Source organism: Mycobacterium sp. D16R24, assembly GCF_002013385.1.
Lineage (GTDB): Bacteria > Actinomycetota > Actinomycetes > Mycobacteriales > Mycobacteriaceae > Mycobacterium.
In genome coordinates this window covers 173,015-230,685 of record NZ_MAEV01000013.1, presented here as the reverse complement: position 1 = coordinate 230,685, position 57,671 = coordinate 173,015, and the positions used below count along the sequence as shown (strand labels likewise).

Below are 57,671 nucleotides of genomic sequence, written 5' to 3'. Positions count from 1 at the left end.
GGGTCTCCATCGCCTCGCCCAGGCGACGCTCCCATGGGCTCGTACCGGCATCGGCCAACCCGTGAGAGAACAGCAGCTCCAGATGTGAGTCGTCGGGACGGAACATCCTGTTGTAGAGGGTCTGCTGGTCCACCGGATGTGCACCTCGCTGCAACAGCACGGTGGCCAGTGGTTCGGCGAAGGGGTGGCGGGGCTGACGACCGGGCCCCTGCTCGCCCTCGCCGAATAAGCCCGTCAACGCGGTGAACGGGGTGGATAGTCCGCGCCACAGATATCCCGAATTCGGGTCGGCGCCGCCGTCGAGAAGAAGATGCGCGGCCGCCAGCGTCGCGTTCGCGGTGCGGCCCAGCGGTGCCCGTCCGTAGCACAGGTACATCAGCGGGGACCAGCCGTACGGACCGCCGTTCGTGGTCTCCAGTGCCGGGTGTGCCGCCAGATGACGTGCGAGCGCGACCGGATCCGCGGCGGAGGCGGCGGCCCACACGTGCCGATCCACCAGCGCGGGATCGGCGGCCACCAGATCAGCCGCTGCCTGCCAGCGCGGAGGTTCGTCGTCCTCGTCGTACCGCAACGAGGCCAGGGCGCAGAACCGGTCGGCCGCGCCGAGGTCCGGTTCATCGACCGCGCTCGGATCGGTGCTGAGCCCGGCGGCAAGCTCCACATAGTGCACGAGAGCGGGCCAGCCGGTGAAACCGTAGCGGCGGGCCACCGTCAGCTGGGCATCGTGCAGCGCGAATAGCTCACGCGCGAAAGCGATATCCGGCCGCGGGTGGTGCTGACGCACCGTGCCGATCGCCGCGGGATCCTTGGCGCGTACCGCGCGCTGAAGTTCACGCGCATCGCCGCGGACGCGGTCGAGTGACGGATTGGTGGGAAGGGTGCTGGCCATGACGGCCTCCTCTCGTGAACCCGATGTCCGCGAGACCAGGTGTGAGAAGAGGTCGGGTAAACCACGTCAAGGATGGCAGGGAGGCTGAGCCTCTTCGGGCGGACACCGGGCGCTCCTGCACGCCCGGCACCCACATTACCGCGCTAGAGCGTGGGGCGACGGTGTGCCCACGGCTCGGTCGCTTCGAGCTGAGCGGCTAGCCGGATGAGCAGAGATTCACCGCCCAATGGCGCGACGAACTGCACGCCGAGCGGCAGGCCCTTCGGGGTCTCATACAACGGCAAGGAAATCGCCGGGCGCCCAGTGAGATTCGCCAATTGGGTGTATGGGACCCAGCCGAGGTTGTCGTTGATCATGCTGTCGACGATGTTCGCGTACTTGAGCACGCGGGCAGTCTTGGTGCGCAGCAGTAGATCGGATACCGCCGCCAGCGGCGCCGGGAGATTGAACTCGCCGATCCGCGGCGGAGTCTTGGCGAGTGTGGGTGTGAGCAGCAGGTCGTAGTCGCCGAAGAAGGTCGCCAGTTCCCGCACGTAGTTGTGTCGGCGTTCCACGGCCGCAACGTAATCGGGGCCGCTGGTGGCGCGGCCCAGAGCGGCGATGAGGAGGGTGTCGCGCTCGAACCCCTCGTCGCCCGCTCCGGTCAGCTTCTTGGTGTCGTCCACTTCGTAGGCGGCGTGCACAAACCAGGTCAGCAGGAAATCACGGGCGAGCTGCCCGTCGTCGTAGGGGGCGCTCACCTCTTCCACCTCATGGCCCAGGTGAGTCAGGAGGCGCACCGCGGCCTCGACGGCGGCCACCGCGGCGGGATCGGGATTCGGGGTGATGACGGTGGGGATGCGCACCCCGATCCGCAGCTTGCCGGGGTCCCGGCCCACCTGCAAGGCATACGAATCCTCGGGCATCGCCGGGAGATACGGCGATGTGGGCTCGGGGCCGGCGATGACATCCAGCATGGCGGCGGTGTCGCGGACGGTGCGAGACACCGTGCCGCTGACCGCCGCGCCGTGCATGGGCTCACCGGCCCCCGGACCCATCGGAGTGATACCGCGACCGGGCTTGAGACCCACCAGACCACAGCATCCCGCGGGGATGCGGATCGACCCGCCCCCATCACTGGCACCGGCCACCGGCACGATTCCCGCGGCCACGGCAGCGGCAGAACCACCCGAGGACCCGCCCGGGGTGCGGCTCAGATCCCACGGGTTACGGCTTGGCCCAAAGAGTTCCGGCTCGGTGATGCCCTTCGACCCGAACTCGGGGGTGTTGGTCTTGCCGAAGATGACGAGACCGGCATCGAGCCAGCGCTGCACGATGGTGGAGTGTTCCGGTGCGGGGCGGGCGGACAACGCCCGGCACCCTCCCGATGTCGGGTGGCCCTTGTAGTCCTGGCCGAGGTCCTTGATAAGAAAGGGCACTCCGGCGAACGGTCCGGTCAGCTCACCGGCGACCTGCTGATCGGCCTCGGGGATGGTCCGAACGATGGCACCGATGTCATGGTTGACCGCTACCGCCCGGGCGCGGGCGGCGGCGAGCAGCTCGGCAGGACTGACCTGCTTGGTGGCGACCAGTTCGGCCAGGCCGGTGGCGTCGTGTTGGGAGTATTCGGAGAAATCCACCCGGCCAGCCTATGCGGCCTCAGGGGATCAGGCGTTGGCCTTCTTCAGCACATCGTTGTAGATGGCGACGATCTTCTCGGTCTGCAGCGACTGACGTGGCTCGTCCTGGTGCGCGGCGACAACTTCCGTCATCTGTCGTAGCTTGCCGCGGTCATCGGCCAGCGAGCGGATGGCCGCAGCGATCGCCTCCACGGACTCGTTCTCCGTCACCAGACCACCGCCGTCGGGCACCGACTCGCCGAGGATCTCGTCGCAGAAAATGACGGGCGTCGACATCGAAATAGCTTCCAGTAGAACCAGTCCCTGAGTGTCGAAACCGTAGGACGTAAACAACAGCGCGCTGCTGGCTCCCATCGCCGCCAGGCAGCTGTCCTGGCTGACCCGGCCGCGCAAACGGATCCGGTTGGAGGCTCCGTGCGAATCGACGTACTTCTTAATGGCGTGCTCGAGGTGACCGTCGCCGTAGATGTCCATGACACAGTTCTTGACCTGGGTGGCGGCCTTCACGGCCTCCAGCACCCGCTTCTCCGGGGAGAGGCGTCCGCACCAGATCAGCCGCAGCGGCTCATCGTCGGTCGGCTTGTCGTCCGCCGCTTCACGGGCGATGTCCACCAGCTCGTCGTCGACACCGTTCGAGACCACCGAGATGGGCCGACGTAGGCCGCGGTCCGTGAGGGCCTGGGCGAAGTGCGTCGTCGGGGTGATCTCGTGGTCCACGGCCTGTGCCTGAGCCATCATCAGCTGCCATGCCCGCCGCGATGCCGCGGACTCCTGCACCGTCGTCAGGTGAAAGTCCCTGGGCAGGTGGCGCTCCTGCATCTGGCTGAAGATCCACGCCAGCAGCAGCGGGTTGGGGCTGGCCTTCTCGAAGTAGACGTCGTATCGGGTGTGCTTGGTCTGCACCACCGGGATGCCATTGCGGCGGGCGGCTTCCACACCGGCGATGCAGACGCCCAGGTCGCCCTGACTGTGGATGATGTCGATGGGTCCGCGGGCGCGCAGCTCCCGGTCGATCAGCTCCCTGTTCGCAGTTCCCGGCCATACGAAGGTGAAGTCATCGTGCTTGCCGAGCTTGCGCATCGCCTCCGCCACGAACGGCACGGGCTTGACCTCGACGACGTTCGGGTCGGGGTCGACGGTGTGGGCCAGGGGTGCGGTGAACACCGTCACCTTGTGCCCCAGCCGCTCCAGGCCGTGCCGCTGCCGGGCCACCGAGATCTGCGCCCCGCCCAGGCTCTCGGGATGAAGATCGGTGAACAGCGCAATATGCATCGTCGAAACCTTGTCGTTGTGTGCCAGTACGGCGTGCGGAAACCGGGCTCAACCCGAACCGAACCGTATCGGATCACCGGTCGTGCTGCTGAGATACCCAGACAGAAGGCTCAGAGAAAGGCCAGCCTCCCCGCCGCCGATGGCCTCACCCAGTAGTCTCGATGCTGTGCAGCGTCGAATTATGGGGATCGAGACCGAGTTCGGCGTGACGTGCACATTTCACGGCCACCGGCGACTGAGCCCGGACGAGGTTGCTCGCTATCTGTTCCGTCGCGTGGTGTCCTGGGGGCGCAGTTCCAACGTCTTCCTGCGCAATGGCGCACGGCTCTACCTCGATGTGGGCAGCCACCCCGAGTACGCCACCGCCGAATGCGACAGCCTGGTGCAGCTGGTCACCCACGACCGTGCCGGGGAACGTGTCCTGGAGGACCTGCTCATCGACGCCGAGCAGCGCCTGTCCGACGAGGGCATCGGCGGCGACATCTACCTGTTCAAGAACAACACCGATTCGGCCGGCAACTCGTACGGCTGCCACGAGAACTACCTCATCGTGCGGGCGGGGGAGTTCTCCCGGATTTCCGATGTGCTGCTGCCCTTCCTGGTGACCCGCCAGCTGATCTGTGGCGCGGGCAAGATACTGCAAACCCCCAAGGCGGCGACCTTCTGCTTGTCGCAACGCGCCGAACACATCTGGGAGGGCGTGTCCTCGGCGACCACCCGTAGCCGTCCTATCATCAATACCCGCGATGAGCCGCACGCGGACGCCGAGAAGTACCGGCGGCTGCACGTCATCGTCGGCGACTCCAACATGTCTGAGTCGACCACCATGCTCAAGGTGGGCACGGCGGCGCTGGTGCTGGAGATGATCGAAAGTGGCGTCGCCTTCCGGGACTTTTCGCTGGATAACCCGATCCGCGCCATTCGTGAGGTCAGCCATGACCTCACCGGACGCCGCCCCGTCCGGCTCGCCGGCGGACGTCAGGCCAGTGCCCTGGACATCCAGCGTGAGTACTACGCCCGCGCCGTCGAGCATCTGAATACCCGCGAGCCGAACGCGCAGGTAGAGCAGGTCGTGGAGCTCTGGGGTCGCACGCTGGATGCCGTTGAGGCCCAAGACTTCTCGAAGGTCGACACCGAGATCGACTGGGTGATCAAGCGCAAACTGTTCCAGCGCTATCAGGACCGCTACAACATGGAGCTGTCCGACCCGAAGATTGCCCAGCTGGACCTGGCCTATCACGACATCAAGCGCGGCCGGGGTGTGTTCGACCTGTTGCAGCGCAAGGGGTTGGCCGCCCGGGTCACCACCGACGAGGAGATCAAGGCAGCCGTCGATCAGCCGCCGCAGACCACCCGGGCCAAGCTGCGCGGCGATTTCATCACCGCCGCTCAGGAGGCCGGCCGCGATTTCACCGTCGACTGGGTACACCTCAAGCTCAACGACCAGGCACAGCGCACGGTGTTGTGCAAGGACCCGTTCCGGTCCGTCGACGAGCGGGTGGAACGGCTCATCGCCAGCATGTAGCGCGGTTCTCCGCCGAGTGCGAGGCTCACGCGGAAATCTGCCCAGAAATCCGCGCCAGGCTCGCACTCGGCGTTTGGGAGTGTCCGAACAAACATTCGGACACTCCCGCATGCGCTCCGGGCTGACGTGCCGGTTTCCTCTAAGCTTTCCGCCGTGGCGATCTCCAAAGTCGAGCGGTTGATGAACCTGGTGATCTGCCTGCTGTCCACCCGCACCTATGTCACCGCCGAACGCATCCGTACGTCGGTGGCGGGTTACTCGGATTCGCCGAGCGACGAGGCCTTCAGCCGCATGTTCGAGCGCGATAAGAATGAGCTCCGCGATCTGGGCATCCCGCTGGAGACGGGGAAGGTGTCGTCCTTCGACGCCACCGAGGGGTATCGCATCCGCCGCGACGCCTACGAGCTGCCCGATATCACCCTCACCGCCGACGAGTCCGCGGCTGTCGCGGTCGCCACCCAGCTGTGGCAGTCGCCCGAGTTGGTCACCGCCGCGCAGGGCGCGTTGATGAAGCTGCGCGCGGCGGGGGTGGACGTCGACCCGGCTGCCGAGAACGTCTCGGTGGCGGCACCTGCCGCCATGCCCGGCGGCCGTGGATCGGAATCGGTGCTGCGAATCCTGCTGTCCGCCATCGACTCCGGTCAGGCTGTGCAATTCGGTCACCGGCCGTCTCGCACCGAGCCATACGTCACACGCACCGTCGAGCCGTGGGGCGTGATCACCGATCGCGGGCGCTGGTACCTCGTCGGACATGACCGGGACCGGAACGCCACCCGCACTTTCCGGCTCTCCCGCATCGGGGAGGACGTCACGATGCTCGACAAACCGGGAACGGTACGGCGCCCCGAAGGGGTGGACCTGCGCGCCATCGTGGCCAGGGCTGTCGGCGACGGCCCGGTGCGGATCACCGCGCGAGTGTGGATCGCCGAAGGACGCGCCCAGGAGCTGCGCCGAATGGGTGCCGTCGTCGAACCACAGCGGCGCGGAGAGCGCGACGGGGATGTGGTCGAGATCGAGGTGGCCTCACCCGACCGACTGGTTCGCTCGATCGCGTCGCACGGCGCGGATGCGGTGGCGTTGGAGCCGGCACAGGTGCGCGATGAGGTCATCACTCGTCTTCAGGAGCACGCAGGAGTCACGGCATGACCGAGCTGTCGAATCGCCTGGCCCGGCTTCTGAACATGGTTCCGTATTTCCAGGCCAATCCGGGCATCAGCGCCGCCGATGCCGCCGCGGACCTGGGCGTCACGACCAAACAGCTGATGGCCGATCTGAACCAGCTGTGGATGTGTGGCCTGCCCGGTTACGGTCCCGGCGATCTGATCGATCTTTCCTTCTCCGAGGAGAGCATCGAGGTCACATTCTCGGCCGGTATCGACCGTCCGCTGCGCCTCACCTCGCCGGAGGCCACGGCACTGCTGGTCGCCCTGCGCGCCCTGCTGGACATGCCTGGCACCGTCGACCCGGAGGCCGCGCGCAGCGCTATCGCCAAGATCGAGGATGCGGCGGGCGCCGGCGATGAGTCGCTCGGGCGAAGAGAATCAAACACCGAATCGGATGGTTCACCGGCGACTCCGGTGGAGTCCGAGGCGGTCTCCGCGGTGCGTTCAGCCGTGCGTCACCGCAGGGCGCTGCGCATCGAGTACTACTCGGCATCGCGAGACGCGTTGTCGGAGCGGATAGTTGATCCCATTCGGATCGCAGTGGTGGGGGACCACAGCTACCTGGAGGCGTGGTGTCGCGCATCGGAGGGTGTGCGGTTGTTCCGGTTCGACAGGATCGAACAGGCCGAGGTCCTCGACCAGCGCGCGGCGCCCCCCGCTCCCGCGGTCCAGACAGCTACCGACACTGGTCTGTTCGAGGCGGATCCCTCGCTTCCCGCGGCCACGGTGCTGGTCGGCCCGAGTGCGTCCTGGGTCTTCGATTACTTCCCGATGCGGCCCACCGGTGTTCAGCATGCCGATGGATCGGTGGAGGCCGCCATGACCTACGCCTCCGAGGACTGGATGGCGCGGCTGGTCCTCGGGTTTGGATCGGCGATCCGGGTGCTGGCACCGGAGTCGTTGGCGCTGCGGGTACGCGCCGATGCGGCGGTGGCGCTGGCGGCGTATCAGGCCAGCTGACCGAGATCGGCCCTGGGGTAGCATTCAGGGCAGACACGACGCCAGAGGAGGTGACCACATTGGGCGGCCTGCAACCCATGCACTGGGTGATCGTAATTGTGGTGTTCGCGCTGCTCTTCGGAGCCAAGAAGCTGCCGGATCTCGCGCGTTCGCTGGGTAAGTCGCTGCGGATCTTCAAGTCGGAAGTCAAAGAACTGCAAAACGAGGGAAATGCTGCGAAGGTGTCCGACACCCCACAGGCCGTGGAGCAGCAGCAAGTGCCTCCCACTGCCGCGGTGGAAGCGCCCCCGATCGAATCGACTCCCGGTCACAAGCCCACTGCCTAGCCGCGTTCCGCCGCGATAGGCCGGCCGGATAGGTCATGCGTTCATGAATAAGGTCCTGGGGGCTCTTGGGCTGCGGCGAAAATTCAGGCAACCCAAAAATGCCGATGGCACCATGTCGCTCATCGAGCATCTGCAGGAGCTGCGCACCCGCCTCCTGATCTCGGTGGCGGCGGTCCTGCTCACCACCATCATCGGTTTCATCTGGTACGAGCACACGATGTTCGGCCTCGAGAGCCTCGGTGAATGGTTGCGTGAGCCGTACTGCTCGTTGCCGGCGAGCGCCCGCGCCAATCTCAGCGCGGACGGTGCCTGCCGACTGTTGGCCACCGCGCCCTTTGAGCAGTTCATGCTGCGCCTCAAGGTGGGCCTGACGGCCGGCGTGGTGCTGGCCTGCCCGGTGTGGCTGTACCAGATCTGGCGGTTTATCACTCCTGGCCTGTACCGCAACGAACGCAAGTTCGGCATCATCTTCGTGACCGCGGCCGCCGTGCTGTTCGTCACCGGCGCGTTCCTGGCCTACCTGGTGCTGGCCAAGGCCCTGCACTTCCTCTTGACGGTGGGCAGCGACGTTCAGGTCACCGGGCTCAAGGGTGACGAGTACTTCAGCTTCCTGATCAACCTGCTGCTGGTGTTCGGCGTCAGCTTCGAATTCCCGCTACTGCTCATCATGCTGAATTTCGTCGGGATGCTGCCCTACGCCAAGCTCAAGAATTGGCGCCGAGGCATCATCTTCGGCCTGTTCGTCTTCGCGGCCTTCGCGACGCCGGGAGCCGATCCGTTCTCGATGACGGCGCTGGGGCTTGCCCTGACACTGCTGCTGGAGTTCTCCATCCAGGTCGCCCGCATGCACGACAAACGCAAGGCCAGGCGGGAGGCCGCGCAGGAGCTCAGTGATGACGAGGCCTCCGCATTGGACGCGCCCGAGGCCATTGCCGCGCCCGAACCGATCGGTCCCCCCGATCGGTTTGACAACATGGGCAAGTGACCAGCATCGGAACCGAACTGAGTGCGTTCTCCCAAGGGCTGAGTTTCGCTCTCGATCCGTTCCAAGTGCGCGCGTGTACCGCGCTGGAGAACGGCCACGGCGTGCTGGTCTGCGCGCCCACCGGCGCGGGCAAGACCATCGTCGGAGAGTTCGCGGTACACCTGGCCCTGGCCGCCGGCCGCAAATGCTTCTACACCACCCCGATCAAGGCGCTGAGTAACCAGAAGTACAACGACCTGGTCTCGGTGCACGGGACGGAGAAGGTCGGCCTGCTCACCGGAGACTCGTCGATCAACTCCGATGCCCCGGTGGTGGTGATGACCACCGAGGTACTGCGAAACATGCTATACGCGGATTCGCCAGCGCTGCATGCTCTTTCGTATGTCGTGATGGATGAGGTGCACTTCCTGGCTGACCGATTCCGCGGTGCGGTCTGGGAAGAGGTAATCCTGCATCTGCCCGAGGATGTCGCCTTGGCCAGTCTGTCGGCCACGGTGAGCAACGCCGAGGAATTCGGCGGCTGGATCAAGACGGTCCGCGGAGATACCACCGTGGTGGTCGACGAGACCCGGCCGGTTCCCCTGTGGCAGCACGTCATAGTCGGGCGGCGGCTGTTCGACCTGTTCGATGGCGATGAGCCTGTTGGGCGAAGAGCATCAGGCGGGGCGGGACATCCTTCTCAAGTCGATCCGGAGCTCACGCGCTACATAGCCCAACGGCGCCAGGCGGATCGCTTCGCCGATTTCGACCGCCCACACCGGCGGCCGCATCAGGGAGCGCCGAACCAGCGTTCGGGGAGGCCGCCCACCCTCTATCGTCCGCCGTCGCGACCCGAAGTCATCACCCGGCTCGATGAGGATGGGCTGCTTCCCGCGATTACCTTCATCTTCTCGCGCGCCGGATGCGATGGCGCTGTGGCGCAATGCCTTCGGTCCCGGTTGCGCCTGACCACCGAGGAGGAACGGCGGCAGATCGTCGCCGTCATCGATCGCCGCACCGAAGGGCTGCCCGAGGGCGACCTGGAGGTGCTCGGGTACTGGCAGTGGCGGGAGGGGCTGCTGCGCGGTATCGCCGCTCACCATGCGGGCATGCTGCCGGTGTTCCGGCACACCGTCGAGGAGCTGTTCACCAAGGGGCTGGTGAAGGCGGTGTTCGCCACCGAGACACTGGCATTGGGCATCAACATGCCCGCACGCACGGTGGTGCTGGAGCGGTTGGTCAAGTTCAACGGGGAGCAGCACGCGGCGTTGACTCCCGGCGAGTACACCCAGCTGACCGGGCGTGCGGGCCGGCGCGGCATCGACGTCGAGGGACACGCCGTCGTGTTGTGGACACCCGAGGTGGAGCCCAGCGAGATCGCGGGATTGGCGTCCACCCGTACCTTCCCGCTGCGCAGCTCCTTTGCGCCGTCGTACAACATGACGATCAATCTGGTGCACCGCATGGGCCCGGGGCCGGCACGCGAACTGCTGGAGCGATCCTTTGCGCAGTTCCAGGCGGACCGCTCGGTGGTGGGATTGGTGCGTGGCATCGAACGTGGTCAGAAAATGCTTGACGAGATCGCCAACGAGCTTGACGGACACGACGGTTCGGTTCTGGAGTACGTCCGATTGCGCGGCAACCTCGCCGAGCGCGAGCGCGCCGCCGCACGCGCGTCACGGCTCGAACGTCGCGGTGCGGCCAACGACGCTCTGGCCGCGCTCAAGCGGGGTGATGTCATCGCGATCCCCCATGGCCGTCGCAACGGTGTGGCCGTGGTGCTGGAGCCGGCTAACGACAATGACGATCCGCGTCCTTTGGTGTTGACCGAACACCGTTGGGCCGGACGGATTTCGTCGGCGGATTACACGGCGGGCGCCGAACCGCTCGGATCCATCGCACTGCCCAAGCGGGTCGAGCATCGTCAGCCCAAGGTGCGACGTGATGTGGCATCGGCGCTGCGGTCAGCGCTTGACGAGGGCCGGGTACACAGGCCACAACCCGTGAAGAGCCGCAAGAACGGTGCGGGCGCCGACGGCCCGGATCTCGGAGTCGAGGTCGAACGGTTACGCCATGAAATCCGGCAGCATCCGGTGCATCGCGTCCCCAACCGCGAGGAGCTGGCACGGACAGCAGAGCGCTATCTGCGCATCGAACGCGACAACGCGCAACTGCAGAAGAAGGTGTCGGCCGCGACCAATTCACTCGCGCGCACTTTTGACCGGATCCTCGCGCTGCTCACCGAACGTGGATATGTCGAGGACAGCGCCGAGCTAGGTGTGAAGGTCACCGACGACGGCATGCTGCTGGCACGCATCTACAGCGAAAGTGACCTGCTGGTGGCCGAGTGTCTGCGGCGCGGGCTGTGGGCGGGCCTGAAACCCGCGGAGCTGGCGGCCGTGGCATCGGCCGTGCTGTACGAGTCGCGGGGTGACGCGGTGTCGGAGACGGGTGAGGCGCCGACGGCCGCGCTGCGGGCGGCACTCGCCGAGACCCACCGGGCCCTGGCCGGGTTGCGCCGCGACGAACAGCAGCACCAGCTCTCGCCCACTCGCGAGGTCGATGAGGGCTTCGTCGCGGCGGTGTACCGATGGGCGACTACCGGCGATCTGGCGGCGTCGCTGGAGGCGGCCGGCAATACAGGCACCGCGTTGCCGGCGGGTGATTTCGTGCGGTGGTGCCGGCAAGTGGTTGATCTGCTCGACCAAATCAACAAGGCCGCGCCGGACGCCGCGGTGCGCTCGGTGGCACGGGCCGCGGTCGCCGACGTGCGGCGTGGCGTCGTCGCCGTTGATGGCACATAAGGTCGAGCAAACGCTAAGGTGGAGCGTCAGCACGCTCTTACACACCGGTAAGTAACAATGTCGCGACACGGGAGGAACGATGAGCGGTCCACAGGGAACCGAACCTGGCGGACAGTGGGCGCCGCAACCTGGGCAAGGCCAAGAGCCGTGGCAGACACCGCAATCCTCAGATCCGGCAGGGCAGGGCGAGCAGGGTTGGCAGCAGCCGGCCTACGGTCAGGGACAGCAGTATCCGCAGTACCAGCAGCCGGGTTTCCCGGGTGGTGGATTTGGGGATCCGAGCCAGTTCGGCCAGCAGCCCGGTCAGCAGGGATTCGGCGAGCCGAGTCAGTTCGGCCAGCCCGGCGCCTACGGCCAGCCGGGACAGTACGGGCAGCAGGGTGGATACCCGGGCCAGTACGGGCAGCAGCAGGGACAACCGTTTCCGCAGTTCGGTGCCGGTAAGCCGCAGCGTTCCACCAAGACCATCGCCATCATCGGCGGCATTGTCGCGGCCGCGGTGGTCCTGATCGTGGTGCTGGTTACCGCCTTCCTGGCTCCCGGCTGGGCCATGACCACGACCCTGGACGTCAGCAAGGCGCAAGAGGGCGTGACCAAGGTTCTTACCGACGAGACCAACGGATACGGCGCCAAGAACGTCAAGGACGTCAAGTGCAATGACGGCAAGAACCCCGAGGTGAAGAAGGGCGCCACCTTCAACTGCGATGTCAGCATCGACGGCACCAAGCGGCAGGTCACTGTCACGTTCCAGAACGACAAGGGCACCTACGAGGTAGGCCGCCCCAAGTAGATCGATTCTCGAGAAACGCCGAGTGCGCAGATCCGCGCACTCGGCGTTTTTGTGTTCAGGGGAGTCCGTCGAGCGCCTTCTGCAGGCGTGTGATCGCCGACCCGATCCCCAATGCGGCACCCAGTTCGGCGACTCGCTGAGGATCTCGCGCTGTCAGCGGTAGCGCATCGCTGCCACGATCGATCGTGACCGGCGCATCCACGGCCACCCGCACCACCGGTTCGGCAGCCGCGATGTAGTCGGTGGCGGCCAGCAGCTTGGTGCGAACCGCCTTGGCCAGCCCGGATTTTGGATCGTCGGCGGCGGCAAGAATGCCGGTCAGCGACCCGTACTCGGCGAGCAGCTTGGCTGCCGTTTTCTCGCCTACGCCGGCGACACCGGGCAGCCCGTCGGACGGGTCGCCGCGCAGCAGAGCCAGCTCCGCGTACGCCGCGCCGGCACGCTCCGCGGGCACTCCGTACTGTTCGGAAACCTCTGCCGGTCCGAACAATGTGGCCTTGGCGAACCCGCGTCCCATGTAGAAGACGCGAACCGGGACCGGGGCATCGGTGACCACCTGCAGTAGATCTCGATCTCCGCTGACCACGACGACCGGGTCGCGGCGTTCGGTCGCCGCCAGGGTGCCCAGCACGTCATCGGCCTCGAAGCCGGGTGCCCCCGCCGACGCGATGCCGAATGCGTCCAGCATGGCGGCGATCATGTCGACCTGGGGTGTCAGCTCGTCGGGCACCTCTTCGACGTCGACGTCTGTCGCGATCTCCTCCACGACGCGGTGCGCCTTGTAGGACGGAATCGCTGCCACCCGCCAGGCCGGACGCCAATCCAGATCCAGGCACACCACCAGCCGATGGGGCCGGTGCAGGGTGACGAGCTGCGACACCGTGTCCAGGAACCCGCGGACGGCGTTGACGGGTCTGCCGTCGGGGGACGTGATGGAATCGGGAACTCCGAAGTACGAACGGAACCACAGGCTGGCGCCATCGAGCAGCAGGACGGGTCGCGCGAGATCATCTGACACGGCACTCAACCTATGCCAGATACCCTGGACCGTATGGCAGCCCAGCGTTTCGAATCGGATGTGTACGCCAACCGCCTGCGACGCGCCGCCCAGGAGACCGCGGCGGCCGGGGTGGCGGGACTGGTGATCACACCCGGATATGACTTGAGGTATCTGACGGGGTCGCGCGCGCAGACCTTTGAGCGGCTCACCGCACTGGTGGTGCCGGCCTCGGGAACGCCCTCCGTGATCGCGCCACGGATGGAGCTTGCGGCGCTGCAGGATTCGGCGATCGGGGACCTCAACATCCCGATCAGCGATTGGGTCGACGGTGAAAATCCCTACGAGCTGGTGCGTGCGGCACTGGGTGGTGCGGGCGGTGCTGTGTCAGGCACCGTGGCCGTCACCGAATCGATGCCCGCAATGCATCTGCTCCCGCTGACCGAATTGATCGGGACGGTGCCGGTACTGGCCACCGGAGTGCTGCGCCGACTGCGCATGGTCAAGGACGCCTCCGAGATCGATGCGCTGCGCAAGGCGGGCAGCGCGATCGACCGGGTGCATGCCCTGGTGCCCGAGCTGCTGGTGCCGGGGCGCACGGAGGCGCAGGTGGCCGCCGATATCGCTGAAGCGATTGTGGCCGAAGGTCATTCGGAGGTCGCCTTCATCATCGTGGGTTCGGGCCCGCACGGGGCCGACCCGCACCACGAGTGCTCCGAGCGCGAGCTGCGGGCCGGGGACATCGTGGTGGTGGATATCGGCGGCAGCTACGAGCCGGGTTACAACTCCGACTGCACGCGTACCTACAGCATTGGTGATCCTGACCCCGATGTGGCTCAACGGATTTCGATTCTTGAGCAGGCGCAGCAGGCCGCGGTTCGGGCGGCTCGCCCCGGTGTGAGCGCCCAGTCCGTGGATGCCGCCGCGCGCCGTGTTCTCGACGAAGCGGGGATGGGCGAGGCGTTCGTGCATCGCACCGGACACGGCATCGGGCTATCGGTCCACGAGGAGCCGTACATCGTGGAGGGCAACGACCTGATCCTGGAGCCGGGAATGGCCTTCAGCATCGAGCCGGGTGTGTACTTTCCGGGACAGTGGGGCGCACGGATCGAGGACATTGTCATCGTCACCGAAAACGGTTGTGAGTCGGTGAATTCACAGCCACATGGCCTGACGGTGGTGCCGTCCGGCCGCTAATCAGCCGGGATGTCGCCGCGGTTCAGCAGATCCGAGGAGCCCAGCACCCGCTCGATCTTGACCTCGATGACCACCCGCTGCGGGTTGACGCGGGGAGTGCGGTAACGCTGTGCGTAACGCAGTTCGGCGTCGCGCACGGCTTCCTTGTCGGTGACGACGGTGGCCGTGCCCTCCAGGGACAGCCAGCGGGCTCCGTCGACCTGACTCAGCACCGCGAGGCCGCCGCGCTCGGCGTTGACGGCCTTCTGCGACCCGCCGGTGGTGATGACCCGCGCGATGTGAGTCGCGGGGTCGAAGGTGAAGCCGACGGCCACCACATGCGGGCTGTTGTCCTGCCGCAACGTGGTCAGCATCGCGAGATGGCGCTCGGAGAGGAACGCCAGCGCATCATCGGTAAGTCGGGTCGTAGGGGTGTTCGCCATCAACTCTCACGCTAGCGCAGGACATAATCGCTGACGTGACCGACACGGTGCGACACTCCGGCCAGCTTGGGGATGAACCGCGTCCGGGAAGACCGTCGACGGTGGTGATTTTCGGTGGCCGTAGCGAAATCGGGCTCGAGGTGGCTACGCGCCTCGCGCCCGGAAACACCGTGGTTCTGGCCGCGCGCCGGGCCGAGGACCTGCGCGAGGAGGAACGACGCGTCCGTGACGCCGGTGCTGCGGCCGTCGACTGCGTCGAGTTCGACGCAGACCGGCTCGACACCCACGAATCCGTGTTGGCCGCGATCATCGAGCGACGGGGAGCCATCGATGTGGCGGTGCTCGCGTTCGGGCTGCTCGGCGACCAGACACGGGCGGAAACAGATCCCATTCATGCGGCAGCCATCGTGCACATCGATTACGTGGCACAGGTGGCCCTGTTGACTCAGCTGGCGGTTCGCATGCGCGGCGCCGGCCGCGGCGCGCTGGTGGTGTTCTCGTCGATCGCCGGATGGCGGGTACGGCGCGCCAATTACGTGTACGGATCCGCCAAGGCGGGACTGGACGGTTTCGCGAGCGGGCTGGCCGATGCCCTGCACGGTTCCGGCGTACATCTGTTGATCGCACGCCCGGGCTTCGTGATCGGCCGGATGGCGGCGGGCATGTCCCCGGCGCCATTGGCGAGCACACCGCCCCAGGTGGCAGAGGCGACCGTGCGGGCTCTGCGGCGCGGGAAGCGCACCGTGTGGATCCCGCGAGCACTGGGAACGTTGGCATTCGTCATGCGGTGGGTACCGTCGTCGGTATGGCGCAGAATGCCGCGATGAGTCCCTCGGGCGAAGAGTATCGAGCACAGATGATTACCGTGGTCGGGATAGGTGCGGACGGGGTCGACGGCCTATCGATGCGTTCTCGCCATGAATTGCAGCGTGCATCAGTCATTTTCGGCTCATTGCGCCAGTTGGAACTGCTGGCCGCGGAATCCCTGGCCGCGGAATGCCGAGTATGGCCCTCCCCGCTGTTGCCCGCGTTGCCCACCATGTTCGACGGTCTCGGTGATGTCCACGTCCTTGCCAGCGGTGACCCGATGTTGCACGGCGTCGGCACCACACTGACCCGGCTGTTTGGCGGCGAGCGGGTGCGGGTGTTCCCGCATGTATCCAGTGTGTCGTTGGCCTGTGCCCGAATGGGTTGGGCGGTGAACGATGTCGAGGTCATCAGCCTGGTGAACGCACCGGTCGACTCGGCCCGCAGGTTCGGCGGACGGGCCGTGGTGCTGAGCCGCAATGCCAACACTCCGGGAGACTTGGCGCGAGCCTTGACCGGAGCCGAGCTGGGCGCCTCGCAATTGACGGTTTGGGAACAACTGGGCGGCGCGGCCGAGCGTTCGTTCGCCGGTGCCGCCCGCGGTTGGAGTCATTCGCCCGGCGACGCATTGAATGTCATTGCCGTCGAATATGTTCCGGCAGTAGAGGGCGCCGTCCTGCCGCTGGTCGCGGGGCTGCCCGAGAACGTGTTCGAACACGATGGGCAGATCACCAAGCGTGAGATCCGGGCGGTCACTGTGGCGTCGCTGGCGCCGCGGCCGGGCCAGCGGTTATGGGACGTGGGTGCGGCCTCGGGCAGCATCGCGATCGAGTGGTCACGCAGTGGTACCGGCTGTAACGCCTCGGCCTTCGAGATCGAGCCGTCGCGACGGGCCGCCATCATGGCCAACGCGGCGAAGTTTGGCGTCGATATCGAGGTTTTCGGCTCGGCTCCAGAGGATTTCGAGCAGGCCATGGCCCCGGATGCGATTTTCGTCGGTGGCGGCGTTACCGGCCCCGGATTGCTTGAACACTGCTGGGAGCGGTTGCCGAGCGGCGGCCGCATTGTCGTCAATGCGGTGACCGCTGAATCCGAAGCGCTTTTGTTGCAATGGTATTCCGGCCACGGCGGAGAGCTGCGCAGGTACCGCATCGAGGATGCCGCCCCCCTCGGGGGTTTTACCAGCTGGAGATCCCGGCTGCCTGTCACCCAATGGAGCGCGCAAAAGCCATGACGGTTTACTTCATCGGTGCCGGACCGGGCGCCGCCGACCTCATCACGGTGCGCGGGCAGCGGATCCTGCAACGGTGCCCGGTCTGCCTGTACGCGGGATCGATCATGCCGCGTGACCTTTTGGACGTGTGCCCGCCGGACGCCCGGATCATCGACACCGGGCCACTGACCCTGGATGCGATCATCGAAGAGATATCCGACGCCGACGCACAGGGACTCGATGTCGCTCGGCTGCACTCGGGTGACCCATCGCTGTACAGCGCCGTCGCTGAGCAGTGCCGCCGGCTGGATACCCTCGGCATCGGTCATGAGATCGTGCCGGGTGTTCCGGCCTTCGCCGCCGCCGCGGCGGCGTTGGGTACCGAGCTCACCGTTCCCGGCGTCGCGCAGACCGTGACGATCACCCGGGTTTCGACGTTGTCCACCGCGATGCCCGCCGGCGAAGATCTGCGCACCCTGGCCGCGCCGGGGGCTACCCTGGCGCTGCATTTGGCGGCGGCTCAAATCGATACGGTGGTCGCCGATCTCGTCGCTGGGGGCTACCCGCCGCAGACGCCGGTTGCTGTGGTGGCGTACGCCAGCTGGCCATCAGAGGTCATCCTTCGCGGCACCCTTGCGGATATCGCCGGGCAGATGACGGAAGCGGGTGTCACCAAGACGGCGATCATCTTCGTCGGGAAGGTGCTTGCGGCAGAGGGTTTTACCGACAGTTATCTGTACTCGGCGGGACGTCGTAGAGGGGCTTCGCACTAGATGAAGATCTTGATCCTCGGAGGTTCGGCGGAGGCGCGCCAGCTGGCCGAGCGGCTGGTACCCCGATTCGACGTCACCACCTCGCTCGCGGGTCGGGTGCGCAACCCGGCGGTACCGGCGGGCGCGCTGCGCATCGGAGGATTCGGTGGCGAGGTAGGTCTGCGGACATGGTTGTCGGATAACAACATTGAAGCGGTTGTCGATGCCACCCATCCGTTCGCCGCGACGATCACCGAGAACGCCGTGGCGGCCTGCGGACGGCTGGGCATCCCCCACCTCATCCTGCGCCGCCCACCCTGGCCGCCAGGCGATGCGACGGTGGTGTCTTCGGCGGCTGAGGCCAAGGATGCTGTGGTGGCGCAGGGTTTTTCGCGGGTGTTCCTGACCTCGGGACGCTCGAGCATCGGGGCGTTCCTGTTCTCGGACGCTTGGTTCCTGATCCGTGTGGTGGAGCCAGTGCCCGCAGACGAGCTACCCGAGCGGCATCATGTGTTGTTGTCGCGCGGGCCATACTCGCTCGACGAGGAAACCGAGCTGATGCGCCAGCATGAGATCGACGTTCTGGTCACCAAGAACAGCGGGGGGACAATGACCTCCGCCAAATTGGAGGCCGCTGCGGCGCTGGGCATTCCCGTCGTGATGATCGACAGGCCGGCATTACCGGAGAACGTGACCACCGTGACCACCGTGGACGCGGCGCAGCAGTGGGTTACGGAGCGGGATAACGCCGAGGCGTGAACACCTGAGGCCCGGAATCGGTGTCCTGCCACTGAGTCTGCGAGGAACCGATGATCAGCAGGGTGCGCATGTCCACCGCTGACGGGTCGAGCTCACCCAGCGTCGTCACCCGCACGGATTCTCCCGCGCCGCCGACATCGCGTCCCAACACGACCGGCGTCGCCGGGTCGCGGTGTTCCAACAGCACATCACGCATGGATGCCACCTGCCACGTCCGCGACTTCGAGGCCGGGTTGTACACGGCGAGCACGAGATCTGCGGCCGCCGCGGCGCGTAGACGGGACTCGATGATCTCCCATGGTTTGAGACGATCGGACAGTGAGATCACCGCGTAGTCATGGCCCAGGGGTGCCCCCACTCGGCTGGCCACGGCCTGCGCCGCCGTCATCGCCGGGAGCACCCGCACCGTGACATCGGGCCACGCACGGGCCTCTTCCATCACCGCGGCGGCCATCGCGAACACACCAGGGTCGCCAGAGGACACGACGGCGACCCGGCGGCCGCCCGCCGCGAGCTTGAAGGCCAGTTCGGCGCGCGCGGGTTCGTCGCGGTTATCGCTGGCGTGACGAACCTGGCCGTCTCGGGCGGGAATGCGATCCAGGTAGGGGCCGTAGCCGATGAGGTCGGTGGCGCGCGCGAGTTCCTGACGGACTTCGGCGGTGGTCCAATCGTGGCGGCCCGGGCCCAATCCGACCACCGTCACCATCTCGTCGAGCCGAGTGTCGGCGATGGGTTGCGCCCCGGGAACCAGGACCAGTGAGAAGTACGGCACCGAGGACGGGTCGACATCGGCGGCGGGAAGCACCCGCTGCTCGGTGGTGCTGGCCCGTTCCACGTAGTACGCACGGTCCAACATCCCGGAGGTGTCCAAAGCCTGCCGGACGGCGCCGTATGAGCGGCCCAGTTTCATGATGATCGCGGCGCCTCGATATTTGAGATCGGCGAGCCTGCTAGCGATCTCGTCGGCAGGCAAGGTGCCGGGAATGACGGTGAGAATCTCGTCGCCCTCGACCAAGGGCGTCCCCGTCGCCGCGGAGGCGGCACTGACCGACGTCACGCCGGGGATGATGACCGCATCGAACCTGTCGGTCAGACGGCGGTGCATGTGCATGTACGAGCTGTAGAACAGCGGATCGCCTTCGGCGAGCAAGGCCACGTTGCGGCCCGAATCCAAGTGGGCGGCAATCCGATTTGCGGACTCTTCGTAGAAATCATTGATGGCGCCGCGGTATCCGCCCGGATGCTCTGTCGTTTCGGTGGTCACCGGGTAGACGAGATGCTCCTCGATCTGGCCCGGCCGCAGATACGGCTGCGCGATCGAGCGGGCGATGCTGCGGCCATGCCGGGCGCTGTGGAACGCCACCACATCGGCCTCACCGATCAGTCGGGCCGCCTTGACGGTCACTAGCTCGGGATCGCCGGGTCCCAGCCCGACTCCCCACAGGGTTCCTCTACTCATTCCTTATCGCTCGCAATCGCGTTCACCGCGGCGGCGGCCATCGCGCTGCCGCCCCGTCGACCCCGCACCAGGAGGTAGTCCATGCCGCGCGGGCGGTCGATCAGCTCTTGTTTGGACTGTGCCGAGCCGACGAAACCGACCGGGCCGCCGAGGACGGCCACTGGGGGAGTAACCCCTTCGTCGATGAGTTCGAGGATGCGGAACAGCGCGGTGGGGGCATTTCCGATCGCGGCGACCGATCCGGGCAGCCGATCGGCCCAGAGGTCCACGGCGGCAGCCGATCTTGTGGTTCCGGTGCGCTGGGCCAGATCCGCGGCGCGCGGATCGGCCACCAGGGACACCACCTCGTTGTCGGCGGGGAGGCGCAGGCGGGTGATCCCGGCCGCGACCATCGACGAATCACACAGGATCGGGGCACCGGCGTCCAGGGCCGCCTGGGTGCGTGTCACCACGTCGGGGGAGAAGGCGATCTCGCCGGGCAGATCTACCTGCCCGCAGGTGTGAATGAGCCGGACCACCACGCGCGCGACATCGTCGGGGAATGCCGACAGATCGGCCTCGGCCCTGATGGTCGCGAACGATTGCCGATAGATCTCGGCTCCGTCTCGCACGTAGTCCAGCACGCGCTCACCCTACGGGTGCCGCTCCAGCGGCCGATAACCCAGCTCCGTCGCCACCAGCACCTGGCCTGTGGCGGGGGAGCCGCAGGCCCGGGGACAGCCAACCCAGTGCCGATGCACCGGGGAATGGATCCCGCTGGCGATCTCTTCGACCACTTCGAGCCGCACATCGGCATGCACGTCGGCCCGCGAGCGCCCACATCCGGGTAGTCCGGTGCATGAACTGGCATTGAGCCACGGGGAGCGTTCGTCGAACACCAGGCCCAAGGGCGCCAGCACCCGCAGTACCACGTCGGCGTCTTCGTGGGGCAGATCGCACAACAGCACAGATCGCCACGGGGTGATGACGACGGGTTTTTCGGCGGCCGCCAACAGCGCGGCCACTCTCGCCGGCAACTGACCCAACGGAACCGCGGCGCCCAATGTCACCATGTCGTGGCAAGAGTCACCCGCGGAAGGCTGCTCGATCCATCCCACGGGTGCACGTACCGTGGCCATGGGATGAGGTGCGCCTTCGATCAGCGTCGCGCCGATCGCCTGGGCAAGGGTCTCCGCCGCGTCCGGCAGCTCGGCCACGCGCCACGCGTTCCCCCGGATGTGCACGAAGGTCTGCGCGATCGCGAGCACGCGTTCCACGGCGGCATCCCGGTCGTTGATGCACACCGACGTGGCGCGGCCGTCGAGAATCAGTCGCCATCCGCCTGGGTGGTGCCGCAGTCCGATATCGGCCCCCATGGCCGTCATATCGCCGCGCCCGTCGTCGAGGCTGAACAAAAAACGACCCGGCAGGTCGGCGAGAACGGGAGCAGAGATCAGCCCGCGGTCCAGCGCGACGACCAGCGGACGCACATCGGGAAAGTAGCCGGACCGACCCGACAGCGGCGAGGCCACGATGTTGCGTACCCGTTCATGGCTCGGCGACGGCAGCAGCCCGGCCTCCGATAAGAGGGTGCCCACCGCATCTGCATCACGGATCGATCGCAGCTGAACATTGCCGCGGGAGGTCAGCTCCAATACCGGCGCGCCATAGTCGCCGGCCGCCTCGGCCAACGCGGCCAACTGCGCTGACGTGACCATTCCGCCGGGCAGCCGGATGCGTGCCAGCGCTCCATCGGCGGCCTCGTGTAGACGCAGCGCGCCGGGGCACGCGTCGTCTGCGGTGCCTCGTGGTCTTCGCGCAAGCGGCTCATCACCAGAGCGGGTCACCTACTCACCGTAGGACTACGGTACGAATGTCCTGTGAGCAATGCCCCGATCCTGATCCTGTCGACATCCGACACCGACCTGCTGAGTGCGCGTGCCAGTGGTGCGAACTATCGATGGGCCAACCCTTCTCGTATCCACGTAGACGACCTGCCGGCCCTGCTGGACGGGATGGGGACGGTGGTTGTTCGGCTTCTTGGTGGCCGTCGCGGTTGGGAGGAGGGCATCGATGCCGTCATCGCCTCCGGTGTGCCGGCCGTCGTGGTCTCCGGTGAGCAGGCTCCCGATGCCGAGCTCATGGAATGTTCGACCGTCCCGGGCGGCGTAGCCCTACAGGTCCACCGGTACCTGGCTGAAGGTGGGACGGCGAATCTGCAGCAGCTGCACGCCTTCTTGTCGGACACCGTGCTGATGACGGGAATCGGCTTCGAACCGCCGGCGACAAACCCGGCCTGGGGGGTGCTACAGCGGGCCGCCCAGAATGCCGACGGTCCCACCATCGCGGTGCTGTACTACCGCGCCCAGCAGCTGGCCGGAAACACCGCGTACATCGAGGCTCTCTGCACTGCCATTGAAAACCTTGGAGGACGGGCACTTCCGGTGTACTGCGCCTCGCTGCGGACCGCGCCGGCGGAGCTTCTGGAGAAGCTGGCGGCCGCCGACGCCATGGTGGTCACCGTTCTGGCCGCCGGTGGTGCGACTCCGGCGGCAGTGGGAGCCGGCGGAGCCGACGACGAGTGGAATGTCGGCCACCTTGCGGCCTTGGATATCCCAATCCTGCAGGGGTTGTGCCTGACCAGCCCCCGCGATGATTGGGACGCCAACGACGACGGTATGAGCCCGTTGGACGTCGCCACCCAGGTCGCGGTTCCCGAATTCGACGGGCGCATCATCACCGTGCCCTTCTCGTTCAAGGAGATCGACAGCGACGGCCTTATCACCTACGTTCCGGACGCGGAGCGCTGCGCACGGGTAGCCGGTATCGCGTTGCGGCACGCAAAACTTCGATCCATCCCCGCCGGGGAGCGTCGGATAGCGGTGGTGTTCTCCGCGTATCCCACCAAGCACGCCAGGATCGGCAACGCGGTGGGGTTGGACACCCCGGCGAGTGCGGTGGCGTTGCTGACAGCCATGCGTGCGGCGGGCTATGACGTGGGCGCCGACGGTGACATCCCCGGACTGCCCGCCACCGGCCGGCCCGCGACGGATGGCGACGGCGACACGCTGATTCACGCGCTTATCGAACGGGGCGGCCAAGATCCGGACTGGTTGACCGCGGAACAGCTGGCGGGCAACCCAATTCGTGTGCCCGCGCGACAGTACCGGGAGTGGTTCACGCGACTGGCGCCCGGGCTCGCCGAGCAGGTGGTCCAACACTGGGGCCCGCCACCGGGAGAACTGTTCGTCGACACAAGCGTCAACCCCGACGGCGACATTGTGATTGCTGCGCTACAAGCGGGCAATGTGCTGCTACTCGTACAGCCGCCGCGTGGATTCGGGGAGAATCCGGTAGCCATCTATCACGACCCCGACCTGCCACCCAGTCACCATTACCTCGCCGCATACCGCTGGCTGTCGGCCGCGCGAGAGGAGGGCGGGTTCGGTGCCGATGCTCTGGTACACCTGGGCAAGCATGGCAATCTGGAGTGGTTACCCGGGAAAACCGTTGGCCTGTCGGCAGATTGCGCCACTGATGCCGCGATCGGTGATCTGCCGCTCATTTACCCGTTCCTGGTAAACGATCCGGGCGAGGGCACTCAGGCCAAACGGCGCGCGCACGCGACCCTGGTCGACCACCTCATCCCGCCCATGGCCCGGGCCGAAACCTATGGGGATATAGCGCGTTTGGAGCAATTGCTCGATGAGCACGCGAATATCTCGGCGCTGGACCCGGCGAAACTACCGGCAATCCGTCAGCAGATCTGGACGCTGATGCGTGCGGCGAAGATGGACCACGACCTGGGGCTTCAAGAGCGCCCCGACGAGGACGTCTTCGACGACATGTTGCTGCATGTCGACGGATGGCTCTGTGAGATCAAAGATGTGCAAATCCGCGACGGCCTGCACATTCTGGGCAGCGCTCCCATCGGGGGAGCTCAGGTTGATCTGGTGCTGTCGATCCTGCGTGCCCGACAGATGTGGGCCGGTGAACAATCGGTACCCGGATTGCGTCAGGCACTCGGGCTGGCCGAGGACGGCACCGATGACCGGGTGCGCGTGGATGAGATTGACCAGCAGGCACATTCGCTGCTGACGGCGCTACAGGGCTCGGGCTGGAATCCCGACGCGGTGGACGATCTCACCGATGACCCTCAGGTCGCGCAGATCCTGCAGTTCGCGGCGACCGAGGTAGTGCCCAGGCTGGACGGCACCAACGGCGAGATTGACGCGATTCTGCGCGCCCTGGATGGCCGGTTCATCGAGGCCGGGCCGTCCGGCTCACCGCTGCGGGGGCTCGTCAACGTGCTGCCTACCGGGCGCAATTTCTACTCGGTGGACCCCAAGGCGGTTCCGTCGAAGCTGGCCTGGGAGACCGGGCAGGCCATGGCGGACTCGCTGCTGGAGCGATACCGCACCGACTATGGAGATTGGCCGCGGTCTGTTGGCCTTTCGATATGGGGTACCTCGGCGATGCGGACCTCCGGTGACGATATCGCCGAAGTTCTTGCACTCCTCGGTGTTCGGCCAGTGTGGGATGAGGCTTCCCGGCGCGTGGTGAGCCTGGAGGCGATGTCCCTGGCAGAACTCCGGCGCCCACGGATCGATGTGACGGTGCGCATCTCCGGATTCTTCCGCGACGCCTTCCCGCATGTGGTGACCATGCTCGATGACGCGGTCGCGCTGGTGGCGGGCCTCGATGAATCCGCGGAGCAGAACTATCTGCGGGCGCACGCCGAAGCGGATCGCGCCGAGCACGGTGATTGGCGACGCGCCACCATGCGCATCTTCGGTTCCAAGCCCGGCACGTATGGCGCAGGACTACTTCAGCTGATCGATAGCCAAAACTGGCGCAACGACTCGGATTTGGAGCAGGTCTACACCGCGTGGGGCGGATTCGCTTATGGCCGTGGATTGGATGGCGCCGCCGCGAGTGAGGACATGCGGCACCAGTATCGCCGGATCGCGGTCGCGGCGAAGAACACCGACACCCGCGAACACGATATTGCCGATTCGGACGACTACTTCCAATACCACGGCGGCATGGTCGCCGCGGTGCGCGCACTCACCGGTAAGGCTCCGGCGGCGTATATCGGTGATAACACCCGACCTGACGCTGTGCGTACCCGCACGTTATCTGAAGAAACCACAAGGGTTTTCCGCGCACGGGTGGTCAATCCGCGGTGGCTGGAGGCGATGCGCCGGCACGGATACAAGGGTGCGTTCGAAATGGCTGCCACCGTCGACTACCTGTTCGGATACGACGCCACCGCGAACGTGATGGCCGACTGGATGTACGAGCAGCTCACCAACAGCTATGTGCTCGATGAGCAGAACCGCAAGTTCATGCAGCAGTCCAACCCGTGGGCACTTCATGGTATTGCCGAGAGGTTGCTGGAAGCGGCCAGTCGGGGTCTGTGGGAGAACCCGGATCAGCAAGTTCTGAGTGATTTGCGATCAGTGTTCTTGGAGACCGAGGGCGAGCTGGAGTCGTAGCATCGGAGCATGGCCCGGAATATCGGCTTGGACATCGGCACCGTAGCGGCCGGCCGCTACATTCTGTTGACCACATTCACCAAAGACGGTGTGCCCAAGCCAACTCCGATGGGCTTCGTCGCCGAGGGCGATGAGCTCTTGCTGACCACGAGTGCGAACACCTGGAAGGTCCGAAGGATCCGGCGAGACCGGAAGGTGAGAGTGGCCGTCTGCACGCAGCGCGGCCGGGTGATCAGTCCGGTAGCCGATGCCACCGCGGTGATCGTCGAGGATCCGGCCTCGGTGGCGCGTATCCGGGAGGCGGTGGTCACACGGTACGGACTACCCAGCCGGATCGTGACAGCGTGGTTGGACCGGCGCAACGGCGCCAGAGTCGGTATTTCGGTGACGCTCGGCGCGCCGGAAACGCTCTGAGGTTCCTAGACTGATCGGCATGGGTGCGAACCTCCCGGTGCCGACATTCGACGACGTCTGTGCCGCCAAATATGTCCTGTTGACCACCTACACCAAGGACGGTCGCGCGAAACCGGCCGCGGTGTGGGCGGCACCCGAGGACGGCAAGCTTCTCGTGTGGACCGAAGCCACCTCCTGGAAGGTGCGCCGGATCCGCAACACCCCGCGCGTGACGCTGGCCGTCTGCGATGTGCGTGGCAAGGTTCGCAGCGGCGAGATCGAGGGCACCGCACGAGTCCTGGACCCCGAGGGGACCGAGCGGGCGCGGTCGGCCATCACCCGTAAGTACGGCCTGCTGGGGTGGGTGCTGGTCAAGGCCAGCGTGCTGCGTCGCGGCACCAGCGGCACCATCGGGCTAGCCGTCACCGCCTGACCCGGAACGCCGAACCGGGAACCCGGCAACGGGCCGGTGCGTTGTCCGGATATGTGGCCAGGCCTGTTTCTGCTGTATGTGATCGTCGAGGTGTCCGCCCTGGTGGCGTTGACCTCCGCGGTGGGCATCGGCTGGACCATCATCGCCGTCGCCGCGGCCTTTGTCGTCGGTTTGATACTTGCGGGCTCGCAGGCCCGGCGCGCCCTTGATCAGCTGCGGCGGGGAGTGCGATCCCCCGGAGGAGCCGTCGCGGACGGTGCGCTCATCGCACTCGGAACCGTCGCAGTGGTGATCCCGGGGCTGGTGTCCTCGGCCATCGGGCTGCTCATGCTGTTGCCGCCGACCCGCGCCGTCCTGCGGCCGGTGCTGACCCTTGTCGCGGCACGGCAGCTGAGCCGGCGCGCACCTCTCTTCACCGTCATCCCCGCCGGATACGGCGCCTTTCAGGCCAGCCGAACGCGTGCGAGCACCGCCGACTACATCGACGGTGAGGTTATCGACGTGAGCGATGAGCAGCCCGGACCGTCTTCGCGTTACCGCCCCGGCCACGACCTGCCTGCGTAGACGTCGTCCGAACCCGGCAGAATTACCGAGTGCAGACTCAACTGCTCGTCAACGCGCGCGTGCATAGCCCGTCGCATCCGGCGGCGACCGCCATGGCCGTGACCGGCGATGTCATCAGCTGGATCGGCGAGGACGACCTTGGTCGCGCAGAGTTCCCCGGCGCCGACATCGTCGACCTGGAGGGTGCCTTCGTCGCGCCCGCGTTCGTCGACGCCCATGTTCACCTCACCGCGCTCGGGCTGTCCATCATCGGGCTCGACCTGTCCGACATGACCTCGCGCGAGCATTGCCTGGCGCGACTAGCCGCGTACGCCGGTGAGCACGCCGATGAGGTGATCTGGGGACACGGCTGGGACGAATCGCGATGGCCAGATCGGGAACCGCTGAGCACCGCCGAACTGGACGCGACAGCACCCGGCCGGGCCGTCTACCTCACCCGTATCGATGTGCACTCGGCCGCGGCGTCGACGGCGCTGCGGCGGCAGGTACCGGGACTAGCCGATGCCACTGGATTTCACCCCGAGCGTCCGCTGGCCGGGGCGGCTCACCACCTATTGCGGGCACATGCACGCGGTGCGCTCTCCGTCAACGGGCGGGCGAGGGCACGGCGCGCGGCCCTCGACAACGCGGCATCGCTCGGGCTGGTGTCGGTGCACGAATGTGGCGGCCCCGAGATCGGTGGGCTGGATGATTTCCGGGAGCTGTTGGCCACCGAGCATGGCGTGCAGGTCACCGGATACTGGGGTGAGCCGGCCCGCGACCCCGATCATGCGCGCGAGCTCATCGCCTCAACGGGGGCTGCCGGTCTGGCCGGTGACCTCTTCGTCGACGGCGCGCTGGGGTCGCACACCGCATGGCTGCAGGAGCCGTATCACGATGCGCCGCACACCTGCGGCACGATGCATCTGGACGCTGAAACGGTTGAGACGCATCTGGACTCGTGCACACAGGCCGGTATCGCCGCGGGATTCCACGTGATCGGCGACGCTGCGGTCACTCAGGTGATCGACGCGCTGGGCCGTGTCGGCGACCGCTATGGCGTGCCGGCGGTGGCTCGGTGTGGACATCGTCTTGAGCACCTCGAAATGGTCTCGGCGGCACAGGCCGAGCAACTCGGTCGCCTCGGGGTGATTGCCAGCGTGCAACCGGCCTTTGATGCCCTCTGGGGTGGCCCAGACGGCATGTATGCAGAACGACTCGGCCCACGCCGAGGTACTCAGCTAAACCCGCTGGCGCTGTTAGCATCCCAAGGCGTGCCTCTCGCGTTCGGTTCTGATGCCCCTGTCGCGCCGATGGATCCGTGGGTGACGGTGCGGGCAGCGGCCCATCACCGCACCGCAAGCAGTTCCGTTTCGGTCCGCGCGGCATTCAGTGCCGCGACCCGGGGCGGCTGGCGTGCGCAGGGCGTTCATGACGGCGCGACCGGCACGTTGACGCCGGGAGCGCTTGCCAGCTATGCGGTTTGGGAGACAGGGGACTTGACCATCAACACCAGCCAACCGGGAGTGCAGCGGTGGTCCACGGACCCGCGCTCGCGGGTCCCGGCCCTGCCGGACTTATCGGACGCCGCTGCTGTGCTCCCCACATGTCTCCGGACCGTTCACCGCGGCACGGTGATCCATGGCTGAAGAAACTGTCGACGAATCCGTTGACGAGATTGTTGGCGAGGACATCGCGGATCGCGATGTGGAGGCCAACGTTCCGGTAGGCGAGCCGATAGATAGGGAGCCACAGGCTCCGGGCAAGACCGGCCCCTCACGCGGTGCGGCCTTCGCCGGTGCGGTGCGCGCCCGCGCTGTCGCGTTCGGCCAGGCCTGGCTGCGTGCGGCGACCCGCCAGGGCGCGGCGTTGATCGGAGGCCTCGCGTTGTGTGCGAGCTTTCCGCCGTGGGGTTACTGGTGGGCCGCGTTCCCGGCGCTGTCGATCCTGGGATGGGTGTTCTGGTCGCCGAAGACCAGGCTGCGCGGTGGGCTCGGCTATGGACTGCTGTTCGGTCTCGCGTTCTTCGTCCCGCTGCTGCCCTGGACGGGTCAGCTGGTGGGCGTCGTCCCGTGGTTGGCGCTGTCCCTGTTAAGCGCCACTTGGGTGGCTCTGTTTGGTGTGTTGGCGGTCGCGGTGCGGAACCTGCCCGGGTGGCCGCTGTGGTTCGCCGCGGCATGGACGGCCACGGAATGGGGCAAGGCAAGCGTTCCGTTTGGCGGGTTCCCGTGGGGCCGTCTTGCTTTCGGGCAGGGCGATAGTCCGATGCTGAGCCTCGCCCGGTACGGGGGAGCGCCTCTGGTCTCCTTTGCGGTGGCCCTGGGTGCCTTCGCGGTGACGGCGCTGGGCATCGAGATGTATCGCTGGTGGCGCAGCCCGTCGGTGGGCCCGGATGGTGCCCGCCCGATTCCCTCGGTGCTGCTGCCCGGAACGTGCGTATGCCTTGTCCTATTCGCGATAGCGGTCAGCTGGCAGCAGGTTCGGCACGCGAGCCACGGCGCCACGGATGGGCGAACCGTCACAGTCGCCGCGGTGCAGGGGAACGTTCCGCGTTTGGGGCTCGATTTCAACGCGCAGCGGCGTGCTGTCCTGGACTACCACGTGAAGGAAACCCTCCTGTTGGCTCAGGACGTCAAGGCTGGGAAGGCTCCGGCGCCGCAGTTTGTGGTGTGGCCCGAGAACTCCTCGGATATCGATCCGATCCGCAACGCCGACGCGGCCGAGGCCATCACCGAGGCAGCGCAGGCCATCGGGGCGCCCATCCTTGTCGGCGGAGTGTTGCGGCACCCGGATTCCACTCCCGAACAGCCCAAGTCGATCAATTCCATCATCGTGTGGGATCCGAACACCGGCCCGGGGGAACGTCATGACAAGCAGATCGTGCAACCGTTCGGCGAGTATCTGCCATGGCGGAGCTTCTTCGCGCACTTCTCGGAGTACGCCGACCGCGCCGGATATTTCGTACCGGGAGATGGCAACGGTGTGGTCACCGCCGCTGGGGTGAAGATCGGTGTGACGACGTGCTGGGAGGTCCTGTTCGACAGGGCAGCGCGGCTGTCCACTCTCAACGGCGCCGAAATTCTCGCGGTGCCGAGCAACAACGCCCTGTTCGGTACTGCGATGAGTGAACAGCAGCTGGCCATCTCCAAGGTTCGGGCCGTCGAGCATGACCGGGAGGTCATCGTCGTCGGCACCACCGGGATCAGCGCATTTATCTCTCCCGACGGCGTCGACGCGGGCCGCACCAAGTTTTTTGAACCGGCATACATCGACATGCAGGTGCGACTGCACGACGACCTGACACCCGCCACTCAATGGGGTCCCTGGATCGAATGGGCTCTTGCTGTGATCGCAGGACTTGCCGTCCTGGCCTCGGCTGGCCTGGCGATACTGCACAATAGAGGGCTGAAGAGGCCGCAACGTGAGGTAGAGCCGGCCTCACCGATTAAGGAGACCTGACCGGAGTGGATCCCGTGACCGAACGTCCGAGCGCCCGGACCCTGGTGATCATTCCGACGTACAACGAGCGGGAGAATCTCCCGCTGATCCTTGGTCGGCTGCACAAGGCGCAACCCGATGTCCATGTGCTGATCGTCGATGACGGCAGCCCAGACGGCACCGGTGAACTTGCTGACGAGGCCGCGCTTGCCGACCCGGATCGTGTGCACGTCATGCACCGCGAGGAAAAGGGTGGCCTGGGAGCCGCCTACATCGCCGGCTTCGGTTGGGGTCTGGCACGTCAGTACTCGGTGCTGGTGGAGATGGACGCCGACGGCAGTCACGCTCCCGAACAGCTATCGCGGCTGCTCGATGCCGTGGACGCCGGAGCCGATCTGGCGATTGGTTCTCGCTACGTCCCCGGGGGTACCGTCGTCAACTGGCCGTGGCGGCGGTTGGTGCTGTCCCGCAGCGCGAACGTCTATGCCCGGCTGGTGCTGGGCGTCAAGCCCCACGACATCACCGCGGGATACCGCGCGTACCGGCGTGAGGTCCTCGAAAAGCTGGATCTGGCGGCCGTCGAATCACACGGCTACTGCTTCCAGATCGACCTCACCCTGCGCACCATCGCGCACGGTTTCGAGGTTGCCGAGGTGCCGATCACCTTCACCGAACGCGCGATCGGTGAATCCAAGATGAGCGGGTCGATCATCAACGAGGCCCTGGTCAAGGTGACCAAATGGGGTATCAGCAGTCGCCTCGATCGGGCGCGCGGCATCCCGCGGTGAAGTACTCAAGCCTTCACGCGTTGCGGGCCATCAGGCCGCCGTCGACGGGAATGACCGTGCCGGTGAGATAAGACGCGGCCGGCAGGCACACGCTCAAGGTCATGTGTGCCACTTCCTCGGCGCGACCGTAGCGCCGTAGCGCGGTGCGCCGGCGGGCATAGGTGTCTTTGTCCTCGGCAGAGATCGCCGCCGTCATCGCGGTATCGATGGGCCCCGGGCAGATGCAGTTCACCGTGATTCCGTCGCGCCCAAGGTCGACGGCCAAACTCCTAGTCAGACCGGCCAGGCCGGACTTGGCCGCGACATATGGGCTGTCATACGGGGTGGCACCGAGAGCCTCGGTGGAGGCGATATTCACCACGCGCGGGGCGGGGGAGTTGCGCAGGAACGGAAGCGCTGCACGGACAATCCGTTGGGGTGCGGTCAGATGGACGGCCAGTGAGCGAGCCCAGGTCTCACCATAATCGGGGTCATCGAGGGACCTGAATGCCGCGAAACCGGCGTTGTTCACCACAATGTCCAGCCGGCCGAATCGCTCGGCGACGGCCGCGACCACCTCGGTGATCTGCGCATCATCGGTGACGTCCAGCGCCCAGGGCGCCGCGGAATCGCCGATCTCAGCGGCGACCGCCTGTGCGTCCTCCAACCGGAGATCGGTGACCGCGACAAACGCGCCATCCTGGGCGAAAACTCGCGCAGTTGCCTTCCCCATGCCGCTGGCGGCACCGGTGATCAGAACGGCCGAACCCGCGACGGACCTGCCGGAGGCACTCATCAGGGCGAGTTACGCTGCCGCGCCCTAGCCCCTGCGACGGCCCTTGATCAGTTCCAGACGTTCCTTGAGCAGCTCGTCGAGCTCCTCAACGCTGCGGCGCTCCAGCAGCATGTCCCAGTGCGTGCGGGGGGGCTTGACCTTCTTGGGCTCGGGCACATCGCCGTCGAGGAGGGTGCCTTCCAGGCCATTGCGGCATGCCCAGTTGGCCGGGATCTCGGCATCGTGGGCGAAGGGAACGTCGAACTCCTCACCGTTCTCGGTGCGGTAGCGAGCCATGCGGCGGGGCGCCAGGTCGTGGTCACGATCGGTTTCGTAGCTGACGGCGCCGAGTCGGCTGCCCCGTAGAACACGATCTGCCATGTGTACTTCTCCTCTTCACTGCGGGTCTCTGCGGATCGGATCCCGCGCTCGAATTGCTGGTGGCTGTCTATCTCAACGCCGTGCCCGCGCCGTTAGTTCCCTGTTCGCGCAGGTTGTGGCCCTCATTATAGCTGGTGAACGCCATTGTGGCGGTCACCGCTTTGCGTCGGTGAACGCATGGCGGATATCACGATTGCCCGAGTCATGCGCGCTGTGCCGTGGTGATAGCTGCCCGGCCGTCGGCGGGCGATCGGCTGGCATATGTCGGTGCGTACCGCTGCAGCAGTTCGCGTGTGGTTAGGTGCTTGTGGCACTGGAACCCGTGCGAGGCCAGCAGTGCGTCGGCGTCACCCGCGGTGAGGCCCGTCAGGTATGGCTCGCCAAAACGTGCGGCCGCCTCGGTCCATAGTCGGGCGCGTACAGACTTGCTGTCTCCACCGGTGACAACACTGGTGTCGAGGTAGTCGAACACCAGCAGGCTCCCGGGTGCGCAGACCGTCGCGAGGTCGGCAAGTGTCGCGTCGAGTGCGTCCTGGGTGAGGTAGGCGGTCACACCGAGCCAGATGAACAGACTTGGCCGGGAGGGATCGAAGCCGCTGGCGAGGAGTCTTTCGCGTAATACGTCGTGTTCGAAATCGCAGGGCACCCAAACGATCTGATCGTTGTCATCGGGTGAGCGGAGCTGCTCCATGACGGCGCGTTTGTCGGCTTGGGTGGTAGGCGCGTCGACTTCGAAGATCCTGACCGAACCGTGTGCCGCCCGCCGCAACGTGGTGGTGTCGAATCCGGCACCCAGCAGCACAACTTGGTCGACACCGTCGTTGATGGCGGCATCGAGGACATCATCGGTGTAGCGCACCCGTAAGACCAGGAAGAAGTGACCCGCGGCGCCGAACACGGATTTCAGCACTCCGATAAAGCCGCGCGCCACCAACGGATGGATCAAACAGGCCCGCAGCAGCGGACTGCGGATGAAGTGCCGCGAGTAAGGATCGTCGAGCAGGCGCCGCCGCGGCGGCTGCAAGGTTTCCGCGGCCCGTTGGGCCGCGCAGGATTGCGCCGTAAAACTCGCCCGACGATCAAGACGACGACTACTCACACCGGTCTCCGCATCTGGTGGCCAACACATTCCCCGCATCCACGTCTAGGCCCGGTGTCCGCCGGACGTTGCGCCGACCAATGCCGGATCCGATTCCCGCAGCGCGCGGCACGGTACGCGCATCGGCCACCAGAACCACCGGCCCAGGAGGGTCGCGATGGAGGGGATGACGAGCGAGCGGACGATGAGCGTGTCGAGCAAGAGTCCGACGCCGACGGTCGTTCCGATCTGCGCGAGCGTGCTCGAGTAGCCCGCGATCAACGCGAACATCGTGAAGCCGAAGATCAGGCCCGCGGTGGTGACCACGCTGCCCGTCCCTACCATGGCGCGGATGATCCCGGTTTTTATCCCGGCGCGGAGCTCTTCCTTGAACCGGGCGACGAGCAGCAAGTTGTAATCGGCGCCGACCGCGACAAGGAAGATGAAGGAACACGGTGCGACGGCCCAGTGCAAGGGCAGACCGATGCCGTACTGCCAGATGGCCACGCTGAGCCCCCACGCGGAAAGAAAGGACAGTCCCACGGTGCCGACGACGGCGACCGCGGCGACGAAGCTGCGCAACAACAGCAGCACGACGCAGAACACGAATGCGAACGCCGCGACCGCACTGGTGAGGAAATCCTCCTTGGCGAAGGCGGCGATGTTGAGCAGCGTGCCGCCGGCGCCGCCGATGCTCACCGTGCTCCCGCCGAGTGACGTGCCCTTGAGCGCCGCCTTCGCCGCGGGGACGATCTTTGCGCTGTAGTCCATGCTTTCTCGGCTGAACGAATTCACATCGCCCATAACGAGCATCCGGGTGATCTTGCCGTCGGGAGAGAAGAAGACGGAGAGCGCGGATTGGAACAACGGGGATTCGAAGGCCTGGCTCGGAAGGAAGAAGTACCCGCTCGGGTCTCCCTTCATATAGGTGTCTGCGATCTCTCTCAGGAACTGGGTGACCTCGTTCATCTGCACCAGCAGCGAGTCCGCCATACCGCGGATCGGCGTCAGCGTGCGTTGCGAGTCGGCGAGAAAACGGTCCAGCATCCGGACCTGGGCCACCAAGTTGGGCAACGATTCCGAGGCGACGCGGGAGGCGTCCACGATGTCCTCGAACTTGCGTCCCCCCGTCTGATTGAGTCCGTCGAGAACTGCCAGACCGGTGAGCGCGGTGTTGCAGGGGAGGAGCTGCTTGCAGTCGGGAACCATGTCGACGAGCTGGCCCGCCGCGTCGATGCCATCTGCGACGAGCGGCTGCATTTCGTTGTGGATGCCCTTCGCCATCTTCAATAGCTCAATGAGACGTTGCCGGGTGGCCGCGCCGGTGCCGCCGGGCAGCTCGACCGCGCGCTGGGTTACCTCAAGGTCTTTGAGGACGACCTTGACCCCTACGGACAGCTGATCGATCTGACCGGTGATTCTGGCGATGCCGTTGAGCTGCGTGCTCACCATCTCGGCTATCTGGGACATCCGTTCGCCGATGTATCCGCCCTGATAGGTCAGGGTGCCTTGGGGAAGCGGCGTGATGAGTGGGCGGGTGATGCCTTGCACCGCCTGGACACCATCCACGGAGTAGACGGCGTTCGTCAGCTTCGCGAGTGCGATCAGGTCGGCGGAGTTGCGCATGTCGTGATCGGACTCGACGAAGAGCAGATTCGGGTTCAGCAGATTGGGCGGCAAGTGCCGATCCGCGGCATCGAGACCCAGGTTCGCCTCGGTGTTGGCCGGTTGGGCGGCACGCTCGTTGTAGCTGATGACATAGGTCGGCAGCACAAGAATCGCGAGTGCCAGCACCGCGAGGCTGCCGGCGAGCACCGGGCCCGGCCAACGGACTACGTGGGTGGCGATGCGCCGCCAGCGGCGGACGGCGCGCTCTCCGCGCGGTTCGTACAGTCCGAGCCTGCATCCGATCGCCAGCAGTGCGGGGCCAAGGGTCAACGCCGCGGCAAGTGCGGTGAGGATGCCGATGGTGCACGGCAGACCGGAGGTGGAAAAAGCGGCGAGTCTGGTGAGGGTCATGCATGCGGTCGCGCCCGCCACGGTCAGCCCCGAGGCGAAAATGATGCGCTGCACGCTTTTCAGTGCGGTGTAGTACGCCGTGGTCGGGTCCTGGCCGGCTCGTCGTGCCTCCTGATATCTGCCGAGCAGGAAGATGCCGTAGTCGGTCCCCGCGCCAAGGACGATTCCGGCCAGCAGGCTTGACGCGAATATGGAAATGCCGATGATCTCGTGCTGGCCGAGAAGAGCGACGATTGGCCGGGCCGTGACCAAAGCGACGGCCACCACGAGCAGTGGCATCGCGGCCGTGAATAGCGAGCGGTAGGTCAACGACATGATGATGGTGATGCAGAGGGCGCACGCGAAGATGATCGGCAGGATCGATCGGTTGATGGCGAGTAGCTCGTCGTTCACGACCGCGGATGGACCGGTCACGTAGATCTTGACGCCGTCCGGCGGCGGATACGCCTTCACGATGTCGCGCACCGCCTGAGTGGACTCCATGGCCAGCGCGGTGCCCATGTTGCCACCCAGGTTCAGGTAGCTGAAGGAGGCCTTCCGATCCTGACTTTCGAACGCTGGGGCAAACGATGGGTCGGACCAGAGGTCGATCGTCGTGATGACGTGTTTCTTGTCCGCCTTGAACTTCTCCATCAGGTTCGCGTAGTAGCGGTGCATTTCCGCGCCGAAGGGCTGGTCGCCCTCGGCGAGCACCGCGACGAAGTTGTTCGTACCGCCGTTGCCAAAATACTTGCCCATGTTGGACAGTGCCTGCACCGACGAGGCCTCGTCGGGCAAGAAGGACAGGGCGTGTCCCTCAATTACCTTCTCCAACTGGGGGCCTGCGGCATTGAGCCCACACGCGAGCAGTACCCACAAGACAACGATGGGTATGGAGAGCCCATACAGCAGTCGGGCGTACAGGGGCCGGTGCTGCTCGGTGCCCGCGTAGGTCTCACGACGGAACGGCACAGAGAACTCCCCGCGCACTCGGCGTCCGAATGCGCGCGATCGGGCGGCGAACCCGTCAGGTGCGGCAGGCGCCTCAGGTGTGCCGGGAGCGGGTATCGGGCCGGTATCCGCCTCGGCCTCGTCTCCGGTCATGCGACTTGCACCTTGCAGCTGGCGATGCCACCGGTGGCGGTCGCGACTTGTTCGTCGCGGACCTGTCCGTTGACGGTGATCCTGCATCCGACCCCAGTGGCGTTGGATTGCACCACCATGCTGGTCACCAGGGAGGGTTCCACGGTCCTCAGCGCCTCCTGCCATGGCAGGACCGTGCTGACGTTCTGGTTGTGACCGTTGTCGTCAAGATAGGACACCGTCGCCGGTGTTCCGGCGGGCCCGACAGCCTCGTACTGGATGGTCCGTTCGGAAAGGCTGCCGAGTACGGGGAGGCGGCTCACGGTTCCCACCGCCTCGTCCGGGATCTCGCTCGACCGCAACTTGAGAATGAACACGGCGGCGACCGTAAGGACCGCCAGCACAACAAGATACACCCAGGCGCTTCTCATCAAGCGACCTTTGGAGGAAGCGGCAAATCCATTGTGAAAACACCCTTCCTCTTGCCGATCAGGCGCGTACAGTGCGAATTCCACAGGATGACACGGCAGGCAAATCTTCTTCGATGGTGACGATGATTGCAGATGAGTTAAGAACGTCCCGCTGTTTCGGCAAAAGTTCCAGAGTTTCCGGACGGTCCAATAACTAGGAGAGGGCAGCACATTGGTCGCGGTGGCCATTATTGGCATTGGATGCAGGTTCCCTGGGGGTATTGAAGACGCAGAATCCTTCTGGGAGTTCGTGTTGCGCAGAGGCGACGCCGTGGCCGATATCCCGAAGGATCGGTGGGACGCGGACAAGTACTACGACCCCGATCCCGACACTCCGGGACGGATGTACACCCGGAGAGGAAGCTTCCTCACTCAAGGATTCCGCCGCTTCGATGCGGACTTCTTCGGGATCTCGCACCGCGAGGCCGCCGTTCTGGACCCACAGCAGAGGCTCCTTCTCGAAACCTCCTGGGAGGCACTCGACGACGCGGGCATCGCCGGAAAAGCCTTGGGCGGCAAAGTGGGAACGTTCATTGGCGGCTTTATGAACGACAACATGGTCAGCCGGGCACTTGCCCGCAACCTTGAGAAGATCAACAACTTCGCCGCTTTCAGCGCGTCTCAGACTTTGCTGTCCAACCGCATCGCGCATGCGCTGGATCTGTGGGGGCCGAGCATGACCGTAGACACGGCGTGCTCTTCCTCCCTCGTGACAACGCACCTCGCGGTTCGGGCGGTCGCCAGCGGTGAGTGCGATGTGGCGCTCGCGGGTGGCGTGAATGCCATGTTCCAGCCGGAAACCTTCATCACGATGTGTAAGGGCAGGTTTCTTGCCGCGGACGGCCGTTGCAAGTCATTCGATGCGGCCGCCGATGGCTACGGTCGTGGCGAGGGCGTCGGAGTCGTCGTGCTCAAAAACCTCGAACAGGCACAGCGCGACGGCGACCGTATCTATGCGGTGATCCGGGGCAGCGGGGTCAATCAGGACGGCAGAACGATAGCGCTCCCGGTGCCGAATCCGGTGTCGCAGCAGCGGCTTGCGGAGCAGGTGCTCGAGGAGGCGGGTGTCGACCCCGCCCTCGTCGGGTACATCGAGGCGCATGGCACGGGGACGAGCGTCGGCGACCCGCTGGAGGCGGAGGCGTTGGGCCTTTCGTACGGCCAGGCAGCCGGCCGCACGCAGCCTCTGCTGATTGGATCGGTGAAGAACAACTTCGGGCACACCGAGGCCGCCGCGGGCGTCGCGGGTCTGATCAAGGCCGCGCTTACCGTGCAGCGCAGGACCGTTCTGCCGCAGGTCGTCCTCGACAAGCTCAACCCCGCAATCCCGTTCGACGAGCTCGGGATTCGGATTCCGACCGAGGTTCAGGCCTACCCCGATCTGGGTGCCCCGGCGTACGCCGCGGTGAACAGCTTTGGCTATGGCGGGACCAACGCACACGTCCTTGTAGAGGAACCGCCGACGCCCGTGGCCGCGGAGCCTGCTGTGCCCGTCAGGGACAGCATCCGGATCTTCCCGGTCTCTGCCCGCAGTGGTCCCGCGCTCCACGAGGTCGCGCGGCGGTACGCCGCGCTCCTGGAGCCCGAAGAGGGCGCAGCGGGCACAGTCTCCGATGAGGCCGCGCAACGCCTGAAGACCGCGGTCACCGGTCGCAGGGCACACCATTACCTCCGTAAGGGCTTCATCTACCGCGGCGCGGATGACCTTCTCGCGCAGCTGAATTCCTATGCCGAGAGTGACGAATCGGCACCCGCGCGTGCCCTGGTCGAAGGGATCTCCGATCCCGTGCTCGTCTTCAGTGGCATGGGTCCGCAGTGGTGGGGGATGGCGCGCGGTTTGTTGGAGCGCCCTGGAGCGTTCCGCGATGCCGCCGCCGAGATCGACGCGGTATTCCAGGAGGTGTCGGGGTGGTCGGTGATCGCCGAGTTGCTGCGCGCTGAGGGTGACTCCCGTGTCAGCCGCACGGAGGTCGCTCAGCCGGCGAACTTCCTTGTCCAGGCGGCACTTGCGAAGCACCTCGAACAGTTCGGAATCCGTCCCACGGCGGTGGTGGGACACAGTGTCGGGGAGGTGGCCGCGGCGTATGTGAGCGGTGCATTGTCCCTGCGGGACGCCGCCACGGTCTCCTTTCACCGCTCCCGTCTACAGGCAAAGACGGCGGGCTCCGGCGGCATGCTCGCCGTTGGTCTCGACGCCGAGGAAGCGCAGCGCCGGGCCGCGCGCTTCGGCTCGGCGGTGTGTGTCGCGGCGGTCAACAGCGCCGCGGCGACCACGCTGTCCGGCGACTCGAAAGCCCTGCGGGCACTGCACGATGAGCTCGCCGACGATGGCGTCTTCGCCCGGATGCTGCATGTGGAGGTCCCGTATCACAGCCAGCTCATGGACCCCATCCTTGGTGAGCTCGCCGCATCGCTGGCCGGACTTGCCCCACGTCGGGCGGACGTGCCGCTGTATTCGACGGTCACCGGCGAGAAGACCGATGGTGAGGTATTCGCCGACCCGGACTATTGGTGCAAGAACGTGCGCGAAAGCGTGTTGTTCGCGAAGGCGATCGACACGCTCATCGATGACCGGTATCGAGTGTTTCTGGAGCTTGGACCACACCCGGTGCTCCTCGGGAACATTCGTGAAAGCTTTGTACGCCATAGTGTCTCGGGCGCCGCGGTCCCGACGCTGAACCGTGAGCAGGATGACGAGCAGTCGGTGCTACAAGCCGTCACCGACTTGTACGCGGTGGGCGCGATCGATGCCCCCGGCGAGGCCGATCTCTACACGAACGGCTCGGTCCCGCACATGGATCTGCCGAAGTACCCGTGGTCGCAAGAGGAACTGTGGGAAGAAGATCCCCTCACGCTGCGCGCGCGTTACGGGGACGCCGATCGCTTCGCCCTTCTCGGCGACAGGGCGGAGGCGCTGACGCCGCAATGGGAAGTGACCCTGGCTCCGGCGAACCTGCCCTGGCTGCCGGACCACACGGTCCTCGGTTCGGTCGTGCTGCCCGGAACCGCGTATCTCGATGCCGCGCTGTCCGCCGTGCGTCAACGCTCTGGCCGTGCCCAGGCCGGACTGGATTCGGTGGTCTTCGCCGTGCCGCTGGTGGTTGCCGAACACGATGCGCCGATTACCCGCCTCACCGTGGACGAGCCCACCAAGCGGTTTACCGTCAACGGCCGTTCCGCGCACACCCAGCTGTGGACGGCACACGCCAACGGCAGACTGGTCGAGGCGAATCTGGGGACGTTGCGGATCGACGTTCCGCAGTCCGAGCACGACACGATCTTCGACGGTGGAGACGTCTATAAGGGGTTGGCTGCGGTCGGACTGTCCTACGGTCCGGCCTTTCAGCGGATCCAGAGTGCGCGCATCGGTTCGGCGGGCTGCGTCGCGCAGCTGGCCAGCTCCGAAGCGGTACCCGAGCCGGGGGTTGCCCCCAAGCACGCTGTCCACCCCGCACTCGCCGACGCGGCCTTGCAGTGCATCGCGGTCCTCTTGGCCGCACGTCCGGACCTGGACATACCTCCAACGGCGCATGTTCCGGCCTCGGTGGACCGGGTGCGGCTGTACCACGAGGTGCCCGAGGACCCCATCGCGGTCGTCGAGATCACGAGCACGCAGCCGCTGCGCGCGAATGCCTATCTCGCTTCGCCCGACGGTGACGTGGCCCTGGCTATGACCGGAGTGACACTGCGACCCGTGGGAGCGGCGTCGGACCCGCTGTCCGAGCTTGAGCAGTACTTCTATGAGCCTCGGTGGGAGCGGTTCGACGAGGAGTCGGAAGGGCAAGAGGGACAACGTGTCCCGGCGCCTGTTACCGCTGCTCGCGCGGCGAACGCGATCGTTGAGATCGGGGACGTCAGCGCAACTGTCGCCGAAGGCGTCCGCCGCGCGGCCGGAGCCGGTGTGGCGATCCAGCGCGCCGACGCGCAGCAGGGGGCAGATCTCGCCGAGGCGTTCGGGGAAGCGTTGCGCGCAGACACGTTCTTGCGCGTGCTGGTGGCTGTCGGCTCCGGGAAGTCCTCGGTAGAGAACCTTCATCAACTCGTCGTGGTCGCGCAGGCGTTGCGGACGGTCATGGAGGCCGAGACCGAGCGCGGTGTGGTGAATCCGGACGTGCAGGTCGTCGTCGTGAGTACGCATGCCTTCCTGGCGCCGGGCGATCGAGGCCTCGTCCTGGACCAGGCCACGCTCGTGGGGGCGCGCCGGGTGTTGGCGAACGAGCAACATCCCGCCAAGTGGTCTCTGGTGGACCTGTCTGATTCGGTCACCGCAGACCAAGTGGCCGCAGAGATCAGCGCGATGAATCGAGCGGAAGAAGTCGCGGTACGCGCGGGTGTGCGGTGGACCCAGCGGATGCGTCGGTCGCTGTCCGAACTCGTCGCGCCGTGGGAAGAGGCATTCGAGCCCACAGACCCGGACGTGGCCTATGAGGTGCAGATCCCGGATACGCGGACGCTCAAGGACATCGCGCTCCGTGCATGCGATCGCGTCGAGCCGGGACCCCGGCAAGTGGAGGTCCGAGTCGAGACTCTCGGACTCAACTACAAGGACCCGCTGAAGGTCCTCGGGATCCTGACTGAGCGTGAACTCGGCGAGACGTATTTCAAGCTGGATCCCGGCATGGAGGGTTTCGGTGTTGTCACGCGCGTCGGCTCCGCGGTCAGCGAACTTCGGGTCGGCGAGAGCATCGCGGTCGCGGAGCGGGGTCTGCTGCGCCGCTACTTGACCTTCGACCTCGATGGTGGCGCGGCGTGGGAGCGGATAGGCGAAGAGCACCTCCAGCGTGAGGATTTCGATCCGCTGGCGGTGGGTTCCGGTGTTCCGTTCTTCACGGCGGGCTACGCCTTCTACAAGCTCGCCGATCTGCAGCCCGGCGAGACGGTCCTCATCCACGGTGCGGCGGGCGGCATGGGTATGGGCGCCGTGCAGATCGCGGTCAACATGGGTGCGGTCGTGTACGCGACCGCTGGCAGCGAGGAGCGTCGGCATGCGGCGCTGGAGCTCGGCGCCACCGCGGCCTTCGACTCGCGGTCGGTCGGGTTTGTCGACGACATACTGCGGATCACCGAAGGGCGCGGGGTAGACGTCATCTACAACTCGTTGCCCGGGGAGATGATCGCCCAGAATTTCGCGGTCGCCGGGGAGTTCTGCCGGATCATCGAAATCGGGAAGGCGGACATCTACTTCGGTGGAGCGATGGATCTCAAGCCGTTCAGCGGCAACCTGTCGTTCCACGCGATCGACATGGACCGCATGCTGCGGCTGCGTCCGGAGACGTTCCGCGAGCTCAGGCGCGAGTGCACCGAGATGCTCACCTCGGGCAAGCTCACCCCGCTCCCGTTCACGCGGTTCCCGATCGACGAGGTCGTAGGGGCGTTCGAGGCGGTGTTCCGGGCAGCGCACATGGGCCGGATCGTGCTGGATCTGCGCGATCAGACGCCCAAGCTGCTGCCGCGCAAGCCAGATCCGGCGCCGGTGCGTCCCGGCCACTCCTACCTCATCAGCGGTGGATTCGGCGGCTTCGGGTTGGCCACCGCACGCTCGTTGGCCAGGTCCGGGGCGACCCATCTGATCCTCGCGGGGCGCAGCGGCGCCACGACGGACGTTGCGCGAGCGCAGATCGAGGCGCTCAGGGCCGCCGACGTCGACGTGTGGGAAGAGCGGATCGACATCAGTGACTACGACCAGGTCGCGGATCTGATCGCGAAGGTGGAGGCCTCGGGCCATCCGCTGCGCGGCGTCTTCCATGCCGCCGCGGTGGCTCATGACGAGGTGCTCGCGGATATCAGCGCGGCGTCCTTGTACAAGGTGTTCGGGCCCAAGGTCGAGGGTGCGCTCAACCTCGACAGGGCCACGCGCGAGCACGATGTACTACTCGACCACTTCGTGCTGTACTCCTCGATCAGTGGCCTCATCGGCATCGTTCCGCAGCTGACCTACGCGGCGGCGAACAGTACGTTGGACGGCCTCGCTCAGGCGCGGCACGCGGCCGGACTACCTGCGCTTTCGGTGAGCTGGGGTGCGATGAGCGGCGGTGGCATGGCCGAGGTTGAGGCCATTGTGAAGTTTCTCGATTCGGTCGGGCTGCGCCGCCTCAACATGGACCTCGGGGCGACGCTCATGCACGAGTGCTCCCGTTTCCAGCTTCCGCACGTCGCCATCGCGGGTGTCGATTGGGGGGTCTTGCGCACGCCGCTGCCCTCGACGGCCAAGAGCACGCGCTTCGCGCATCTGTCCGCTGAGGCTGCCGCCGTGTCGAACGAACAGGCCGCCTTCCGCGCGGCGGTGTTGGCACTGCCGGAGGAAGAACGCGGCCCGATGGTCACCAAGGAACTGGCCAAGGAACTCGCCAACGTGCTCAAGGTTGACGTGGACAGTATCGACCCCACCGGGCCGATCGCCGACCTGGGGATCGACTCCCTCATGGCGGTGGAGTTCGCCGCCCGTGCCGGCAAGCAGTTGAACATCCAGATCAGTGCGTTCCAGTTCACCCCCGACCTCACCCTCGAGGCTGTCGGTGCCCGCGTCGCACTACTCATTGCGCAAGGGGTCGGCGATCCCGAGCACGACGCGATATAGGAGATCCGCGTGACTGTTGCGACTCCGCGTGAATGTTGGTGGTGGCCCAGGGCTTATCAACCGTCCCTGCCCACCGTGTTGTTCTTTCCGGGCGCCGGGGCCAATCACGCCGGTGAGCAGCACCTGGTTCCGCATCTGGCGGGGGTGAATTTCGGGGTGTGGCGGATGCCGGGGCGCAGTACCCGGTCGACCGAGCCATCGCCGGAGAGTCTGCGCGCGCTGTCGGAGGACTGCGCGTCGGCGATCATCGGGCTCGGCTGCCGTCGACCGGTCCTCGCGGGAAAGAGTTTCGGCGGGCTGTTCGGCTACACGGTGTGTCAGGCATTGGAGTCACGGGACTTCGCGGTGGGCCGGTTCGTCCCGGTGGTGAGCGGGCATCCGTCTTTGTGGCGAATGGATGCTCTCTACGCCAAGACCCGGGGCCATAACCCGAAACAACACGCGCTCTGGAGGCTCACCAACGACGAGCAGCGCGGGGCGTGGCCGCCGAAGAAGATAGCGGATGAGTCGCTGCTGGAGCAGGCTCGGCTGCATGCGGTGATCGATTTCAGTCTTGGCCTGCAATCGATTTCGCGCCGCCGGATCCAAACACCGATCACCGAGGTGAGCGCAAAGGACGATGAGGTGATCCCGAAGTTTGCACCGCCGCGCCGATGGGCTCCGTACACGAAGGGGGAGTTCACGAGCATCCTCGTGAGAGGCGGGCACTACTTCTACTGGTCGAACCCGCAGGCCTTGGCGAGCATCTTGACGCACGAGGCAGACCTCGCCCTCGGCGGCTCGTACTCCTACTAGGCGCCGAGGCAAGCGTCGTATTAGGGGGTTTCGCGCTGGCAGTCCGGGCCGGTGTACTGCCAGTTCGGGTTGCTTGAGTATTCGCAGCCCGGGCCCACGTACTTCCAGTTCGGGGCTGGGGCAGGCAGTCGCCCGCCTTCGCCCTGCCAGTTGCGGCCGGAGTATCGCCAGCCCCACGCGTCGAACCAGCTGTCGGGGTTGACGCACCCTTCGACGTTCCCGGGTCCCCACGGGGGTGGGGGTGAGGGATACGGTCCGTTAAAGCACACATCCGTGGGGGCGGGGGTCGGCTGCGCCGACGCCGGGCCCGCGCTCAACAGAGCGATCGGGGCGGCGATGACGCCTGCTGCTAACACGGCCTGCCCGACCATGATGATCTTGTTCATCGCACAACCTCCGACGTTGGATGCCGCTGTGATTCCTAAGATTAGCGCACTATCGCGCGTTTTCTTGGTAATTGTGGCAATTGCGCTCGTTGGCATATCACCACGCCAACCGCCGTACGTCGCACCTGGGCTACCAGCCGTGTTGTCGATCAGAAGGGTGCCGACATCCCGCTCGCGGCGGAGGCCGATCGGTTCGCTGACCCCGACGTCATGAACCCTGTGAAAGCTTGCCGCGCCGAGGGGCTGCCGAGTCACCGCTACGCTCCTGAGACGTGGCACGTCGCAAACACGCTCAGCCCTGCAAGTGGTGCGGGCGCGAAGTCGATGACGCAGAGCTGGGTCGGCGGCGGCAGTATTGCCGCCAGTCCTGCCGTCAGCGCGCGTACGAACAGCGCGCGGCAGTCAAGGGCACCTCGGTGCCTGCGGATGCTGTGGTGCTGACCGCCGACGAAGCGACCGATCTGGCCGATCGGGTGTATCAGGCGAGGTGTGCGGCCGAGGACGTCGCGACGGCCGTCGAAGAGGGCGCGACCCAGGACCAGCTGCGCCAGTTGTGCGAAGAATTGCTGCGCGCCACCAAGGCTGCCGACGGCTGGCGCTAGTTCCGTCGTTCACCTCGGGTGCGGGATACCCGTCGAATCAGCGCGATATTAAGTCTTCACGGAATCCAAACGCGCCCATAGTTTGTCAACACCTGTCGATACCTTGTCGATGCTAGGCGCCGACCCGTGAGGATTCCCGAGCTTTTCATGACCACCCGTAATACGTCGGTGGTCGCCGCGGCGACTGACACCGACGCCCCGATATCCACCCCGTCCCGGCGAGAGTGGATCCTCAATCGGCGCTGGGAGATCATTCGATTTCTTTCGCCGTTCGTGGTGCTGCTTGTTTGGCAAGCGGGGAGTGGCTGGGGTCTGATCGATCCGGACATCCTGCCGGCGCCGTCGACGATCGCGCACGCCGGAATCGAGTTGGTCGGCAACGGTCAGCTCGCCGAGGCGCTGCGGGTCTCCGGAATCCGTGCCGCCGAAGGACTGTTGCTGGGTGGCTTGGTAGGCGTGGTGCTGGGGGCGGCGGTAGGTTTGTCGCGGCTCGTCGATGCCGTGGTGGACCCGACCATGCAGATGGTTCGGGCGCTGCCACACCTCGGGCTCATCCCGCTGTTCATCCTGTGGTTCGGAATCGGTGAGCTTCCCAAGGTGCTGATGGTGGCCCTCGGGGCCGCCTTCCCTCTGTACCTCAACACCACCTCCGCGATCCGGCAGGTTGACCCCAAACTTTTCGAAACCGCACAGGTACTTGGGTTTTCGTTCTGGCAGCGGTTGCGCGTCATCATCATCCCCGGTGCTACTCCGCAGGTGCTCGTCGGGCTGCGTCAATCCCTGGCGTTGTCCTGGCTGACGCTCATCGTCGCCGAGCAGATCAACGCCGACGCCGGGGTGGGCTTCCTTATCAATAATGCGCGCGATTTCCTGCGTATCGACGTCATCATCTTCGGGCTCGTGGTCTACGCACTGTTGGGCATTGTCACGGACGCCATTGTGCGCGTGCTGGAACGGCGTGCGCTGCGGTACCGATCATGAAAGGTACATCATGACAGCGATTTTCGAGATTACTGAACTGTCACGGCAATCTGCTGTACCGGCGGCCGAGCTGACATCGGTCACCAAATGGTACGGACGCAATCGCGTTCTCGATGACGTCTCACTGCGGGTGGGCCGTGGCGAGATCGTCGCATTGGTGGGCCGCAGTGGTTCGGGCAAGTCGACGGTACTGCGGGTGCTGTCCGGGTTGGCCGGCGACTACGAGGGCGAACGCCAGGTGCTGGGCGCTCCCGCGGTGGCATTCCAGGAGCCACGACTGTTCCCGTGGCGTTCGGTGCGCGACAACGTGCTGTACGGGCTCGCCCGCACCAAGTCGTCCAAGGCGGAAGCGCTTTCCCGCATCGATCGGGCCCTTGATGAGGTGGGGCTTGCAGACAAGGCACAAGCCTGGCCGCTGACACTCTCGGGCGGGCAGGCGCAACGCGTGTCCCTGGCGCGTGCACTAGTCGCGGAGCCGCAGCTGCTGCTGCTCGACGAGCCCTTCGGCGCACTCGACGCGCTCACGCGACTATCCATGCACCGACTGCTTTTGAACCTGTGGCGAGAGCATGAGTTCGGCGTGCTGCTGGTCACTCACGATGTGGACGAGGCGATATCGCTGGCCGACACCATTCTGGTGCTGGATGAGGGCCGACTGGTGCACATATTGCGCATCGGCAATCCCCGTAAACCGCATGGCAAGCACGACGCCGAAACCGAGAAATACCGAGGAGGGCTCCTTGCGCAGCTTGGTGTTTAAGTCAATCGTCAGCGCGGCCGCCTTCCTGCTATCCCTGACGGCCTGCGCCTCCGGCCGCGACGCCAAGAGTGATTCCGCTGTGCCGCCGCTTGTCCCGCTCTCGGAACTGGCGAGCCTCAGCCTGCGGGTGGGCGATCAGAAGGGTGGCACCGAGTCGCTGCTGCGGGCGGCGGGTGAACTGGACAACGCACCGTACAAGGTCGAATTCTCCACCTTCACCTTTGGCCCCCCGCAGATTGAGGCGCTGACCGCGGGCAAGATCGACTTCGCCGTCACCGGCAACACACCGCCGATCTTCGGCGCCGCGTCCAAGGCGAGAATCAAAGTGGTGTCCGGGTATACGAATGACGCCCGCGGTGACCAGATCCTGGTTGCCGACACCTCACCGATCCATTCCGTGGCGGATCTGCGGGGTAAGAAGGTGGCTGTCGGGAAGGGGAGTTCGGCGAACGGTCACCTGCTGCTTCAGCTGCAGAAGGCCGGTCTCACCATCAAGGACATCCGGCCGGTGTTTCTGCAGCCGGCCGATGCGTTCACCGCACTGAGTCAGGGACAGGCCGACGCGTGGGCGATCTGGGACCCCTACACGGCGTTGGCCGACAAACAGCTGAAGGTTCGCACCTTGGTGACCGCGACCGGCGTCGCGAACGGGTACGGATTCGGTGTCGCATCGGAGGTGGCGCTGCGTGACGCTCAACGCAATACCGCACTGTCTGACCTGGTGCAGCGCATCGCGCGTGCCAGCGCATGGGCCCAGGCCCATCCACAGGAGTGGTACGGAAAGTATGCCGCCGCAATCGGAATCGACCCTGCGGCAGCAGAGCTGGCGCAGTCGCGCAGCCTGCGGCAACCGATACCGCTCGACGGCGAGGTGACGGGCTCGGAGCAGAAGCTGGCTGACCTGTTCGCGCAGTCGGGCCAGATTCAGGGCAAGCCCACGTTCTCCGATTTCGTCGACAACCGCTTCAACGACGTCCTCACGCAGTACTTCGCCAAGTCTGAATAGACCGCACATCGCATCCCACGCAAGGAGAGCAATTCCCGTGGCCGCCAAGTTCTTCTGGTTCCTGCCCACCAATGGTGACAGCCGTTCCATCGTGGGCGCCTCGCATGCGTCATCGCATCACACCATCCCGGTGGGGTACCGCGAGCCGAGCCTGCGTTATCTCGGCGAGATTGCCCGCGCCGCGGACCGATTGGGCTTCGAGGGTGTGCTGACTCCCACCGGCACGTGGTGTGAGGACGCATGGCTCACGGCTTCGGCGCTGCTGGAGCAGACCGAACGCCTGAAGTTCCTCGTGGCCTTTCGGCCGGGATTGGTGCCACCGACACTGGCCGCGCAGCAGGCGGCCACATTTCAGCGGTTCTCGGACGGGCGGCTGCTGCTGAACGTCGTCAGCGGCGGTGACGATACCGAGCAGCGCCGTTTCGGTGATTGGCTTACCCACGACGAGCGCTACGAGCGCACCGGGGAGTTCCTGCAGATCGTCCGGGATATCTGGAAGGGCGAACCCGTCGACTATTCGGGAAAGCACTACACGGTGACCGATGCGCGCGTATCGGAGCCGCCAACACCGTTGCCGCAGTTGTATTTCGGTGGATCGTCTCCGGCGGCACTGCCCATCGCCGCGGAGCATGTCGACGTGTACCTTACCTGGGGTGAGCCGCCCGCGGCCGCGGCCGCGAAGATCGAGACGGTGCGCGCGTTGGCCAAGGAGCGTGGGCGCAACCTGCGATTCGGCATCCGCCTGCACACGATCAGCCGCGACACCTCCGAGGCGGCCTGGGCCGTCGCGAACTCTTTGGTGGGGGAGCTGACCCCTGATCAGGTCGCCGCGGCGACGGCGCTGCATTCCACATCCGAATCCGAAGGGCAGCGGCGCATGACGGCGCTGCACGGCGGCCGCCTGGACAAACTGGAGATTTATCCGAACCTGTGGGCGGGCGTCGGGCTGGTGCGTGGCGGTGCGGGCACGGCGTTGGTGGGCAGCCACGAAGAGGTCGCCAACCTGATTTCCGAGTACCACGCGCTCGGGTTCGACGAGTTCATCCTGTCGGGATACCCACACCTGGAAGAGGCGTACTGGTTTGCCGAGGGTGTGCTTCCGCTGCTCAAAAAGCGGGGAGCGCTGGCCGTCTAGCCCAGGCCCGCGCTGTCGTCGTCGAGGTCGTTGCGCTGCAACCCCATTGGTGTCGATGCCGGCAGATCACCACCCGCGATGACCTGCCGTGTGATCGGCGTGAGCGCCTGAAAGAGCCTCTCCACCTCGGCGTCGGTCAGGGCGTCGAGCACCGGCAGTGACACCCGGTCGGTTCGGCTCTCGATATCGGTCTTCAGTGCCCGGCCCTCTGGCGTCAGCTCACCGCCGTCGTCGAGCAGGCCGCGCCGAGTCAGGTTCTGTTCGATGGTCGCCCACTCGCTGTCGTCATAGTCGCGGCTGCGCATGATGCCGTCCTTGGTAGCCCGTCCCGCCGCAACCTGAAACACGTTCGATTCACGGCCGTCGATGCCCGCGGCGACCAACGCGGCAACATGGGCGTCGCCACGCTGCTCGCGGAGCAGAGTCGCGGCATGCCACAGCGCCGCGACGGGTTCATCGGGCCACGGAACGGCGGTGAGCGCCGCGTATAAGGGGCGCCCAGCGGGCGAGGCTGTGCGGGCCGCCTTGCCGAGTAATTTGGCTGCGGTGCGCAGATTGTCGTCATCGGTGAGGCCGTAGCGCCGCAACGCCGCGACGGAGCCGGTCTGACGCGCGGCCAGTGCCTGCTCGGGGCTGATGGTTTCCCAGGCGCCGTCGAGTGATTTTGCGACTCGGAATGAGGCGAAGTTGTAGAAGACGGCCTCGACGACTCTGGGGGTCACCCTGCCCAGGGGCGCCGATCGGGTAGCGAAGTATCCGCGCCAGAATCCCCGGTAGCCGAGCTCGTCGGCGGCGGCACGTGCTTCGGGGGCGAAGTACGTGATGCCGTGTACCGGCTCGAAACGTTCGTAGAGACGCCGGGCGAGGGCGTGTGGACGTGCCATCGATCCAGTGAACCACGGGGCGCCCGCGCGGATTGTCGAGTCCGGTGCGGTTGTCGGTGCGGGCTCGTAGGGTGGTCTCATGGGATTGAGTGTGGAAGAACGACAGGCATTTCTGGCCGAGCCCCACGTGGCGGCAATCTCGGTGAGTGCTGGGGCGGACCGCGCTCCGCTGACCGTGCCGATCTGGTACTTCTACACCCCGGGTGGCGATCTCTGGATTCCGACGGGCAAGGGATCGCGCAAGCATCAGCTGATCGAGGCCGCGGGTCGGCTGACGCTCATGGTCGACCGTGAGCAGCCGACGGTGCGGTACGTGAGCGTCGAGGGACCGGTGACCAAGGTCGTAACGCTCGAGCCCGACCAGCATCGGCAGGTGGCCGCCCGGTACATCCCGGAGGAGCTGCTTGACGGGTATCTCAAATACTCGGAGGGGTACGGCGAGCAGATCGCGGTTTATGTCTCCCCGGAGCACTGGCTCTCGGCGGACCTCGGCGGCCCGGAGAACTGGGGTTAGTGTTCCCGGTCAGTCACCGGGGCATCGGGAACTGTTCGGTTCCTGGATCCCCCGCAGGTATGACGGGCAGTGTGAGTGTGGACGGGTGCTCCGCATCATGCAGGATTGTCTGTGTGGCGGTGCGCAGCTCGGAGTTCTGCCCGAATGGTGCGCCCGTGTTCGGGTTGGGCGCGTACTGCGGGAAGTCGCTGCTGGAAATCTCCAGTCGGATGCGCTCACCGACACGGAACTGGTAGCTCACCGGCCATACGTCGATGCGGTACCTGTGCGGCCGGCCCACCGCAATGGGGCGTAGCTCGGATAGTGATTGTGCCAGCGAGGTGCGGACAACTCCGTTGTTGAGATTGACGGCGGCACCATCGGATTGCACGACAACCAGTTTCGCGGTGAAGTCGGTGTCGGGGGCCGAGGATGCGGCCCATAGGTCGACGCTGATCGGTCCGGTGACCTCGGTGTCGGTGGTGAGCGGCTCGCTGGTGTAGGTCAGTACATCGGGGCGCTGTTCCACGGTGGTCTGGTCGTAGCGACCTTCCGGAGCCGAATCCGCGGCGCAACAGGAGTGTCCGCCCGCACTTGGTACCGGATTGGCCGGGTCGTAGCGGTAGGTGTCGGGCGGATCATGGGGTGAGGCCGAATTGCTGAGCCTTCCCTCGTGCTTCGCGCCGGGACCGCCGAGGTGATACACGGTCCAATTCGTCTGCGGCAGCGGCCAGGCGGGGGCGTTCTTCCACCGGTCGGCGCCCATCAGGTAGTAGTCGACGCGGGGTGACCCGGAGGCGACACCATTGTCCGTGCCCTTGAGGAAGTGGTCGAACCATGCCAGTTGCAGCTCGTTCACTGGGCTGCTTGCGCCGGTTCCCGGGCTCTTCAATAGTGTTGAAGGACTGGATGTTTCACGGCCCCAGGCCAGATGATCCCAGGGGCCGATGACAATGCGCTGATGTCGGCGCGCCTCCGGCGACCCGCCACGTGCGGACATGCCGGCGAAGTTCTCCAGGCCGCCGCGCAGGAAGGCGTCGTACCAGCCCTCGAAGTGCAGCACCGGCACCTTCACGTTCTCGTACCGATCCCGGATGCTCCACCGCTTCCAATACTCGTCGCGGGTTGAATGCCGGATCCACTCGAAATACCACGGCGCGACGTGGGGATTGCCTGGCTGCATCGGTGGAAGATCCTGGTATGGAAGGAAATTGAGCCAGCGATCACGTTCTTTGTCAGCGGCCTCCAGTTGTTCGACGGCCGCCTCATCGCCCCGGTTCTTCGCTGCGGTGGTGGCGATCGTCTCGATCGCCCACGGGAGCACGAAGCCGAGCCGGAACGCGCCGCCCTCGTATGTCCATCCGTCGTAGTAGTCGGAGGCCGTGTTGGACGGAACGATGGTGGTCAGGTGTGGGGGAGTTGTGGTGGCGGCGAGCCATTGTGTGGCACCGACATACGAGGACCCGTACATTCCGACCTTGCCGGTGGAACCGGGTATTCCGGCGGCCCACTCAACGGTGTCGTAACCGTCGTTGCCGTCATTGCCGAATTCGGTGAATATCCCGTCCGAAGCGCCTTGACCCCGAACATCCTGCACCACAACGAGATAGCAATGCGAGGCGAACCAGCCGGGAGTCTGGAACCGCGAGGGCTTGACCTGCGCGCTGCTCTTGCCGTACTGGGTGCGCATCAGGATGACCGGCACTGGGTCCTTGAGCTTGGGACGGTAGATATCCGCGCGCAGGATCGTGCCGTCGCGCATGGTCGCCGGTACGTCGGTCTGCTTGGCGACCGCACAGGGCCCGCCGCCGTCCGCCGGTGGCCAGGAGGTGCGACCGGGACCCTCGTGGCCGCACGCCGTGAGAATGAGGCCCAGAATGGCGGCGAAAATTGCCAGACGTCTGGCCGAACCTGCGATCACCCCGAAAGGGTACCGAGGACGGGTCAAACCCCGATTCCGGAAATGGGGGATCGAGTGTCGCGACAGCTCGCCGATGACATCACAGGGCTAGCGCACCCAGGTGCGCTAGCCCTCGTGCTCAGACCAGCGCCGGTGCCTCGTCCTGCTGCGTGAGGTTGTCCAGGAACTCCTCGGTGACTGCGGTGCCGACTCCGCCGAAGGTGTCGGACGACAGCGGGTTCATCGCCTCCAGGACGGGCAGGTGCTCGCCCCAGCACGGTGTCAGCCCGGCCCACGGTGCGCGGGACTCAGGCTTCTCCTGTGTACGCAGTGCGCACACCACGGTCAGCCGCGGAGCCTCGGTGGTGCCGGTGAGCTCAAGAGTGGTCCAGCGCTCCGGCAGCGACGCGTTCCAGATGTTCCCGAGGGTGTCCGGCAGATTCCCGTTCACCGTGGCGCGGTAGGCGGCCAGGTAACCGCGATCGTCGGCGACCGCTCGCGATCCCTCCTTGACCTCCGCGGGCAGCGGCGCATCCGGGGTGTCGACCGCATTGACCTGCCAGCCCAGCTCGCGCAGGTGATCGGAGAGTCGGCGCCCCACGATATCGGCGCTCTCGCGCAGCGGGATTCGCGGAGACCGTGCCTGCAGTGCGGCGAGATTGCCCGCGGCACTCAGGGTCAGGCTCACCCAGGTCTTGCCCTTTGCGCCGACGACATCGGCGGTGGTGACACGGATCGATGAGCAGCGCATGCCGTAGCGGTCCAGGTATCCGGCGAGAAGCCCGACCGGGATCTCCTCACCGGATACGGGTGCCTTGACCTCGAGTGCCACGGTGGTGCGCGCGTCGACTCCCGCCGCGACGACCTGTGCGGTGCTCGACGGGGAACGACGAGAGAACCTACGGGTCAGCATCTTCGTGAACCGTCCGAGAATGTCGGTAAGGAAGGTGCCACGCCACCACACCAGCAGAACCAGCACCAGCACCGCAGCGGTGATCGCGATCCAGCGGTCGGCCGGGTCTCGACGGTAGAGCGCGAACGCGCCCGCGGCGACCAGCGTTGCCACCAGGGTCAGCCGCAGTGTGCACGGCACCGGGGGTCGATACAGCTTCACGTTCTTACTCACTCGTGCTCTCCTGTCTGCGACGTGCACTGAGCCCGGCGACGACGATCACCGCGATCAGACATACACCGGCGCCAAGGAAGGCGAGTCGCCGGGGAAGGGGGTTTTCGAGGGTGGGCGGGGGCGGCGGAACGACGGCGCGGGCGCTGGGGCCGGCCGGTGCGCTTCCGTCCGCGGGGACCTCCCAGGTGAGTGCGGCTACTGGGTCGACGGTTCCGGTTCCCACAAGATTTGACGGAGACCGGCCCGCGTCACGAGCGGTTCTTTGCAGCCGCGAGACAACCTGCTCTGCGGTCAGATCGGGGAATCGGCTGCGCACCAGCGCAGCGACGCCCGACACGTAGGCGGTCGCATAACTGGTTCCGAACAGGGGGTGCGGCTTGCCGTCCTGGCCGACCATTCCGTTGGCTAGCCCGCCCGCTTCGTCGTTGGACAGCGATGTCACATTCTCGCCATTCGCCGCGATGCCCACCCACGGGCCGGACATCGTGAACTTCGAGGGGCTGCCGTCGGCGGACACCGATCCCACGGACAGCACGTACGGCTGCCACCATGAGGGAACCGAAACAGATTCCACCCCAGTCCAGTTCCTCGGGTCGGCACCGGAACCGCTGAGCGGATTCGGTTGGCAGTTGGCGCCACCGCCGCTGCTGTTACCGGCTGCCGCGATGACGACAGCGTCCTTTTCTTCGACGGCGTACCGCAGGGCCGCACCGAGCGCGGCCTGGTCGATGGGCTTTGCCGCCGGTACGCAGACAACCGACGAAATGTTGATCACGCGCGCCCCGAGGTTCGCGGCGTGCACGATGGACCGGGCCAGTGTGTTGACAAAGTGGGTGGCGCCGTTGGTGGTGGGATCACCACCGGTGATTCGCGGGGAGAACTTCGAGGACTCCTGGCGAATCGAGATCAGCTTGGATGCGGGTGCGATGCCGGAGAATCCGTCAGGGCCGGGCTGGCCACCGATGATCCCCGCGACCATGGTCCCGTGCCCGTCGCAGTCGGTGAGTCCGCTGGTGGACTGTACGTAGTCGCCCCCGCCTTCGACATGCAGCCGTGAACTCGGCTGCACGCCGGTATCGATGATGGCGACGCTTTGACCCTCGCCGCGAGAGAAGCGCCATGCCTCCTCGAGTTCCTGGGACGGCTTTCCGCTTGTGCCCGTAGCGGGCATCAACACAGTGGTGCTGCACGCCGCGGACTGCATGCCGGCGGTAGCGCTGGGGGCCGAATCTCGTGGCAGCGCAGCGGGATCAGCCTCTGGGCGGGTCACCGCGTACGCGGCCGGAGCTGTCATAGGAGACAGCGCCAGCAGCATCGCGGCGACGGCGCCCACGGACACGAATCGGATCATCGGTTGAGGATCCAGGTGAACAGCCCGGTGAGGTATGCGATGACCGGCAACAGCGAGGCGTCGATGCCCGAGGCGAGGAATCCCAGGAGGCGCCGGCTGGGCAGCGAGTAGCTTTCTGCCTCACCGATCTTCGGGTTGAATACCACGACAGCCAACGCGGCGACCAAGAACGCCAGGACCGCGAGTGCCGCCAGCGCGCCGGTGTACCGCCCCGCGAAGGTGAAGATCACCAGGAGTGCGGACGTCACCACGAACGGCACCGCCAACAGCCAGGCCTTGCATACCGCCGAATCCCACACGCGTGCACGCAGTGCCGCTCCTGCGCTCACCGCGACCACCAGGTACCAGGCCCAGGGGCTTGCCGGTGCCGATCCGCCCACGAGGGCCAGCGATCCCAGGATGGCCAGAAGTGAAGCGCCCGCGATGAATCCGCTTTGGTGCGAGTCGCTGAGCTGGACGCGTCGCGGGAGGTCCTTGAGAACCGACATCGCCGGAGCGGAGGGCGTCGGGTCGCCGGGCGCGGGAATGGTCGGCAGCGGGAAGCGAGCGGCGAAGGCCGACAGCTGCGCGGCACGCACGGTAACCAGCAGTGCCGCGACGATCAGTCCGCTACCCACGGCGAGCAGGGACGGGTGCCACAGGACCTGGGCGCCCGCGGCACCGGCGATACCAAGGGACAACACCGTGGTGGCGGTGAAGAACGCGGTCTGCTGACGCGCCACGATCAGGTAAATCAGCGACCACGCCGCGACGCCGGCGGCACCCAGGAGGACGCGCGGGGCCAGCCCATCTCCGGGGATGGCGAGTGCGAGTGCGCCGGCAATGGGCGCCAGTGCGGTGATCGCCAACTCCGCACCCAGACGCGGCGAGCGCACGTGTGCCACCAGGGCTCCGATCGAGGCGACAACCGCCACCACGGCCAGGCTGGCAAGGCTCAGCACCGAGCCGGTGCGAACGTTATGCACGATAGTCAGAACCGTTGCCGCCACGATCAATCCGAGGACACCCAGTCGGGTGATGCGGGCGATGTGCTCGGCACCCCACGGGCGCTTGCGCGATTCGGAGAAGATGACGGCGGCATCCGCGATGTCTTCGACGATGCCGGGTGCAGCGGGTCCCACGGGGGTGGGACGCAACGTAAGCAGGTCTCCGTCGACGACGCCCACGGTGTCCAGGGTCGCATCGGCACTGAACGGTGCACCGTTGACCGGGGCCAGGCTGAGCCGCTGAGGTGTGGCCTCAGTGACATCGGGGGACACCATCCGGTGTACCGCGGGAATGATGTCGCGCATCGGCAGCTGAGTCGGCAAAGCGACCTCGGTCAGCTTTTCTTCACCGAGCACGGCTACCCGGACGATGGGCATCACGGCGTTCTCAGACATGGTGTTTCGTTTGACTCTCTCGATAGGGGGGTGGAGCACAGTGGGGAACTAATAGAGCGACAGCATTAGTCGAAGTCTCGGGTCAGTCGGGCATCGGGGAACCAGTGCCCGTCCGGGAGCGTGGCCATCAACTGCTCGACGGCCACCGCGATCGCGAATGGGGCTCCGGGGGCAAAGGTCGACAACCAGGTGCCGTCCCCTGCGCGGTGTGGGCTGACGAGGATGCGCCCAGCGCTGGTGTCCACCACGCTGATGCCCACCTCGGAGGTCTGTTGAGTTGCGTTGTTACGTTGCCCGGCAACCACTTCGACATAGTTGCGGTTTCCGATGAACGCCGATTCCACCACAGCCTGCGCGGCGGGAGGGACGCCCAGGTATCCCACGACGTCGGCCAGCGAGGCGCCGGAACGCAGCTGCTCGTCGGCCTTTGCCCCCACATCGGTGGGCAGTGTGAATTCGGGGAACCGCGCAGGTGCGCGCCACCGCAGTCCGGCGACCACACTGGGGACAAGCGCCGACGGATCGTCGGCGTCGACGGCGGTGAAGGTGATCAGGTGGGCATTACGTAGGGACACCACGGTCTGCGGGCGACCCTGCGATTGCCTGTGCGCGATGATGCCGCGCATCACGTCCGGATTCTCTGAACCCGCCGCAACGTATCGCAGTTCGAGCCAACGGTCGGGACGGCACACGGTACGGATCCATTCCGCCACAGCGGGATCCACCGCACCCTCGGTGTTCAGGACGCCGGCCCGGGTGAGTTCCTGGACGCGCTGAGCATTGAAGCCCGCGCGTTGTGCCTCATCACGGAAGGGGACCGTGATCGCCAGCACCCAAGGAAAGGTGCCGGCGCTCAACGTGTCTGCGAGGAACCAGGCCTGGTCGACCGTCAACTCGACGGCGTCCGGCGACCGGGTGGCCTGGTTCATCGCACGATCAGGTGCAGGAGCACCAAGGGCGTTTATGCGCCCCATTTGGCTCCTTCGGCCATGTCGCGGGCGTTCATCGAGAGGGTGTTGGTTTCGTGGGTGGTGCCCATGGCGCGGTAGGCGCGGATGAGTTCTTCCATGGCGGTGTTCCATTGGGCCTGCCAGGCGGCTTGGCTCATGGAGGTATCACCGTGCCAGACGGCCTGCAGGGAGGCCTGCTGGGCGGCCAGGTCGGCGCCCAGGGCGGTCAGCATACCGGAGTAGGTGTTCATCTCGCCGGCATGGGCCAGCATCGCGGGGTAGTTGAAGGTGATCTGCGACATGTCTTTGTTTCTCCCTTGGTCTTAGACGCCGGTGTAGCGGCTGGCGGCGGCGGCGTCCTCGGCCACGTAGGTGGCGGCGGCATCACCGAGGTTGATCTGGGCGATATCGAGCAGCGCGTTGACCTTGGCGGCCACTTCCACGAATCGGGCGTGTGCGGCCTGGAAGGCCACCGAGGACTCACCGACATGGAAGGCCTGCGCCGACATCGCGGCCTGCTCGGCCTGCGAAATCGTCGAACGCATCAACGCGGTCTTGGCACCGAAAGTGCCCTCAGCGGCCACCAAAG

The 57,671-nt window shown here is 66.0% G+C and carries 48 protein-coding genes and 1 pseudogene (2 of these 49 running past the window's edge); 27 read left to right on the top strand and 22 right to left on the bottom strand.

Annotation, left to right across the window (positions count from 1 at the left end; genetic code table 11):
• From B4383_RS12430 to B4383_RS12420, 3 genes are all read right to left on the bottom strand, one after another.
• A protein-coding gene (locus B4383_RS12430) for an ankyrin repeat domain-containing protein (protein WP_078292076.1) crosses the window boundary here: on the bottom strand, positions 1-889 show its 5' portion. Its footprint begins 332 nt before the window's first position; only the first 889 of its 1,221 coding nucleotides appear in the window; its start codon is at positions 887-889; its stop codon lies off the left edge, out of view.
• Positions 890-1,032: 143 nt separating this feature from the next.
• Complete coding sequence (locus B4383_RS12425) at positions 1,033-2,508, bottom strand: amidase (protein ID WP_078292078.1); 1,476 nt, start codon at positions 2,506-2,508, stop codon at positions 1,033-1,035.
• Between the two features lie 27 nt (positions 2,509-2,535).
• Positions 2,536-3,780, bottom strand: coding sequence for a glycosyltransferase (locus B4383_RS12420; RefSeq protein ID WP_078292080.1), 1,245 nt, complete (start codon positions 3,778-3,780; stop codon positions 2,536-2,538).
• Positions 3,781-3,946: 166 nt separating this feature from the next.
• Between B4383_RS12420 and pafA the strand changes: the two genes are divergently transcribed.
• The 7 genes from pafA to B4383_RS12385 all read left to right on the top strand — a co-directional run bounded on the left by pafA (position 3,947) and on the right by B4383_RS12385 (position 12,312).
• The gene (gene pafA, locus B4383_RS12415) at positions 3,947-5,305 is read left to right on the top strand and encodes a Pup--protein ligase (RefSeq protein WP_139360726.1); all 1,359 of its coding nucleotides are present in this window, start codon (positions 3,947-3,949) and stop codon (positions 5,303-5,305) included.
• A gap of 153 nt (positions 5,306-5,458) precedes the next feature.
• Entirely contained in the window at positions 5,459-6,451 is a 993-nt protein-coding gene (locus B4383_RS12410; RefSeq protein ID WP_078292084.1) for a YafY family protein, read from the top strand.
• On the top strand, positions 6,448-7,428 hold the full coding sequence (locus tag B4383_RS12405) for a YafY family protein (protein WP_078292086.1): 981 nt from the start codon (positions 6,448-6,450) through the stop codon (positions 7,426-7,428). The genes B4383_RS12410 and B4383_RS12405 overlap by 4 nt, the downstream gene beginning before the upstream one ends.
• Before the next feature lie 59 nt (positions 7,429-7,487).
• Positions 7,488-7,754, top strand: a complete 267-nt coding sequence (gene tatA / locus B4383_RS12400; RefSeq protein WP_078292149.1) for a Sec-independent protein translocase subunit TatA — start codon at positions 7,488-7,490, stop codon at positions 7,752-7,754.
• 112 nt (positions 7,755-7,866) lie between these two features.
• Positions 7,867-8,739 (top strand): twin-arginine translocase subunit TatC, encoded by an 873-nt coding sequence (tatC, locus tag B4383_RS12395; protein ID WP_078292152.1) that lies wholly within the window; start codon positions 7,867-7,869, stop codon positions 8,737-8,739.
• The gene (locus tag B4383_RS12390; protein WP_078292087.1) at positions 8,736-11,522 is read left to right on the top strand and encodes an RNA helicase; all 2,787 of its coding nucleotides are present in this window, start codon (positions 8,736-8,738) and stop codon (positions 11,520-11,522) included. The genes tatC and B4383_RS12390 overlap by 4 nt, the downstream gene beginning before the upstream one ends.
• A 79-nt stretch (positions 11,523-11,601) precedes the next feature.
• Positions 11,602-12,312 (top strand): DUF4333 domain-containing protein, encoded by a 711-nt coding sequence (locus B4383_RS12385; RefSeq protein WP_078292088.1) that lies wholly within the window; start codon positions 11,602-11,604, stop codon positions 12,310-12,312.
• Between the two features lie 55 nt (positions 12,313-12,367).
• Here B4383_RS12385 and B4383_RS12380 read toward each other — a convergent pair whose 3' ends face one another.
• Positions 12,368-13,303 (bottom strand): 5'-3' exonuclease, encoded by a 936-nt coding sequence (locus tag B4383_RS12380; RefSeq protein WP_078292157.1) that lies wholly within the window; start codon positions 13,301-13,303, stop codon positions 12,368-12,370.
• Positions 13,304-13,363: 60 nt separating this feature from the next.
• Here B4383_RS12380 and B4383_RS12375 point away from each other — a divergent pair, with 60 nt between their 5' ends.
• Positions 13,364-14,506 (top strand): Xaa-Pro peptidase family protein, encoded by a 1,143-nt coding sequence (locus B4383_RS12375; RefSeq protein ID WP_078292155.1) that lies wholly within the window; start codon positions 13,364-13,366, stop codon positions 14,504-14,506.
• On the opposite strand, the gene B4383_RS12370 is transcribed toward B4383_RS12375, so the two are convergent.
• The gene (locus B4383_RS12370) at positions 14,503-14,928 is read right to left on the bottom strand and encodes a F420-dependent biliverdin reductase (protein WP_078292090.1); all 426 of its coding nucleotides are present in this window, start codon (positions 14,926-14,928) and stop codon (positions 14,503-14,505) included. The two genes, B4383_RS12375 and B4383_RS12370, sit on opposite strands and share 4 nt — an antisense overlap.
• Before the next feature lie 101 nt (positions 14,929-15,029).
• Here B4383_RS12370 and B4383_RS12365 point away from each other — a divergent pair, with 101 nt between their 5' ends.
• The 4 genes from B4383_RS12365 to B4383_RS12350 are packed head-to-tail and all read left to right on the top strand — an operon-like array spanning position 15,030 to position 18,459.
• Positions 15,030-15,755, top strand: a complete 726-nt coding sequence (locus tag B4383_RS12365; protein WP_078292159.1) for an SDR family NAD(P)-dependent oxidoreductase — start codon at positions 15,030-15,032, stop codon at positions 15,753-15,755.
• On the top strand, positions 15,752-16,969 hold the full coding sequence (gene cbiE / locus B4383_RS12360; protein ID WP_078292160.1) for a precorrin-6y C5,15-methyltransferase (decarboxylating) subunit CbiE: 1,218 nt from the start codon (positions 15,752-15,754) through the stop codon (positions 16,967-16,969). Before B4383_RS12365 ends, cbiE begins: the two co-directional genes overlap by 4 nt.
• Positions 16,966-17,721, top strand: coding sequence for a precorrin-4 C(11)-methyltransferase (gene cobM / locus B4383_RS12355; protein WP_078292091.1), 756 nt, complete (start codon positions 16,966-16,968; stop codon positions 17,719-17,721). The genes cbiE and cobM overlap by 4 nt, the downstream gene beginning before the upstream one ends.
• Before the next feature lie 9 nt (positions 17,722-17,730).
• On the top strand, positions 17,731-18,459 hold the full coding sequence (locus B4383_RS12350; RefSeq protein WP_078292162.1) for a cobalt-precorrin-6A reductase: 729 nt from the start codon (positions 17,731-17,733) through the stop codon (positions 18,457-18,459).
• Here the strand turns inward: B4383_RS12350 and B4383_RS12345 are convergent.
• The 3 genes from B4383_RS12345 to cobG are packed head-to-tail and all read right to left on the bottom strand — an operon-like array spanning position 18,431 to position 21,744.
• Positions 18,431-19,918, bottom strand: a complete 1,488-nt coding sequence (locus tag B4383_RS12345; RefSeq protein ID WP_078292092.1) for a precorrin-2 C(20)-methyltransferase — start codon at positions 19,916-19,918, stop codon at positions 18,431-18,433. The genes B4383_RS12350 and B4383_RS12345 overlap by 29 nt on opposite strands.
• A complete protein-coding gene (locus tag B4383_RS12340; protein ID WP_078292093.1) occupies positions 19,915-20,541 on the bottom strand; it encodes a precorrin-8X methylmutase in 627 nt (208 codons plus the stop codon). Before B4383_RS12340 ends, B4383_RS12345 begins: the two co-directional genes overlap by 4 nt.
• A 9-nt stretch (positions 20,542-20,550) precedes the next feature.
• A complete protein-coding gene (cobG, locus tag B4383_RS12335; protein WP_078292094.1) occupies positions 20,551-21,744 on the bottom strand; it encodes a precorrin-3B synthase in 1,194 nt (397 codons plus the stop codon).
• 33 nt (positions 21,745-21,777) lie between these two features.
• Between cobG and cobN the strand changes: the two genes are divergently transcribed.
• The 7 genes and pseudogenes from cobN to B4383_RS12300 all read left to right on the top strand — a co-directional run.
• A complete protein-coding gene (gene cobN / locus B4383_RS12330; protein WP_078292096.1) occupies positions 21,778-25,395 on the top strand; it encodes a cobaltochelatase subunit CobN in 3,618 nt (1,205 codons plus the stop codon).
• A gap of 9 nt (positions 25,396-25,404) precedes the next feature.
• Complete coding sequence (locus tag B4383_RS12325) at positions 25,405-25,809, top strand: PPOX class F420-dependent oxidoreductase (RefSeq protein WP_078292097.1); 405 nt, start codon at positions 25,405-25,407, stop codon at positions 25,807-25,809.
• Between the two features lie 10 nt (positions 25,810-25,819).
• On the top strand, positions 25,820-26,221 hold the full coding sequence (locus B4383_RS12320) for a PPOX class F420-dependent oxidoreductase (protein ID WP_078292098.1): 402 nt from the start codon (positions 25,820-25,822) through the stop codon (positions 26,219-26,221).
• Between the two features lie 51 nt (positions 26,222-26,272).
• The gene (locus tag B4383_RS12315) at positions 26,273-26,785 is read left to right on the top strand and encodes an FxsA family protein (protein ID WP_078292100.1); all 513 of its coding nucleotides are present in this window, start codon (positions 26,273-26,275) and stop codon (positions 26,783-26,785) included.
• 92 nt (positions 26,786-26,877) lie between these two features.
• The gene (locus tag B4383_RS12310; RefSeq protein WP_078292164.1) at positions 26,878-28,413 is read left to right on the top strand and encodes an amidohydrolase; all 1,536 of its coding nucleotides are present in this window, start codon (positions 26,878-26,880) and stop codon (positions 28,411-28,413) included.
• Complete coding sequence (gene lnt / locus B4383_RS12305) at positions 28,406-30,223, top strand: apolipoprotein N-acyltransferase (protein ID WP_078292101.1); 1,818 nt, start codon at positions 28,406-28,408, stop codon at positions 30,221-30,223. Before B4383_RS12310 ends, lnt begins: the two co-directional genes overlap by 8 nt.
• 23 nt (positions 30,224-30,246) lie before the next feature.
• Positions 30,247-30,963 (top strand): annotated as a pseudogene (locus B4383_RS12300) (polyprenol monophosphomannose synthase); the annotation flags it as partial.
• A gap of 40 nt (positions 30,964-31,003) precedes the next feature.
• On the opposite strand, the gene B4383_RS12295 reads toward B4383_RS12300, so the two are convergent.
• From B4383_RS12295 to B4383_RS12275, 5 genes are all read right to left on the bottom strand, one after another.
• The gene (locus B4383_RS12295) at positions 31,004-31,765 is read right to left on the bottom strand and encodes an SDR family oxidoreductase (protein WP_078292104.1); all 762 of its coding nucleotides are present in this window, start codon (positions 31,763-31,765) and stop codon (positions 31,004-31,006) included.
• A gap of 24 nt (positions 31,766-31,789) precedes the next feature.
• Complete coding sequence (locus tag B4383_RS12290) at positions 31,790-32,125, bottom strand: RNA polymerase-binding protein RbpA (protein ID WP_005061379.1); 336 nt, start codon at positions 32,123-32,125, stop codon at positions 31,790-31,792.
• 202 nt (positions 32,126-32,327) lie between these two features.
• On the bottom strand, positions 32,328-33,224 hold the full coding sequence (locus B4383_RS12285) for an SAM-dependent methyltransferase (protein ID WP_286143832.1): 897 nt from the start codon (positions 33,222-33,224) through the stop codon (positions 32,328-32,330).
• A 45-nt stretch (positions 33,225-33,269) separates the two neighbouring features.
• Positions 33,270-36,305, bottom strand: coding sequence for an RND family transporter (locus B4383_RS12280; RefSeq protein WP_078292106.1), 3,036 nt, complete (start codon positions 36,303-36,305; stop codon positions 33,270-33,272).
• Positions 36,302-36,700 carry an MmpS family transport accessory protein gene (locus tag B4383_RS12275; protein WP_078292108.1) on the bottom strand — a complete coding sequence of 133 codons (399 nt, stop codon included), beginning with the start codon at positions 36,698-36,700 and terminating at the stop codon, positions 36,302-36,304. The genes B4383_RS12280 and B4383_RS12275 overlap by 4 nt, the downstream gene beginning before the upstream one ends.
• A gap of 226 nt (positions 36,701-36,926) precedes the next feature.
• Between B4383_RS12275 and B4383_RS12270 the strand changes: the two genes are divergently transcribed.
• Both B4383_RS12270 and B4383_RS12265 read left to right on the top strand, forming a co-directional pair.
• Complete coding sequence (locus B4383_RS12270) at positions 36,927-43,331, top strand: type I polyketide synthase (RefSeq protein ID WP_078292109.1); 6,405 nt, start codon at positions 36,927-36,929, stop codon at positions 43,329-43,331.
• A gap of 75 nt (positions 43,332-43,406) precedes the next feature.
• Positions 43,407-44,126 carry an alpha/beta fold hydrolase gene (locus B4383_RS12265; RefSeq protein WP_078292112.1) on the top strand — a complete coding sequence of 240 codons (720 nt, stop codon included), beginning with the start codon at positions 43,407-43,409 and terminating at the stop codon, positions 44,124-44,126.
• A gap of 20 nt (positions 44,127-44,146) precedes the next feature.
• Here the strand turns inward: B4383_RS12265 and B4383_RS12260 are convergent, their stop codons facing one another.
• Entirely contained in the window at positions 44,147-44,512 is a 366-nt protein-coding gene (locus tag B4383_RS12260; protein ID WP_078292113.1) for a hypothetical protein, read from the bottom strand.
• Positions 44,513-44,784: 272 nt separating this feature from the next.
• On the opposite strand from B4383_RS12260, the gene B4383_RS12255 reads away from it, so the two are divergent.
• The 5 genes from B4383_RS12255 to B4383_RS12235 all read left to right on the top strand — a co-directional run bounded on the left by B4383_RS12255 (position 44,785) and on the right by B4383_RS12235 (position 48,996).
• On the top strand, positions 44,785-45,114 hold the full coding sequence (locus B4383_RS12255; RefSeq protein WP_078292114.1) for a hypothetical protein: 330 nt from the start codon (positions 44,785-44,787) through the stop codon (positions 45,112-45,114).
• Positions 45,115-45,261: 147 nt separating this feature from the next.
• The gene (locus B4383_RS12250) at positions 45,262-46,095 is read left to right on the top strand and encodes an ABC transporter permease (RefSeq protein WP_078292166.1); all 834 of its coding nucleotides are present in this window, start codon (positions 45,262-45,264) and stop codon (positions 46,093-46,095) included.
• Between the two features lie 10 nt (positions 46,096-46,105).
• Positions 46,106-46,855, top strand: coding sequence for an ABC transporter ATP-binding protein (locus tag B4383_RS12245; protein WP_078292168.1), 750 nt, complete (start codon positions 46,106-46,108; stop codon positions 46,853-46,855).
• Entirely contained in the window at positions 46,836-47,861 is a 1,026-nt protein-coding gene (locus B4383_RS12240) for an ABC transporter substrate-binding protein (RefSeq protein WP_286150650.1), read from the top strand. The genes B4383_RS12245 and B4383_RS12240 overlap by 20 nt, the downstream gene beginning before the upstream one ends.
• A 37-nt stretch (positions 47,862-47,898) precedes the next feature.
• Positions 47,899-48,996 (top strand): LLM class flavin-dependent oxidoreductase, encoded by a 1,098-nt coding sequence (locus B4383_RS12235; protein WP_078292117.1) that lies wholly within the window; start codon positions 47,899-47,901, stop codon positions 48,994-48,996.
• Here the strand turns inward: B4383_RS12235 and B4383_RS12230 are convergent.
• The gene (locus B4383_RS12230; RefSeq protein ID WP_078292119.1) at positions 48,993-49,880 is read right to left on the bottom strand and encodes a hypothetical protein; all 888 of its coding nucleotides are present in this window, start codon (positions 49,878-49,880) and stop codon (positions 48,993-48,995) included. The two genes, B4383_RS12235 and B4383_RS12230, sit on opposite strands and share 4 nt — an antisense overlap.
• Positions 49,881-49,959: 79 nt before the next feature.
• On the opposite strand from B4383_RS12230, the gene B4383_RS12225 reads away from it, so the two are divergent.
• Positions 49,960-50,394 carry a pyridoxamine 5'-phosphate oxidase family protein gene (locus tag B4383_RS12225; protein ID WP_078292121.1) on the top strand — a complete coding sequence of 145 codons (435 nt, stop codon included), beginning with the start codon at positions 49,960-49,962 and terminating at the stop codon, positions 50,392-50,394.
• A 13-nt stretch (positions 50,395-50,407) separates the two neighbouring features.
• Here the strand turns inward: B4383_RS12225 and B4383_RS12220 are convergent, their stop codons facing one another.
• The 7 genes from B4383_RS12220 to B4383_RS12190 all read right to left on the bottom strand — a co-directional run.
• Positions 50,408-52,264 (bottom strand): CocE/NonD family hydrolase, encoded by a 1,857-nt coding sequence (locus B4383_RS12220; protein WP_078292169.1) that lies wholly within the window; start codon positions 52,262-52,264, stop codon positions 50,408-50,410.
• A gap of 148 nt (positions 52,265-52,412) precedes the next feature.
• The gene (gene eccE / locus B4383_RS12215; RefSeq protein ID WP_078292124.1) at positions 52,413-53,366 is read right to left on the bottom strand and encodes a type VII secretion protein EccE; all 954 of its coding nucleotides are present in this window, start codon (positions 53,364-53,366) and stop codon (positions 52,413-52,415) included.
• 25 nt (positions 53,367-53,391) lie between these two features.
• The gene (gene mycP / locus B4383_RS12210) at positions 53,392-54,750 is read right to left on the bottom strand and encodes a type VII secretion-associated serine protease mycosin (RefSeq protein ID WP_078292126.1); all 1,359 of its coding nucleotides are present in this window, start codon (positions 54,748-54,750) and stop codon (positions 53,392-53,394) included.
• Entirely contained in the window at positions 54,747-56,132 is a 1,386-nt protein-coding gene (gene eccD / locus B4383_RS12205) for a type VII secretion integral membrane protein EccD (RefSeq protein WP_078292128.1), read from the bottom strand. Before eccD ends, mycP begins: the two co-directional genes overlap by 4 nt.
• A gap of 65 nt (positions 56,133-56,197) precedes the next feature.
• Positions 56,198-57,061, bottom strand: coding sequence for an ESX secretion-associated protein EspG (locus B4383_RS12200; RefSeq protein ID WP_078292130.1), 864 nt, complete (start codon positions 57,059-57,061; stop codon positions 56,198-56,200).
• A gap of 32 nt (positions 57,062-57,093) precedes the next feature.
• The gene (locus B4383_RS12195) at positions 57,094-57,384 is read right to left on the bottom strand and encodes a WXG100 family type VII secretion target (protein WP_078321075.1); all 291 of its coding nucleotides are present in this window, start codon (positions 57,382-57,384) and stop codon (positions 57,094-57,096) included.
• 21 nt (positions 57,385-57,405) lie between these two features.
• A protein-coding gene (locus B4383_RS12190; RefSeq protein WP_078291810.1) for a type VII secretion protein EsxS crosses the window boundary here: on the bottom strand, positions 57,406-57,671 show its 3' portion. It continues 28 nt past the right edge of the window; only the last 266 of its 294 coding nucleotides appear in the window; the start codon falls outside the window, past its right edge — the gene reads right to left on this strand; it ends in the stop codon at positions 57,406-57,408.

Excerpts from the sequence above, each read along its gene's own strand:
- B4383_RS12290 (WP_005061379.1), bottom strand. The coding sequence starts at position 32,125 with ATGGCAGATCGTGTTCTACGGGGCAGCCGACTCGGCGCCGTCAGCTAC.
- B4383_RS12315 (WP_078292100.1), top strand. The coding sequence starts at position 26,273 with ATGTGGCCAGGCCTGTTTCTGCTGTATGTGATCGTCGAGGTGTCCGCC.
- B4383_RS12375 (WP_078292155.1), top strand. The coding sequence starts at position 13,364 with ATGGCAGCCCAGCGTTTCGAATCGGATGTGTACGCCAACCGCCTGCGA.
- B4383_RS12230 (WP_078292119.1), bottom strand. The coding sequence starts at position 49,880 with ATGGCACGTCCACACGCCCTCGCCCGGCGTCTCTACGAACGTTTCGAG.
- B4383_RS12200 (WP_078292130.1), bottom strand. The coding sequence starts at position 57,061 with ATGAACCAGGCCACCCGGTCGCCGGACGCCGTCGAGTTGACGGTCGAC.
- B4383_RS12195 (WP_078321075.1), bottom strand. The coding sequence starts at position 57,384 with ATGTCGCAGATCACCTTCAACTACCCCGCGATGCTGGCCCATGCCGGC.
- cobM (WP_078292091.1), top strand. The coding sequence starts at position 16,966 with ATGACGGTTTACTTCATCGGTGCCGGACCGGGCGCCGCCGACCTCATC.
- B4383_RS12280 (WP_078292106.1), bottom strand. The coding sequence starts at position 36,305 with ATGACCGGAGACGAGGCCGAGGCGGATACCGGCCCGATACCCGCTCCC.
- lnt (WP_078292101.1), top strand. The coding sequence starts at position 28,406 with ATGGCTGAAGAAACTGTCGACGAATCCGTTGACGAGATTGTTGGCGAG.
- B4383_RS12385 (WP_078292088.1), top strand. The coding sequence starts at position 11,602 with ATGAGCGGTCCACAGGGAACCGAACCTGGCGGACAGTGGGCGCCGCAA.
- B4383_RS12325 (WP_078292097.1), top strand. The coding sequence starts at position 25,405 with ATGGCCCGGAATATCGGCTTGGACATCGGCACCGTAGCGGCCGGCCGC.
- eccD (WP_078292128.1), bottom strand. The coding sequence starts at position 56,132 with ATGTCTGAGAACGCCGTGATGCCCATCGTCCGGGTAGCCGTGCTCGGT.
- B4383_RS12260 (WP_078292113.1), bottom strand. The coding sequence starts at position 44,512 with ATGAACAAGATCATCATGGTCGGGCAGGCCGTGTTAGCAGCAGGCGTC.
- tatC (WP_078292152.1), top strand. The coding sequence starts at position 7,867 with ATGTCGCTCATCGAGCATCTGCAGGAGCTGCGCACCCGCCTCCTGATC.
- B4383_RS12250 (WP_078292166.1), top strand. The coding sequence starts at position 45,262 with ATGACCACCCGTAATACGTCGGTGGTCGCCGCGGCGACTGACACCGAC.
- B4383_RS12225 (WP_078292121.1), top strand. The coding sequence starts at position 49,960 with ATGGGATTGAGTGTGGAAGAACGACAGGCATTTCTGGCCGAGCCCCAC.
- B4383_RS12345 (WP_078292092.1), bottom strand. The coding sequence starts at position 19,918 with ATGAGTAGAGGAACCCTGTGGGGAGTCGGGCTGGGACCCGGCGATCCC.
- B4383_RS12370 (WP_078292090.1), bottom strand. The coding sequence starts at position 14,928 with ATGGCGAACACCCCTACGACCCGACTTACCGATGATGCGCTGGCGTTC.
- mycP (WP_078292126.1), bottom strand. The coding sequence starts at position 54,750 with ATGATCCGATTCGTGTCCGTGGGCGCCGTCGCCGCGATGCTGCTGGCG.
- cbiE (WP_078292160.1), top strand. The coding sequence starts at position 15,752 with ATGAGTCCCTCGGGCGAAGAGTATCGAGCACAGATGATTACCGTGGTC.
- B4383_RS12405 (WP_078292086.1), top strand. The coding sequence starts at position 6,448 with ATGACCGAGCTGTCGAATCGCCTGGCCCGGCTTCTGAACATGGTTCCG.
- B4383_RS12295 (WP_078292104.1), bottom strand. The coding sequence starts at position 31,765 with ATGAGTGCCTCCGGCAGGTCCGTCGCGGGTTCGGCCGTTCTGATCACC.
- B4383_RS12420 (WP_078292080.1), bottom strand. The coding sequence starts at position 3,780 with ATGCATATTGCGCTGTTCACCGATCTTCATCCCGAGAGCCTGGGCGGG.
- B4383_RS12245 (WP_078292168.1), top strand. The coding sequence starts at position 46,106 with ATGACAGCGATTTTCGAGATTACTGAACTGTCACGGCAATCTGCTGTA.
- B4383_RS12310 (WP_078292164.1), top strand. The coding sequence starts at position 26,878 with ATGGCCGTGACCGGCGATGTCATCAGCTGGATCGGCGAGGACGACCTT.